The following is a 57,671-nucleotide window of genomic DNA, read 5'->3' as shown; positions in this document are numbered from 1 at the left end:
TAGCAGGCACATCGCTGAAGGTGCGCACATAACGGCCATCTTTAAACACCGTAATTGCGTCGCTCAGGGCAAAGATCTCCTCCATTCGGTGCGAAACATACAGCACCACCCGTCCCTGATCGCGCAACTGACGGATCACACGAAACAACTGTTCGATTTCACGCGCCGACAGTGAACTGGTCGGCTCGTCAAAAGCGATAATTTTGGCATTACGCGCCAGCGCTTTGGCGATCTCCACCATCTGCCACTGACCCAGCGACAGATACTTCAGTGGCGTATCCGGATCGATATCCATACCCAGATTTTTTAGCTGCAGTCCGGCCTCATAGCGCAGCAGCGAACGATTTACCCAGCCTCCCCGTTGTGGCAGCTGACCAAGATAGATGTTTTCTGCAATGCTCATTTCCGGTACCAGATGCAGTTCCTGGTAAATAATCGCTACCCCGGCGTCAAGCGCGTCGGTAGCCCGGTTAAAATGCATCTGCTGACCTTGAATGCGGATTTCACCGCTGGTCGCCTGATAACTACCGCTGAGTATTTTTAACAGCGTCGATTTGCCTGCGCCGTTTTCGCCCATCAGCGCATGAACCTGTCCGGCATGACATTCGAAACTAATATCCTGCAGCGCTTTTACGCCGGGAAAGGTCTTGCTAATGCCATGAAACGACAGAAATGCGGGTTCAGTGCTCATGGTTGTCTCCCTGTTAATCACTCTGTTCACCAGACAGGGGCCTGACCAGCAGGCCCCGTAAAGCGGAACTGATTATTTCATCAGCCCTTTTTTCGCCAGTTCGGTTTTAAAGTTGTCACGGGTGATCAGCACCACGTCAGTCACTTCGGTGAATTTTGCCGGTTCGACATCTTTGGTCACCCAGTCGTAGAGCATCTGGCTACTTTTATAGCCATGGACGTCCGGGCTTGGCAGCAGGGAACCGTAGAAGCCGGTGGCCTGTGCTTTTGACAGTTCGCTTACCGCATCAACACCGTTAATGCCGATACCGATCACATCCGCCGCTTTAAAGCCCTGGCCTTCGGTAGCGCGCACGCCGCCGAGTACGGTGTTATCGTTCATGCCGACGATTAACCAGTGTTTGATTTCCGGATGCTGCACCAGCAGTGAGTTACCGGCATCAAAGGCGCCGGGGATATCATTCGATTTGGTCGGGACCTGATAGATCTGTTTTTCCGGGAAACCGGCCGCTTTCAGCGCGTCCATTGAGCCCCCGGTACGACGGCGCGCGGTATCCAGTTCGTTGGCGGTAATCGCCATCACCCCGGACTGCTTGACGTCCCAGCCGCGTTTCTGCATCTCTTTATACAGTTCCTGCCCCTGACGTTCGCCGATTTTGGTCGCCGCCATCATCACCAGTGGCACGGTGTCCATGGGTTTACCTTTGGCGGTAACAAACTGGTCATCAACCGCAATCACTTTCAAGTTGTAGCTGCGCGCTTTGGCGACAATCGCCGAACCCAGTTTCGGGTCTGGGGTACAAATAACAAAACCTTTCGCTCCGCTGGCCGCCAGACTGTCGATGGCATTGAGGGTCTTTTCACCATCAGGGACGGCAATTTTGATCACTTCAAAGCCCAGATCCTTGCCGGCTTTATCGGCGAACTTCCATTCGGTCTGAAACCAGGGTTCTTCTGGCTGCTTCACCAGAAAACCCAGTTTCATTGTTTCGGCGATAGCCGATTGTGACATAACGGCAGCCAACCCGACGACGGCTAACGCTTTAGTGAATTTATGCATGATGCTCTCCGGCTCAATGATGTTTTTTGCATGAGGTAAGCGAAACGGTGTAAACGATACCAGTTAATCTGCTGAATTTCACACCGACTATAAATCAGCTAATTAGCGTGAAAAGCGCACAATAGCTGAACAACCGCTGGGCTAGTTGTACTCACAAACATAAGAAAAAATGTAGAGCGCTATCACATCGTGGAATTACAGCAGGTTCATCCATACATTCAGCAAATTTAACCGTTCGTTAACTTTTGATGCCGGTCACATATCGCAACAGGATGACAGAAATGTGCATATATGCAGCCGCAGATGACTAACCTCTTCCCGGCCATATTCTTAGGGTTAACAGCAGTGATTGAGGATTAACAGGAGAGTCCCGATGCGTGCTGGTGCCATAACGATTGGCCTTGATTTTGGTAGTGACTCGGTGCGCGCCCTGGCGGTGGATTGCCAGAGCGGCGCTGAGTTGCAAAAGCAGGTGGTTGCCTATGCGCGATGGAAAGAGGGGAAATACTGTGACCCCAGTGCCAACCGCTTTCGTCATCATCCGCAGGATTATATTGATGCGCTGGAACAGGCGATTGTCGGCGTAGTCGCGGCGCTAAGCCCCGAACAGCGCGCCAGCGTGGTGGGAATTGGCGTCGATTCAACCGGCTCCACCCCTGCCCCGATTGACCGTGAAGGTCGGGTGCTGGCGTTACGTCCGGAGTTTGCCGACAACCCGAACGCCATGTTTGTACTGTGGAAAGATCACACGGCAATAGAAGAAGCCGAAGCGATTAATCAGCTGTGTCATAGCGGTAAATTTAATGACTATTCCCGCTATATCGGTGGTGTGTACTCCTCAGAGTGGTTCTGGGCCAAAATTTTACATGTGTCCCGCGCAGATGCCGCGGTACGCGAAGCGGCGGTGTCATGGATTGAACTGTGCGACTGGGTACCGGCACTGTTAAGCGGTACCACCGCACCGGCAGATATCCGCCGTGGCCGCTGTGCCGCCGGGCATAAATCCCTGTGGCATCCAGAGTGGCAGGGACTGCCTGCCGCCGAATTCCTGAATGCGCTTGATCCATTATTAACCCGCGATCTCGACTTCCCGCTGTTTAACGATACCTGGACTGCCGATGTGCCGGTGGGCACGCTGACGGCTGAATGGGCGCAGCGCCTCGGTTTAGCGCAGAGCGTCACCCTGTCCGGTGGCGCGTTTGACTGTCATATGGGCGCAGTAGGCGCCGGTGCGCAGCCCTATACGCTGGTAAAAGTCATCGGCACCTCGACCTGCGACATTCTGCTTGCCGATGCGCAGCGCGTGGGCGACCGCGCGATTGCCGGTATCTGCGGTCAGGTTGATGGCAGCGTCACCCCTGGCATGATTGGCCTGGAAGCGGGTCAGTCGGCTTTTGGCGATATGTATGCCTGGTTCAGCCGCTTACTCAGCTGGCCGTTACAGCAGGCGGCAAAAGATCAGCCGCAATTAGCGCCGCAGCTGGAAGCCATTCAGCAAAATTTATTACGTCAGTTAACCGATGCCTGGGTCGCTAATCCGCAGATGGATCATCTGCCGGTGGTACTGGACTGGTTTAACGGCCGCCGCACCCCGTTCGCCAATCAGCGTCTGAAAGGGGTGATTACCGATCTTAATTTAGGCACCGACGCCCCGACCCTGTTCGGCGGGTTTATTGCCGCCACCGCTTTCGGCGCACGCGCCATTATGGAGTGTTTTGAACAACAGCAGATCCCGGTGGAAAACGTGCTGGCTCTCGGTGGTATCGCGCGCAAATCACCGGCGATTATGCAGGTGTGCAGTGATGTGATGAACCGTCCGCTGGATATTGTCGCTTCCGATGAGTGTTGTGCTCTCGGCGCCGCCATTTTTGCCGCTGTTGCCGCCGGTATCTATCCGGATATCTCCAGCGCGCAGCAAAAAATGGCCAGCCCAATCGCCAATACCCTGCAACCGGACGCCAGCCGCGCCGCACGTTTCGAACAGCTCTATCAACGTTACCAACACTGGTGTGAGGCAGCAGAACCGAATTATGCCTCGCGCACTTCATCCGATATGTAAGGAGTAGTTTTATGGAACAAGTTAACGCGCTCAGCGTGTGGTTTGTGATTGGCACGCAGCATCTGTATGGCGCCGAAACATTACGTCAGGTTGAACAGCATGCGCAACAGGTAGTTGACGGGATGAATCGCGAAGCCAGCCTGCCATTTAAATTGCAGCTGAAACCGCTGGTAAAAAGCCCGGATGAAGCACTGGCGTTATGCCGTGATGCCAATTATGACCATAACTGCCTCGGCATTATCACCTGGCTGCACACCTTCTCTCCGGCAAAAATGTGGATTGGCGGTCTGTCGATCCTGAATAAACCGCTGATGCAGTTCCACACCCAGTTCAATGCGGCTATCCCGTGGGACAGCATGGATATGGACTTTATGAACCTGAACCAGACCGCACACGGTGGTCGTGAGTTCGGTTTTATTGGCGCACGCATGCATCTGCAGCACAGCGTCATTACCGGTCACTGGCAGGATCCGGTCAGCCATCAACGCATCGCGCAATGGATGCGCGGCGCAGCGGCGAAACTGGCCAGCCAGCAGCTGAAAGTGGCGCGCTTTGGCGACAATATGCGTGAAGTGGCGGTGACTGAAGGTGACAAAGTGGGCGCACAGATCCAGTTTGGCTATTCAGTCAATGGCTGGGGGGTCGGCGATCTGGTGGAAGTGATTAACCAGGTTTCCGATGGCGACGTCAATGCGCTGGTCGATGAGTATGAAAGCCAGTATGAATTTACCGCTGTTGCCGCAGTAAACGGCGAGAAACGCCAGAACGTGCTGGATGCGGCGCGGATTGAACTGGGGATGAAACGCTTTCTTGAAGCTGAAGGTTGCAAAGCCTTTACCACCAATTTCCAGACGCTGCATGGCATGACTCAGTTGCCTGGTCTGGCGGTTCAGCGTCTGATGGCGCAGGGCTATGGCTTTGCCGGTGAAGGGGACTGGAAAACGGCTGCGCTGCTGCATATTTTCAAAGTGATGGCGCAGGGCTTGCCTGGCGGCACCTCGTTTATGGAAGACTATACCTATAACTTTGCGCCGGGTAACGATCTGGTACTGGGTTCCCATATGCTGGAAGTCTGCCCGTCGATTGCACGTGAAGCGAAGCCATTAATCGATGTGCAGTATTTGGGCATTGGCGGCAAAGCGGATCCGGCGCGTCTGATCTTCTCTGCGCCTGCCGGACGTGCGGTGAACGCCAGCGTGGTGGATATGGGCGATCGCTTCCGTCTGCTGGTCAATGTGGTTGACGCTATTGAACAACCCAAAGCGCTGCCAAAACTGCCGGTCGCACGCGCTATCTGGCGCGCCCAGCCGTCACTGGCAACGGCGGCGGAAGCCTGGATCCTCGGCGGCGGCGCGCACCATACGGTATTCAGCCAGGCGCTGAATGTGGAAGATATGCGTCTGTATGCTGAAATGCACGGTATCGAGATGCTGGTGATTGATAACGAAACTACTCTGCCGGCATTTAAAGATGCGCTGCGCTGGAATGAAGCTTATTATCGTTTAAATATGCGTTAATCTGATAAAAAGCATTAATTAAAATCGGGGGCTATTCATAGCCCCCTTACTTTTATCCAACATAAAGTACCAGCAAAAAATTCACGCCATCACTGGTCAGCAAACGGCACCCGGATTAATAAAGGATTATTTAACCTGATACTTTTATTTAACCAGAGTGAGATAGTGGCTGGTCATTTTTAATCATAACGTGAGTTATGGCGATTACTCTCTGGCGCCAACAGCTTCACCTGAAACGCCCTCCCCGCCCCAGCAGCCTCCCGCGCGCCTTGTTGCGTTGCCCGCTAATACTTATCATGCCATTAATAAGCATTAATCGCCGCATCAGCGGTTAAATGAATATCATTCCAGCCTAATGCAGACGAATTTTTTCCGTTATATCCATAGATTGCGACTGAAGGGTTTATGAATAACCTGATAAATCCCTGATAAAAATCTCAGCGTCACCACAGAGAATTAAATATATGTAAATCTGATTTCTCTACGCCGTCATCTGTCGCTTATTACCTCCAGCACCCCTCAGTCGCGTTCAGGATAATCTTCAGCGGTATTTATTCCCGACGGAATAACGGTATTCCTGAAGCCATCGGGGATTTATTCATGTATTAATGGAAAAGCAGGTTAATGAGAAAACAGACTCTGGCAGAGATTGCCAAAAACCCGAGCCGGGGCTGGGGCAAACTACTGGTTGTGTCCCAGATAGCCTTACAGGTATCCCTTGCCATCAGCCCTTTTTATCTGCACAGCGCCCATGCTGACGCAGCCCAGCCGCCCCTGAAGTGGTACCCGTCCGGCAACCTGACAGCAGAAGAACAGGCCGGCTATCAGCGCCAGACCGCACGCCTGGCGACGGCCGGTAACCTGCTGTCGCAGGACAACACCGCCGCCGCCGCCGCCGGTATGGCCCGTTCCGCTGCCACCGGTGAACTGAACAGCGCCCTTTCCGGCTGGCTGAACCAGTTTGGCAGCGCACGCGTGCAGCTGAATGTTGATGAGAAGTTCGGCCTCAATGGCAGTCAGGCCGATGTGCTGCTGCCGGTGTATGAAAACGATGAGGTACTGCTATTCAGCCAGCTCGGTTTTCGTCATGCGGATAGGCGCAACACCGGTAACCTCGGCCTCGGCGCCCGTCGCTTCAGCGATAACTGGATGTTTGGCGTTAACACCTTTTACGATAACGACTTCAGCGGCAATAACCGTCGGGTTGGGGTCGGCGTTGAAGCATGGCGTGACTACCTGAAGCTGTCCGGCAACAGCTACTGGCGTCTGAACGACTGGCACCAGTCGCGTGACTTTGCCGACTACGATGAACGTCCGGCAAATGGCTATGATCTGCGTATGGAGGGCTGGTTACCGGCTTACCCGCAGTTGGGGGCTAAGCTGATGTACGAACAGTACCAGGGTAATGAAGTCGCCCTGTTTGGTAAAGATAACCGCCAGAAAAATCCATGGGCATTTAGCGGCGGCGTTAACTATACGCCAATTCCTCTGCTGACCGTCGGCGCGGAGCATCGTGCAGGCAAGAGCGGCCAGCAGGATTCACAACTCAGCCTGGCGATGAATTATCGCTTCGGTGAACCCTGGCAGAAACAGATCGACCCGGCTGGCGTCGCGACCAGCCGTTTGCTGAGCGCCAGTCGCTATGACCTGGTCGAGCGCAACAACAATATTGTGCTCGACTATCGCAAACAGGAGCTGCTGAAGCTGACGCTGCCGGAAAAAATCAGCGGTAAAAGCCGCACTGTGCTGCCGCTGAGTTATACGCTGAAAAATAAGTATGCCGTGCAGCGTATTAACTGGGAATCACCCGCGCTGATCGCCGCCGGCGGCAGCATTACGCCAGCCGCTGAAGGTCGTATCAATATCCTGCTGCCGGACTGGCAGCCGGCGGGGGCTAATCTGTATACCCTCTCCGGCACGGTATATGACATCAACGGCAATACACACAGTGCCAGCACGCAGATCCAGGTAGAGATGGCCGCCGTCAGCGCCGACAGCAGTGTGGTGGAAGCCTCAGAGCGCAGCATTCCGGCAAACGGCACCAGCACTTCGGTGGTGACCGTGAAGCTGCTGGATGCGAACGGTCAGCGCGTCGCTAATATGGCGCCGTTGCTGCAGATGGAGATGAGTGAAACCCTGCAGAAAAACCAGCCAGCGGCGCAACGCGCGCTTAAATTAAAGCCGGCGATCATCAGTAAGATAACGGAAAGCTCCGCGGGCATCTATCAGGCAACCGTGACGTCCGGTACCCGCCTTGGCAGCATTGTGGTGACGCCGAAGGTGAAAGACACCCTGCTGACCGCGGTGACGATTTATGAGGTGGGCGACCAGGCAACCGCAACGCTGGCAGATGGCGATCTGACGGTTGATAACACCCATGTCGCGGCAAATGGCATGGATAAAGCCACCTTTAGCGCACAGGTAAAAGATGCCAATGGCAATCCGGTGGAAGGGGTAGCCATCGAGTGGCGCACCACTCTCAGTCAGCTGATAGCCACCGATTATAGCGGCGCCGACGGTAAGGCAAGCGCAACCCTGAGCAGCAGCAGTCTGGGGAACGCGCAGGTGACGGCGACAGTAAATGGTCATAGCGTCAATGCGCCGCCAGTGAGTTTTATTGCGGATATCAAAACCGCGCAGGTGGTTACCCTGACCACCGACAAGGCTAAAATCACCGGTACCGGCGTGGAGCTGGCGCAACTGACCGCGACGGTGGCAGACCAGCAGGGTCACCCGGTAGCCAATGCGACAGTGAACTGGCGCAGCAGCCAGGGCAACTTAGCGGCAACCTCGCAAACCAATGACAGCGGAGTCACCGTGGTTACGCTGACCGCACCGGTTTTGGTGGCATCGCAAAATGAGATTGCAGTTATCACCAGCAATATCGAGGGTTCTGACCGCCAGCCGGTTGACAGCTACCCGCTTGAAATCCGTGCAGTTATGCAGGCGGCGGGGAAATATTACTGGACCATGTCAAGCGACCTGCATACCGATCTGGAAAGCCCGGCGGCGAATTTTTGCTATAACCATGGCCGTGGGCGATTGTTAAATCGCGGCGATGTATCCGATTTTGGCAGCGGTTCAGGACACGCCGACTTTAACCGGATGAACGTTGCCGGTGAGTTTAAAGATGGCCTGTATCCCCTTGCCGGCGAGTGGCAAAGCTACGGCGCCGATCTTAATTCAGCCGACGGCACCATTGGCACCATACAGCCGCATACGCCTGAGGGAGGAAGCTGGTTATATGCCTGTGTAAAAGAGGCCTGATACTCCCCCGGCGTTAATCTGATCAAGGCTCCGTAAGGAGCCTTATCTTTGGCTCAGGTGCTGAGGCGTTTCACCGGCGCGTTCTGCTGGCGATCCCAGATCACCGTTAACAGCCGTTGTAGCGCGATAAAACCGAATAACAGAATGCCGATGGCGATTTTGGTCCACCAGGAACTCAGCGTGCCGTCAAAGTTAATCCAGGTCTGGATCAGCCCCTGAATCAGTACCCCAAACAGGGTACCCAGCACCGTGCCGACGCCGCCTGACAACAGCGTGCCGCCGATCACCACCGAAGCGATAGCATCCAGCTCCACCCCCATCCCTGCCAGCGCATAGCCCGCCGAGGTGTAGAGTGAGAAGACAATACCCGCCAGCGTAGCCAGCCCTGATGACAGCATATAGATCTTCACCGTAGTGGCGCGGGTAGAGATACCCATTAGCTGCGCCGAGGTAGCATTGCCACCGATGGCATACACCTGATTACCAAAACGGGTACGGTGCGCCAGCAAAATGCCGGCCGCCACCACCAGCAACATCATCAGCGCCAGCAGGCTGAGCCGCCCGCCGCCGGGGACTTTCCATGCCATCGCCGACAGACTGGAATAGAGAGGATGATCGATAGGTATCGAGCTTTCCGCAACCAGATAGCTGCAACCGCGCAGGAAGAACATCCCGGCGAGGGTAATAATAAACGCCGGGATCTTCAGTGCGTCAATCAGCCAGCCCATCATGGCGCCAAACGCCGAACCGGCCAGCAGAATGATGGAAAACGCCAGCCACGGCGACAGATGCAGATCGCCGATCGCCCGCGCGAGGAACACGCCGGTAAAAGCGATGACCGCCCCCACCGACAGGTCAATACCGCCGGAGAGGATCACAAAGGTCATCCCTACCGCAATAATGCCGAGAAAAGCGTTGTCGGTAAGAATGTTACAGATCACCCGCGTGGAGGCAAAGCCGGGAAACTGACTGAGGCAGAACAGATATCCGGCGACAAACACCAGCAGCGTAATCATCAGGGGTAAATGACGTTTAATCACGGCGACGCCCTCGTTTAAACAACTGGATAAAGCGCGGTGACTGCAGTAACAGCACGCACATAACCACTACCGCTTTCACCACCTGATTCAATTCCGGCGGGAAACCGGAGAGCAGAATACCGGTATTCATCGCCTGAATAATCAACGCGGCAATCAGCGATAGCACCAGATTAAAGCGTCCGCCCATTAACGAGGCGCCGCCAATGACCACCGCCAGAATCGCATCCAGTTCCAGCCACAGGCCGGCATTATTGGCGTCGGCGCCACGAATATCCGCCGCGACAATCAGCCCGGCCACCGCCGCACAGAGGCCGCTAATTACATAAGTCGACATCACCACCAGCCAGCCGGTGACGCCGGCATTACGCGCAGCGCGCAGGTTAATCCCTACCGCCTCAATAAACAGTCCCAGTGCGGTTTTACGGGTTAACAGCCATACCAGCAGCGCCACCAGCAGGGTTATCCATACCGGCACCGGCAGCCACCACAGCGTGCCGCTACCGAGGCGCGCCAGCGCGTCGCTGTTAAAAGTGACAATCTGTCCCTGAGTTATCAACTGGGCAATACCGCGCCCGGCCACCATCAGGATCAGGGTGGCGACAAACGGCTGAATTTTCAGTAACGCCACCAGCACGCCATTCCATAAACCACAGGCAATACCGGTACCGAGGGTGACGAGGATCACCAGCGTCAGACTGTAACCGGCTACCGTCATGGTCGCCGCCGTCGCGCCGGCAATCGCCATTACCGCCCCCACCGACAGATCAATACCGCCGGTGGCAATCACCAGCGTCATACCGATCGCCAGTAGCGCGACCGGTGCGGCGCGGTTAAGGATATCGATCGGACTACCAAACAGCCGACCATCCTGCAGGTGAATAGCAAAAAAATTATTCGCCACCAGACTGTCAACCAGCAGTACCAGGATCAGAGCAGCAATTTGCGGCATACCCGGCGGCAATTTACGTTTCAGCATGCGCGGCTTCTCCGGAGAAAGATGTGTCTCAAGCATGTTGCGCGCCTCCATCAGCAATCGCATTAACAATTGACGCAACGGAAAGCTGCTCCAGCGGAATTTCCGCCACCTGGCGCCGATCGCGCAGGATCAATACCCGGTCGGCGTAACCCACCAGCTCTTCCAGTTCAGAGGAGATCACCAGCAGTGCCAGCCCGTCAGCACAGAGTGATTCAATAAGGCGAATAATCTCAGCATGGGCGCCAACATCAATACCGCGCGTCGGCTCATCAAGGATCAGAAATTGCGGTCGCGTTACCAGCCAGCGGGACAGCAGCACTTTCTGCTGATTCCCGCCGGAGAGCAACTCCACCGGCTGATCGGCATCCGGGGTACGAATACCGAGGCTTTTGATAAAACGTTCGGCAATCTGCTGCTGCTCGCGCCGCTTAATCGGTCGCAGCCAGCCGCGCTGCGCCTGTAACGCCAGGATGATATTTTCGCGCACCGATGCGGCGCCGATAATCCCGTCGGTTTTACGATCTTCCGGGCAGAACCCCATGCCAAGGCGCGAGGCCTGCGCCGGGGAACGAATAGTGCGTTTTTTTCCTTTAACCATTGCGCTGCCGCTGTCGGCACGCCGGATGCCAAACAGCAGCTCGGCGGTTTCGGTGCGTCCGGAACCCAGCAGTCCGGCCAGCCCGACCGCTTCACCCGGCCTGACTTCCAGACTGAAAGGCTCAATGGTGCCCTTCTTACCGTAATCTTTAAATTCCACCACCGGCTGATTACTGCGTAAGGTGCTGCCGGCGCGCTGCAACGCCGTTTCCAGCAGTTCGCGGCCAAGCATCAGTTTAATCAGCTCGATGCGCGGCAGGCTGTGAGTATCACGGGTAGCGATAAACTGACCATTGCGCAGCACGGTAATCCGGTCACTGATGCGGTACACCTGGTCAAGGAAATGGGTAACAAAAATCAGGCTCATGCCTTTCTCCCTGAGCTGATTCATCAGGGTAAACAGCATTTCCACCTCGCTGGCATCCAGACTGGCGGTAGGTTCATCGAGGATCAACACCTGAGCCGAGAGATCCACTGCGCGGCAGATGGCGATAATTTGCTGCATCGCCACCGAGTACTGTCCCAGTGAACGGGTAACATCCAGCTCAAAACCGTAATTTTTCATCAGCAGCGTGGCATCACGCACCATGGCTTTGCGGTCGATCATGCCAAAGCGTCGCGGTTCACGGCCAATAAACAGGTTATCCGCCACCGACATATTGGGCAGCAGGTTAACTTCCTGATACACCGTGCCGATGCCGAACTGCTGGGCCTGAGCGGTATTGTGCGGATTGATGACCTGGCCATTAAGCGTTACGCTGCCGGCATCACGTTGATAGACGCCGGTCAGCACCTTAATCATTGTCGACTTACCGGCTCCGTTCTCCCCCAGCAGCGCCATAATCTCACCGCGCCTGATGCTAAAAGAGACATTATCCAACGCCTTTACTCCGGGGAAAAACTTGCTGACGCCGCTAATAGTTAACAGCGCCTCCTCTGTTTGCGTGGTCATAAACATCGCCTCTCAACATGAAAAAAACCGCCTGATTGCACAGCCTGTCCCGCAACTCCTTCTGCATCTCAGGGGGGATGGCTCTGAATCAGGCGGCGCTATGCTTAGTAGCCCATACCTTTTTTCTTATCTAACTCTGTCTGTGCATCAGCCGGCAGGAACAACCGCGACTGGGTTTTGATAATTTTTGGCGGCATAGTGCCGTCTTTCTTGAATTTCTCCAGCGCATCAAACGCCGGCCCCGCCATATTTGGCGTCAGTTCAACGTTGGCGTTGGCTTCACCCGCCAGCATCGCTTTATAAATATCCGGTACGCCGTCAATTGAGCCGGTGAGGATATCTTTACCCGGTTTCAGACCCGCTTCTTTAATGGCCTGGATGGCGCCGATCACCATGTCATCATTGTGCGCATATACCATGCAGATGTTTTTGCCGTTGTTTTCCGCCTTGATAAAGCTCTCCATTACCTCTTTCCCTTTACTGCGGGTAAAGTCGCCAGACTGGGAACGGATCACTTTGATATTTTTTGCCCCGGCAATCGCTTCGGCAAAGCCTTTCTTACGGTCGATGGCGACACTGGCGCCAACGGTGCCCTGTAGCTCTACGACATTACAAGGTTTGCCCGCCACATCTTTTACCAGCCAGTCGCCAATCAGTTTACCTTCCAGCACGTTATCCGCCGTGACTACCGCCATATACAGTGATTTGTCTTTTACCACGATGGCGCGATCCAGCAGGAATACCGGGATTTTGGCGTCTTTCGCTTCCTCAAGAACCGGTTCCCAGCCGGTCTGCACTACCGGCGCGATAAAAATGGCATCAACCCCCTGCGCAATAAATGAGCGCACTGCTTTGATTTGGTTCTCCTGTTTCTGTTGGCCATCGGCGATTTTCAACGTAATGCCGCGTTTAGCTGCTTCGCTTTTTGCAACGCTGGTTTCTGCGGCACGCCAGCCCGATTCAGAGCCAACCTGTGAAAAACCGACCGTCATATTGGCTGCCAGCACGGAACCGGAGAGTGCGGCACTCACCAGGGTGGTTAAGAGTAAACGCTTCCACATAATCTTTTTTCCTCTGATGGGAGATTGCTGTATAGGGACAAAGCCATTAGAGCCTGGACTATCCGGCTGAAAACAATTTCGACTTACTTCACAAAATGCCGCTAATTAAATGAGTTACGTTAAATCGGCAGAATTTAAGTCTGGCGGCATATGGAGTTTTCCCCTGCATGGAAAACAGCATGGGTTAAATAATCGTAATAAACAGAAGCGTTTAACGCGCGAACATTTGGAAACGATTACAGCACCACGTAAAGTTCTGCCATTTTCACCGTGTGGCTAATCTGCAAAAAAATTATCTAATCTGTGACTGGTCGCACATCATGCAGTTTATTGTTTCTTTTACCGGTAACAGTCGGCAAAACGTCAGCAGCGGGTAAAAATGATTATTTTCCCGGCGTTTACGGACAAAAAACCACCAGCCACCAGCGCCAATGACGCCTACTGCGCGAACGGATCAACCGCCATTATGGCCTGATACGATTCAGCCCGAGGGTGAGCAGGGAGAAACATCTATTTCTGCGGCAGATACCGACTTTTTGTCGCATCATTAATTACAGAAAACTCTCAAAAGAGGTCGATTGTGATGGATTGTGGCGTACTTTTCTTATTTTTGACGCTTTTTTACCATTTAAGCTATAGACAGCATTGGCCTTCTCCTTATACTTGAATGCTTATCATCCCCCTACCTGACGACTACTATGACAGCGCAAGATTACCTGTTGAAATTTCGTAAAGTGAGTAGCTTAGAAACTCTGGAAAAATTGTTTGATCATCTTAATTACTCATTAAGCGACGACCGTGAAATTCTGAACATGTACCGTGCTGCCGATCACCGCCGCGCTGAACTGGTCTCCGGTGGGCGTTTATTCGATTTAGGCTGCGTGCCAAAATCGGTATGGCGCTACGTGGTATAAGCCACCATAAACGTAACCATAACCGTAACTGTAACTGTAACTGTAGGGGAGCCATTAATGGCTCCCGTCATATTCCGTCACATTAATGGCTCCCGTCATCTCAATGGCTCCCGTCACATTAATGGCTCCCGTTATATTCCGTCATATTAATGGCATCCTGCAACGCCCCCGCGCCTTTATGGCCCTCGCGGCTTTTTTCTGTATAATCCTCGCGTTCCATATCGCAGATGACAGCCGGTAAAACGCTGTGATCGCCGTTTAATTTCTGTCAGGAAACCTAACATGTCTGTGCAATCTTCTGCGCCACGCATTGGCGGATGGCTTATTGTTCCGCTGGCATGGCTGCTCATGACGCTGCTTACCAGTGCTCTGGTGCTGGCAATGTATCTCAGCGCATTGGTAAATCCGGAACTGCGTCAGGCATTACTGCATAACACCCAGGCTTTTACTCTGCAGTGGTCACTGTCGCTGCTAACCTCGCTGGTGGTGTGGATCTACAGCATCTGGGTGACCTGGATGTTCTGCAAACGCTCGCGTCGTTTACCGCGCCACTACATTATCTGGCTGCTGCTCACCGTGGTGCTGGCCATTAAGACCTTTGCCTTCTCACCGGTCAGCGATAGCGCGGCAATCCGCACCCTACTGATCGCCCTGCTGGCGGCGTCACTTCTGGTTCCCTATTTCAAACGTTCTCAACGGGTTAAAAACACATTTATTGAGCAATAGGTGACGTTTATAGCGTCAGTAATTTAATCCTGAGTGCTATCTGCCGCCCCTGCGCGGCACAGATATTGTGATACAGCCGCCAATGCCCGATAATAAGCGGCTTTTATTGTTTCCCCAGGCGTAATCATGACCGAATACCTGCTTCTTTTTGTTGGCACAGTGCTGGTGAATAACTTCGTATTAGTGAAGTTTCTCGGCCTCTGTCCCTTTATGGGCGTCTCCAAAAAACTGGAAACGGCAATTGGCATGGGACTCGCCACCACCTTCGTTATCACCCTGGCCTCGATCTGCGCGTGGCTGGTGAATCATCTTATTCTGCTGCCGCTCGATCTGGTCTACCTGCGCACCCTTGCCTATATTCTGGTGATCGCCGTAACCGTTCAGTTCACGGAGATGGTGGTGCGGAAAACCAGCCCGGCGCTTTATCGCCTGCTGGGTATCTTTCTGCCGCTGATCACCACTAACTGCGCCGTGCTGGCGGTGCCGCTGCTGAGCGTCAACCTCAACCACAGTTTTATGCAGGCGGCAATGTATGGTTTCAGCGCCTCAATCGGTTTCTCGCTGGTGATGGTGCTGTTTGCCGCAATGCGCGAGCGTCTGGTGCTGGCGAATGTCCCGGCGCCGTTTAAAGGTTCATCCATCGCGCTGATCACCGCAGGTCTGATGTCGCTGGCCTTTATGGGCTTCTCAGGATTGGTGAAGTTCTGATGTCAGCCATCTGGATAGCAATTATTGCCTTAAGCGCCCTGAGTCTGGTATTTGGCGGACTGCTGGGCTATGCCTCACGGCGCTTTAAAGTCGAAGCCGATCCCATCGTTGACCAAATCGATGAAATTCTGCCGCAAAGCCAGTGCGGACAGTGCGGTTATGCCGGCTGTCGCCCCTATGCTGAAGCGGTAGGCAACAACGGCGAGGCGATTAACAAATGCGCCCCCGGCGGCGAGCAGACCATGCTGAAGCTGGCCGGACTGTTAAATGTTGATCCGCAGCCGATTGACGGCGACGCCACGGCGCAAGAACCGGTGCGCACGGTGGCGTGGATCGATGAAGCCAACTGCATTGGCTGCACCAAATGTATTCAGGCCTGCCCGGTTGATGCCATTGTCGGCGCCACGCGCGCGATGCATACCGTGCTGAGCGATGTCTGCACCGGCTGCGATCTCTGTGTTGCCCCCTGCCCAACCGACTGTATTGAAATGCGTCCGGTGGCGACCACCACTGCCAACTGGAAGTGGGATCTGAATACGATCCCTGTCAGGGTCATTCCCGTGGAACGTCATGCGTAATCTGTTTAACTGGTTTAAAAAAGAGAAAATCTGGGACTTCGATGGCGGCATTCATCCGCCGGAGATGAAGACCCAGTCAAACGGCACACCGCTGCGTCAGATCCCGTTACCTGAGCGTTTTATTATTCCGCTGAAGCAGCATATCGGTAATGAAGGCGAACTGTGCGTCAGCCCGGGCGACAAGGTGCTGCGCGGTCAGCCGCTGACCTTTGGCCGCGGACGTATGCTGCCGGTTCATGCGCCGACCTCCGGTATAGTCGACGACATTGCGCCGCATATGACCGCCCACCCTTCGGCGTTGTCAGAGATGTGTGTGTTTATTACTCCGGATGGCGAAGATCGCTGGATCGAGCGCGAAACCCTGAGCGACTATCGCCAGCTGGATCGCGCTGAGCTGATCAACCGGATTCACCAGGCTGGCGTGGCCGGTCTGGGCGGCGCGGGTTTCCCCACCGCCACCAAGCTGAAAGGCGGTCTCACTGGGGTTAACACCCTGATTATCAACGGCGCCGAGTGTGAGCCCTATATAACCGCCGATGACCGGCTGATGCAGGACTATGCCGATGAAGTCCTCGAAGGCTCGCGTATCCTCGGCTGGGTATTACAGGCCACGCAGGTGCTGATTGGGGTGGAAGACAATAAACCCGCCGCGATCGCCGCGCTGAAGCAGGCAATCGGCAGCAGTACTGATTTGCAGCTGCGGGTTATTCCGACCAAATATCCCTCCGGCGGCGCCAAACAGCTGACAAAAATTCTTACCGGCAAGGAAGTGCCGCACGGCGGGCGCTCGTCGGATATCGGTGTGCTGATGCAGAATGTCGGTACCGCCTTTGCGGTGAAACGCGCGATTATTGACGGCGAACCGTTAACCGAACGTGTCGTCACCCTGACCGGTGAAGCGGTGGCTCAGCCTTGTAATCTCTGGGGTCGCCTTGGTTCGCCGGTCAGCCATCTGCTGCATCAGGTTGGTTTTACTCCGGCCTCCGGCCAGATGGTAGTAATGGGCGGTCCATTAATGGGCTTTACCCTGCCCGCCCTGGATGTGCCGATGGTGAAAATCACCAACTGTATTCTGGCGCCTTCCGCCAGTGAAATGGGGCACAGCGCGCCGGAGCAATCCTGTATTCGCTGCAGCGCCTGCGCCGATGCCTGTCCGGCCAATCTGCTGCCGCAACAACTCTACTGGTTTAGTCAGGGCGCCGATCATGAAAAAGCCCGCGCGCACGCTATTGATGACTGTATCGAGTGCGGCGCCTGCGCTTATGTCTGTCCGAGCAATATTCCGCTGGTGCAATATTATCGTCAGGAGAAAGCAGAGCTGCGCGCCATTGATCTTGAGGCACAACGCACTGCCCAGGCGAAAGCCCGTTTTGAAGCACGTCAGGAACGGCTCGAGCGCGAGAAACAGGCGCGTGAAGCGCGTCATGAGCAGGCGAAACGCAAGGTCAGCAGCAGCGATCAGAGTGAGATTAGCGCAGCACTGGAGCGGGTAAAAGCCAGACATGCCGCCACGACCCAGCCGGTGACCGTGCAGGCCGGAGAAGAGCCGGATAATGCGCTGGTGATTGCGCAGCGTGAAGCGCGGAAAGCACAGGCGCGGGCGCGTCAGGCGGAAAAACAGGCGGAGACCGAGCCACTTACCCGTCAGGCTGGCGATCCACGCAAAGCTGCGGTAGAAGCAGCGATTGCCCGCGCCAAAGCGAAAAAAGCGGCGGCAGAGGCACCGGTCGATCCGCAGGCGGTTGATCCACGTAAAGCCGCCGTCGAAGCAGCCATTGCCCGTGCTAAAGCAAAAAAAGCGGCGCAAAGCGCCGAAACTGGCGCGCCGGCTGAGCCTGCGCCGCATACTGATACGGTCGATCCACGTAAGGCCGCCGTCGAAGCGGCTATTGCCCGCGCTAAAGCAAAAAAAGCGGCACAAAGCGCCGAAACTGGCGCGCCGGCTGAACCTGCGCCGCATACCGATACGGTCGATCCACGTAAGGCCGCCGTCGAAGCGGCTATTGCCCGCGCTAAAGCAAAAAAAGCGGCACAGGCCACACAACCCGCTGAACCCCGGCAAACCGCCCCTGACACCGACAGTGAAACTGACGATCCGCGTAAAGCGGCAGTGGCGGCGGCCATTGCGCGCGTAAAAGCGCGCAAAGCCGCGCAGCAGCATTCGACGCAAGAGGAATAAATGGCTTTTCGTATTGCAAGTTCGCCTTATACCCACAATCAGCGCAGCACCGGTACCATTATGCTGCTGGTGTTGCTGGCTGCAATTCCGGGCATGGCGGCCCAGTGGTATTACTTTGGCTACGGTAACCTGATTCAGGTGGCGCTGGCGGCACTTGTCGCGCTGGCGGCGGAAGGGATGATCGTTAAACTGCGTAACCAGCCGGTGGCGGCAATTCTCGGTGATAACTCCGCGCTGCTGACTGCCCTGCTGCTCGGCATCAGTATCCCGCCGCTGGCCCCGTGGTGGCTGATTGTGGTCGGTACGCTGTTTGCCGTGGTGATTGCCAAGCAACTTTATGGCGGTCTGGGTCAGAATCCATTTAATCCGGCAATGATCGGCTATGTGGTACTGCTGATCTCCTTTCCGGTACAGATGACCAGCTGGTTGCCGCCGCACGCGCTGCAATCCGTCACCCCCGGGCTAATGGACTCCCTCAGCATGATCTTCAGCCACCACACGCTGGCGGGTGACACCATGCAGCAGCTGCAGGCTGGCATTGATGGCGTCAGCCAGGCAACACCGCTGGATACCTTTAAAACCGGGCTGCGGGCCGGTCACCGCGCCGATCAGCTATTAGCCCAGCCAATTTATAGCGGCGTCATTGCCGGCTTAGGCTGGCAGTGGGTGAATGCCGGTTTTCTGCTCGGTGGCCTGTTTCTGCTATGGAGCAACAGCATCCGCTGGCATATTCCGCTCAGCTTCCTGCTGTCGCTGGCCGTCTGCGCAACCATTGGCTGGCTGATTTCGCCACAGAGTCTGGCGTCGCCACTGATTCATCTGTTCTCCGGCGCCACCATGCTCGGCGCATTCTTTATCGCCACCGATCCGGTGACGGCCTCCACCACCAATAAAGGCCGCCTGCTATTTGGCGCGCTGATTGGTTTACTGGTATGGCTGATCCGCAGTTTTGGCGGTTACCCTGATGGCGTAGCCTTTGCCGTCTTACTGGCCAATATTACCGTGCCGCTGATCGACTACTATACCAAGCCGCGCGTTTACGGCCATCGCAAGGAATAAGCACAGGATGAGTATGCTGGATTCCATCAGGAAAAATGGCGTGACGCTGGCGCTGTTCGCGGCGGTCACCACTGGCGTAACCGCGGTGATAAATACCGTAACCAAACCGACGATTGAGCATCAGACGGCACTCCAGCAGAAAGCGCTGCTGGATCAGGTATTGCCACCAGAGGTGTATGATAACGCGATTCAGCGCGAATGTTACGTTGTCACTGACAGCGCGTTGGGCAATGCTAAGCCGCACCGCCTCTATCTGGCGCGTATGCAGCAGAAACCGGTGGCGGTGGCTATTGAGACTACTGCGCCGGACGGCTATGCTGGGGAGATCCAGATACTGGTCGGGGCCAATTTCAATGGTCACGTGTACGGTAGCCGGGTGGTGGAGCATCATGAAACCCCGGGGCTCGGTGACAAAATTGAATTGCGCATTTCCGACTGGATCAACAGCTTTAATGGTAAGCAGGTCACAGGTGCGGATGACCGGCGGTTCGCGGTAAAAAAAGATGGCGGTGATTTTGACCAGTTTACCGGCGCCACCATTACCCCGCGCGCGGTGGTGAATGCGGTAAAACGCACTACCCTGTATGCAGAAACGCTGCCGACCAGACTCACGTCGTTACCGGACTGTGGAGAGAGCAATGAGTAGTGAAGCTAAAACACTTTTAATTAACGGCTTGTGGAAAAACAACTCGTCGCTGGTACAGCTACTTGGCCTCTGTCCACTGCTGGCGGTGACCTCGACCGCCACCAATGCACTCGGCCTCGGTCTTGCCACCACCATGGTGCTGACCTGTACCAACAGCGCGATTTCCGCTTCGCGTCGTTGGGTGAAGCCGGAAATCCGCATTCCTATCTATGTCATGATTATTGCCGCCGTGGTCAGTTGCGTACAGATGCTGATTAACGCTTACGCCTATGGCCTGTATCAGTCGCTGGGGATCTTTATCCCGCTGATCGTCACCAACTGTATCGTGGTGGGCCGCGCCGAAGCGGTGGCATCGAAAAGCAGCATACCGCTATCGGCGCTGGACGGCTTTGCTACCGGTATGGGCGCCACCTGCGCCATGACGGTACTCGGCACGGCGCGTGAAATCATCGGTAATGGCACTATTTTTAACGGCGCCGATCAGCTACTAGGCCCCTGGGCTAAAGTCCTGCGCGTTGAAGTGGTGCATTTTGACTCGCCAATGTTGCTGGCAATGCTGCCACCCGGCGCCTTTATTGGCCTGGGCATGATGCTGGCCGGCAAGTATATGATCGATCAGAAAATGAAAGCTCGTGCGGCACGACTGGCGGCAACCCAGGTTGCGCCGGAGGGACATACCGGGAAAGCGCTGTGAATAAAGAGAAACGTCATCAGATCCTGAGCCGTTTGCGTGACAATAATCCGCATCCCACCACCGAACTGGCATTCAGTTCCCCTTTTGAATTGCTGATCGCCGTGCTGCTTTCCGCGCAGGCCACCGATGTCAGCGTTAATAAGGCCACCGCGAAGCTGTGGCCGGTAGCCAATACGCCGGCGGCGTTGCTGGAACTGGGCGTCGACGGCGTAAAAGAGTACATCAAAACTATCGGCCTGTTTAACAGCAAAGCGGAGAATGTGATTAAGACCTGCCGTATGCTGCTGGAACTGCATAATGGCGAGGTGCCGGAGGATCGCGCGGCGCTGGAGGCGCTGCCCGGCGTCGGCCGCAAAACCGCCAATGTGGTGCTAAACACCGCGTTTGGCTGGCCGACCATTGCCGTGGATACGCATATTTTCCGCGTCAGTAATCGCACCCGCTTCGCGCCGGGTAAGAATGTCGAAGAGGTTGAAGAGAAACTGTTAAAAGTGGTGCCTGCCGAGTTTAAGGTGGATTGCCACCACTGGCTGATTTTGCACGGGCGTTACACCTGTGTGGCGCGTAAACCGCGCTGTGGCTCCTGCCTGATCGAAGATCTTTGCGAGTATGACAGCAAAGTCGAACTGTAACCCCCCGCCACCCTAACCCTGCGCCTGCCGGGTTAGGGTGGCGACCTCATTAACTTATTTTCTTACTCTCATCCGCACGATAATGCAGAAAAGCAAAGTGCGCGGCGGCGCGGTGATAGAGACTGTCAACACAAGCCATCCCGACGAAACAACCGGTGAACTCACCGTAGCGGCTGTATTCATCAGAAAAAAGCGCCGTGGCATACTCTTTACCAATTCTCTGATACTGCTCACCATCAACTGACCACGAGAAGAAGGTTTTCCGCCCGGCAATATTCAGGCGCAGATAAAGCTCTGCCTGCTCAGGATGAATCTCATCCAGGTGATCCTCACGCTTCAAACCATTATCGAGATGAATGACATACAGCGAAGGTGAAGCGGTCTGCTCATCAAAGGTCTTTTGCAAAAACAAATAATTCATATTGTCATAATACAAAACCAGCCCCGCGCTATGCTGAAATACCTGCGGGGAAAAATCCATTTTGCTGCTGACGGTGGTATCCAGCGAGGTTAATTTGCGGGCCAGCAGACTGACATTGTTTTCCGAGCACAGTGATTCCTGACCGCGTAGCGTCACATAGCCCGCCTTCGTGGCGGTATCGGCGAAGCAATCGGCGGCAATACGCGGGGCGTAGAGATTAATATCCAGCGCCGCAGAGTCGAACTGAATATGATGTTCAACCACGCCCGCGCCCTGGCTGCCGCCCACAGCGCCTGTTTCCATCCCCTCCTGAGCCAGGTTGCCACCAGAGCTCAGTCGCAGCCAGTTATCTTCTGACCAGTACATCCGCTGTATTGCCGTTTCACGGCCGAGCGGACAACAGAGCTCCGGACGCAGCGGGCGGGCGCACAGGTGAACGAGCAACACTTCGCCGTTATCATTCTCAACATAGCTGGCATGCCCTGACTTTTGCAGATAGGAGTCAGGATTAAAGCAGGCGCGGCGCAAATAATCTTTATCAAAAGCCTCAGCGGAATCTTTATTGATTATCAGCGGCGCATGCAGTGCCGCTGCCGTCGCTGAGGTAAGAATCGGATTAAGCGGATCTTTCTCATACGGGCCGAAGATATTTCTGGCGCGCCCCATGGTGACACAGTGGCCGTAGCCAGTCCCGCCTTCAGCGCACATCAGGTAGTAATAACCGTTACGTTTAGTAATGTGTGCGCCTTCAGCGCCGATTTCAAAAGCCCCCGACCAGATACGTTGCGGATAGCCGATCAGCGACCGGCTTTCCGCATTATATTCCACCACGCTGATAGCGCCCTGATAGTTATCGCGGGTTTCCCAATCCACTGCCACCACCCATTTGCGGCCGTCATCATCGTGCACAAGTGAGGCATCGTAGCCCGCCGAGTGCAGATATACCGGTTCACTCCACGGACCTTCAATGTTTTCTGCGCTGACCAGGTAGTTATCGACATCAAAATAGCGGCCATTCATTGAATTCATCACGCCATACAGTACATAAAACAGCCCCTCCGCTTCGCTCCAGGTCAGGCAAGGCGCCCATATCCCTTTCGCCGAGCGCAATTTCCTCAGATCCAGCAGATGGCGGTCATTAATCACATGCGTGTGCAATGTCCAGTGGCTAAGGTCACGGGAGTGATAAACCGGAATAGCGGGAAACCATTCAAAGGAAGAGACGGCAATATAGTAATCATCACCACGGCGGCAAATGGCCGGATCGGGATTGAAGCCTTTCAGAATTGGGTTTTGCACAATCATAACAACCTCAATATATCAGCGTGTGAATTTAATCAGTGAGTTTTCATCAGGTTAGCGGCAATATCGTTATCTGGCCGGTAGTAACGGATAATCACTACCAGTAACAGCACCAGAAATGCCGGATAGAGGGTGAAAAGCAGTCGGATGGTATGCGCCGCCGCGGCTGATTGCTGCGCCACGCCGCCGACATAGCCATTCCAGGCCAGCAGCCAGCCAATCAGCGCGCCGCCCAGAGCAATTCCCAGTTTGATGGCGAATAAATTGGTAGAAAAGACGATGCCACTCAATTTTTTGCCGCTTTGCAGTTCAATAATATCGACCACATCAGAGAGCATTGCCCACTGCAATGGCGTGGCCAGCAGCTGCACAAAGTTAATCAGAATCAGTAACGCCAGAATGGCAATAATGGCGTTATCCGGGACGAAATAGAGCGCCACCAGCATCACCACCTCTGCCAGCATGCAAATTTTAAAACCTTTTACCTTGCTGATATTTTTAAATACGCTGGCTGACAGCAGAGCTCCGGCCAGCCCGGAAACCAGTGCCACGGTAAGGAAAGTACTGCTCAGATCGGGCCGGTTAATAACATAGTTACAAAAATAGATAATCACGCCGGTTTTAAAGATCACCGCCACCAGGTTGACAATATTGAGCACAAAAAGTGATAGCCACTCGCGGCTTTTTAATAAAATGCGCAGATCCGCGCCTACCGTTGAACGATTAACATCCGGTTCGGCAATATATTTCTCTTTAGTGGCGGCATAACAGAAGAACAACAGAATAATACCGAGTACGCTGATAAACATCATCGAGTAGAAATAACCCTGTTGTAAATTGCCTTTGCCCAGCCAGGCAACCAGTGGTAACGCGGCAACCGACACCATCAGACCGCCGCAGGCACTCATGGCGAAACGCCAGGATTGCAACGATACCCGCTCCGCTGATGAGCGGCTTAAATTATTGACCATTGCGCAGTACGGCACGTTGATTGTGCTGTAAAAAAATGACAACAGGGTGTAGGAAATACAGGCGTAAATCAGTTTTCCGTTATAGGCGAGATCCGGGGTGTAAAATGTCATCATACACACCAGACCAAATGGAATGGCAAACCACAGTATCCACGGTCTGAATTGCCCGTTTTTGCTGCGGGTGCGATCGGCTATAGCGCCAATATAGATATCAAATACTGCATCAAGTGCGCGAACCGCCAGAAACATGGTTCCCATATGTACCGGGACCAGGCCAAATACATCGGTATAGAAATAAGCCATGAAAAGCATGATGGTTGACCATACCAGATTGCAGGCCGCATCCCCTAAGCCATAACCAAACTTTTCATAACGAGTCAGGGTAACATTAGTCATTTATTCCTCGGTATCTTGTTGATATAATTATAAACACACCTGGGCAGGGTTACAGTGAAGCTGCGTTTCAGATTATTGATTTTGCGTAACTGAGTCTGTATAAAAAGCGTTGAGAACTATAAGAAAGGTGAACCTGATGCGTGATGACTATCCCATTTACGAAAACATTATCCTGCCGAATAAAGAGCTCTATTTCTTAAAACAATATCAGCTGACGGATTATCCCGGCGATATCATTCCGCCTCATTATCATTTAATGTATGAAATGATGTGGTTTGAGCAAGCCAGTGGCGTTTTTACCTTTAATGGTGAATGCTTCCCGATCAAAGATCATACGCTGGTGTTTATCCCCACCCTGATGACACACGAATTGCAGTTAGATGCCGCCAGACAGCACCTGCGTTATTTATTCCAGTTTGAGAGTGAGTTAATAAATAAACTGAGTATCTGTTCTTTTGCACAGCATAAACAGCGGGCAGCAATCTATATGCCGGAACAGCAGCAATCAGCGCGTATCGCCGCCCTGTTTTCATGGTGTGCCGGATTTCAGGATCATCACGCGCAGCAACTTCTGTTAACAAAAGCGCTGGCGTTATTACTGGAAGACGTTTTCTCGCTGCAGTGCGGGAATAATCAGATTTTTCCGCATCAACCGGCTGATTTCCCTGACCGGCTGCTAAAGCTGCTATACCAGATGGAGAACCAGAATAACTATGAGATCACCACCGCTGAGGCAGCGCAGGGATGCTCAGTATCGAAGTCGTATTTTTCACGCTGTTTTAAAACGCATTTTGGTATGACTTTTAAAGAGTACCTGTTATTGCGCAAGTTAAAGCTGGCAATGGGTCTGTTATCGTCAACAGAAATGAAAATCGCCGATATTTCACAGTTAGCGGGCTTTACCGACGGTGCCTATTTCACGCTAAAATTCCGTTTGTATCTCGGCTGTACGCCCAGTGAATTTCGCGGCCAGATTTACAATAATAATGTCGCTGCGTTGTAGGGACGGGAGCCATTAATGGCTCCCCTACGTTTGTAGGGGCGGCATTAATGCCGCCCGTGTTAATGATTTTTGCCGATCATAATGACGGCATTAATGCCGCCCGTGTTAATGATTTGTGCCGATCATAATGACGACATTAATGCCGCCCGTGTTAATGATTTTTGCCGATCATAATGACAGCATTAATGCCGCCCGTGTTAATGATTTGCACCGGCTATAATGATGGTATTAACAGCTATTAAAACTGATAAGTCATGCCAACGCCAAAGCTATTATCGGTAGAGATACCAAATGGAGTATTCTCACTCAGTCGATTAACTTTATAATCGGCATAGGTAAAGAAGTTCTTATTAAAAAAGTATGAGATATTCAGGTCGAGATATTTAACTAAATCAACATCGCCATATCCCTCAATCTCTTTGCCTTTCGACTGAAACCAGCCAATGCCGGGCGTTATGCCATTGTCAGAGACATAACGCAGATAAGCTTCAATGTTCTGCGTTTTATTAGCGTATCCATAATTTTTAATCGGGGTGATATTGTATCCCTGCGAATATTTCACCGCGGCGTAGAATGGTCCGGGATTATATTTAAACCCGGTGGCCCACATTTCGGCACGCTCACCATCGCCATACGCCAGTGCCTGCTGAGCCGTGGTGCGTTTCGAGTTGCCGTATGCCGCCAGCAGGGTGCCGCCCCAGTCGAAAGCATAACTCGCCGACATGCCCGCGCCTTCACCGTTAGCAGCGTAAACCGAGCGACTGCTGTTATTGCTGCCCTCACCGTTCTGTCCCTGGTACTGGACGGCGAATTTAATTTTATCATTCAGACCAAACAGATTGTTGTTACGCCAGGTCAACAGACCGTTGGCGCGACCGGTGAGAAAGCCATCGGTATAGCTGTCAGTCATAATATCGAAGATAGGCGCAAAGTCGGTAATACTGGCAACGTCATACAACACCCCGGCATTTCGCCCGTAATCCAGCGAACCGAGATCGCCATAGCGCAACCCCGCATAGCCAAAGCGGGTTTTGCTGCCGTCGGTCCCTTCTGCCTCAGATTTATTCGCCTGAATATTATATTCCCACTGACCAAAGCCGGTTAATTTATCATTAATCTGCGTTTGCCCGCGAAAGCCGAAACGTAAATAGCTGTTATCGCCATCGACGCTGGTATCATCGCTAAAATAGTGGCGCGCGCGCATGCTGCCATACAGATCCAGCTTATTACCATCCTTATTATAAATTTCCGCCGCCCCGGATACGCCGGAAATTAATAGCGACATCAGGACAAGGGAGGTTTTACCTGCATTCATTTTTGCCTCATCATATTCAGGATATTATTAGTGTTATTATTGAGTGGGTATTGCCCCACTCAGACGTTAAATATTAATTAGCGATTAAGTGGCCGTGGCTGCGCTTCAGGCGGCAACAGTGAGTTATAGCTTTCACCGTCCAGCTGGCGGGTGTGCTCCGCTTTTGCCGCAGCAATTAATGACGGCGTGGTGAGTGCGCGCATTACTGAGGCGGCGATAACGCTACCCGCCAGCAGCATTCCCTTATGGGCATAAGTGGATTTGCCCTGCGTCACCATCTGCCAGGAGTGCGGCGGGGTGCCCCAGGCGCAGGTGGCGATATACACCTGCCCCACCGGCACCAGCCAGCTGACATCCCCGACATCGGTTGAACCATTGAGAAAATCAGGTTCCTTACGCAATGGGGTCAGGTCTTCCGCCAGCACCTTGCCCTTCTTCGCCACCAGCCGTTTCTCTTCCTCAGAGAAAGTTTGCTGAATGGCGTGAGCAAACGCCTTTTCTTCACGGGTAAAGGTTACCGGGCCGATTTTGCTCAGCTCTTCATCCATCATGGTAGCGAGGGTAACGTTCGGGATAAGATCGGCAGAGGCGGCATCAAATTCAATGCTCACCTCCGTGCCCGACATCAGCGCCGCGCCGCGCGCAATATCGTGTACCCGGGTAGTAATTTCACGCACCTGCTGCATTTTTGGCGAGCGAATTTTGTACAGCACATCCGCTTCTGACTGCACCACATTCGGCGCATTGCCGCCGGCGTTGGTGATGGCATAGTGCAGACGCGCTTCAGGAATAATATGTTCACGCAGGAAGTTAGCGCCGACGTTCATCAGTTCGACGCCGTCGAGCGCACTGCGCCCCAGATGCGGACTGAATGCGGCGTGGGTGCTTTTGCCCTTAAACAGATATTTCACCTGATTGGTAGCCAGCATCCTGGCGTTATAGGCAAGGTTTTCATCCCATGGATGCCAGGTAAAAGCGACGTCCACATCAGCAAATAAACCGGCCCGCGCCATATAGGCTTTGCCGCCGCCGCCTTCTTCCGCCGGGCAGCCATAATATTTAATCGTGCCGCCGGTGTTTAACGCCTGCATACAGGCTTTAACCGCCAGAGCTGCCGCCAGAGCGCCAGAGCCAAGCAGGTTATGACCGCAGCCATGGCCGTTGCCGGCCTTCACCACCGGCGCAAAACAGTCCAGGTTCGCTTTCTGGCTCAGTGACGGCAGCGCATCATATTCGCCGAGAATGGCGATAACCGGCTGTCCCTCGCCAAAGCTGGCAACAAATGCCGTGTCAATATTGCCGGCGTTACGGGTCAGGGTAAATCCGGCCTGTTCCAGCGTTTGCGCCATCAGGGCGGCGGACTGAGATTCTTCATAACGAACCTCGGCGAATTCCCAGATTTGATCGCTGACGGCAACGATGCGCGCGCGTTCTTTTTCCAGGGTTTCCTTGATAATCTCTAAATAGTTCATCGGGTTCTCTCTTTAACGTGCAGGTCCGGCAGTGAGTTCAGCTTCAACGACGCTGTTCTGATGTTTGATTGACAGGGAGATCAGGCAGGTAACGATGGCGCAGGCGATAATCATCAGAAACGCTGCCGAATAGTTCTGGTCGGTTAATTTCAGGATGTAGCCAATAACCAGCGGGGACAGAAACGAACCGATTTGCGCCACCGAGTTAATCAATCCGGTCGCGGTTCCCACCGACTGTTTGGGGAACTGTTTGATAATGGTGACAAACACGCTGATGCTGATGGCATTCAGGAAAATATTCGATAGCGACAGCCAGGCAAAGGCCAGCAGAATCGACGAGGCGTTAAACATCAGCCAGATAAACAGCGCTGAAACGCCTGAACCGATGGCGATCAGGTACTTTTCGCGTCCGGTGAAGAACCGGTCCAGCAACCAGCCACAGGCCAGAAAGGAGATAAAACCAAGGGTCGGTGGCAGGACTGACCAGGCACCCATCGACACCATGCTCATCCCTTTCACTTTCACCCAGTAGGAGGGCAACCAGGATTGCAGCCCCCAGAAGACAATATTGGTAAAAAAGTAGCAGGCGGCGACCTGCCAGGTCAGCGGTCTGGCGATAATTTCCAGCAGACGTTGCTTTTCCGAACCTTTGTTCACCGCTTTGACGGTGTCAGGCTGCGGCTCAGCGGACGGTTGCTTCAGCACCAGCCATAGCAGCACCGCCAGCACCAGGCCGGCAATCCCCAGCAGGAAAAACATCACGCGCCAGTTATAAAAAGCAATCAGCGTGGAGACCACGATAGAGCCAACGGCAAAACCCACCGATGCCCCGGACTGAAGAAATGCTTTTGCCCGCGCCATCTTTGTGCGGTCAAACTGCTGCGCAATCACCACTGAGCTGCCGGAAGGAAATACCGCCTCACCGACGCCGACAAAGAAACGGGAAATCACCAGAGTGACTACCCCACCCGCCATACCGGTAAAGGCGGTCGCCACTGACCACAGCCCGACCGCACCGGTCAGGATGGTTTTACTGCCAAGGCGATCGACCAGATAACCGCCAATCAGCTGAGTTAATGAATAAGCGAGGAAGAAACCACTGATAATCATGCCGGTTTCATCGCTGGCCAGACCAAAATCATTGCCGATCGGGATAATAGCTATATTAATTGCTGTTTTATCAATAAACCCAACAACCCAACATAAAAACAAGATGAAGATGATCAGTTTGTTTTTATTACTCGTCTTCAGGTTACTCATAGATACTTCCTCAGGGAGGTTGCCATAAAAACACAACAACTGCCTTGCTACACTTGCAAATAAAGTGATAAATATCTATGTAGCTTCACACACTAAAATCATAAATTATATGTAGGTTTATACGGGGTATGCAGATGCAGGAGTATGTCATTACACTGGAAAAAGTCATCAGACAACATTTTCCGGCCGCGCTTTTTTCAGTGGCGACATCGGCAAAAAGATTTGACGACCTGCGGCAGGATAGTGATAACCAGATGGATGAATCAAATGAAAACTTTATTTTAATTCACACCCTTAGCGCCGGTGAATTACGTATTGAAGCCATCTGCCTGTATATCGACTCGTTAATGATCAGAATAAATTACGATAGCTGCAGCGGCGCAGAAAATCAGATCAAGGCACTGTTAAATGATATCAAAATCACCCTATTCGCTGAGATACTACAGCAGCAAAAATCGATGTTTCGTCGTATCAGCGATAATACCTGGCACCTTGCTTCCGGGTTATCCCATGAAGTGATCACCCAGCACGTGGTTGATGGCGCGTTGAAGACCATTCCATTTAGCGATGCGGTTATATTCCGTATCTATGATGAACAGAAAAATCTGCTGATTCCAATGGCGCTTTCCGGGTTTAAGGAAAATTATTATGATTATGCTGTCTCAACCCATGAATCTGTTTCGGGGCGGGTATTTGAAAGCAGACAATCCGTTACGCTTAATTCCCGGGAGGCGATCCTCGCCTCTTTTACCCATCAGTCAGCGATGCGCAGCGCAATAATGGAAAATAACCCCATTGCTAATTCCCTGCTGTGCGTTCCGGTGCAGGATAAACAAATTTGTTATGGCACACTGACGCTACTCTCATTTAATCGCCATTCGGTCTTTAACTCACTGGCAGTTTCACTGCTGGAGACATTTTCCGCGCAAGTGGCGCTGGCGTGGAGAAATGCCAAAATATATGATGAAAAGATCTCCAGCCTGAATGAGGTTGAAGCGCTGCGCAAACAGCTTGAGCGGCAAAACGCCATCCTGAAAGGTAGCGTGGAATTTCATAATGACATGGTGAGTTTATCGACCAGAATCAATAACTTAAATTCTTTTATCATTGCCATCCTGGAACGGGTGAATCTGAAAGCAGGCTATATCGATATCCTGGGTAATCTCTGTAACGATACGGTGAATTTCCCTTACAGCTGGGATGATCTCCAACAACTGGAACAGGCGCACTCTGGCGCTGAGCGTCATTTTTCTGCCGGCGACGAGTATATTCAACCGCTGAAGTATGAATATCTCTCTGTCGGCTATTTTATTCTACCCGCCGCGGCAGTGAACGATGCGACCCGACTGATTCTTTCGCGTCTCGGTGATTTTATCGTTATGGAAATTATGCGCAAGGCCAGCAGCCTGATGCTGGAACACAAACGGAAATCAGCACTTATTGAACAGGTTTTCACGCGGGGAATAAACAGCGACAGCGAAAAAAACCTTGCGGAGTATGGTTTTCAGGTACAAAACTGGATTATGTGTCTGCGCCTGCAAGTTAATCATCATGGTAATGAAGAAGTGACTTCATTTGTCACCCTTAACAAATTAAACAGTCTGTTTTACCGGCGTAATGTCTTCAGCTATGCCGACAGCCACAGTATTATTATCTATATCTCCGATCTGCATACCAGTAAATTAAAAGAGTTCGCCGAAAAGATAAGCCGGGAATTACCACCAACGGCAATCAGTAAGGCTGGAATCAGCCAGATTCTGAAACGGAATGAATTTAAACTGGCCTGGCAACAGGCCGGGACGGCACTGGAGGTACTTAATACCCGCCAGCAACAGGGGGTATTGTATTTTCATGATAGTGGTATTGAGAGGTTATTTATCAACCATGAACAAGAAGAACTGAATCGGTTTATCGCTGATGTGCTCGCGCCGCTGCTTGCGGACGGGGAAAAAAATGCCACGCTGTTAATCACTCTGAATAGTTTTATTCATCACAGCTGCTCGATGCTTAATACAGCAAAGGCACTTAATATCCATGTAAATACTTTATATCAGCGCATCAGAAAAATTGAAAATATGATCCATTTCACCCTGTCAGATCCAGACGACTTTCTTATTGTTAACCTGGCCTGTCATATGAACCGGTTATATAACTCACAACCCTGACCTGATACTGAGATCGGGGTGGCCGCACGCGATACTGGAACACCGTCCTTTTGCCATCACGGTACGATCCATCGGGCCGAAGTGATGCTGGCGATAACCGTTCAGATCGTCAGTTTTATCGTGGCCGCCTGGCTGGCGGCGTCGACAAGGGCGCGGTATAGCGGGCTATTGCCGCTCTTTGCCGTGGTGACGCTGCGATAATCTTCCGCGCCATGCCAGTCGTGCGCGCCATTGTCGCCCAGCGGAAGATCATTGCCGGTTCTTTTTTTTCATCAAAAAATAGGCGGTTATCTGCTGCTGCCGGTGTGGGATCGCTGTTGCGGCTCAAATTTCTCTGCCGGCAAGGCGGCGATCGCATTAAAAATGCTGTTGGTAACTCATTAACAGTTTTTTAATCTATAAAAATCAAACATAACCGTGCTTTACATGGTGGTTAACACAGATGGCGATTTATCCCACTAATGGTCAAAAACCATGCAGAATAGCGGAGTATTATTTTGCCTGATAAAGTCAAATCAATATTTAACACCATGTAACAGCGATGTTGCGCTTGTTTAACCTCGTTAGCACGCCAAATAACAGAGAATGAAAAAACACTTGCCTGATGACGCAGGATCAGCGAAATTAACCGCCGTTTTTCCCATCTTATAACAATGCACCGAATAGATTAGCGCTATTACGCGTGCTTAATTCCCGATGCGAAATTTGCATCTATCCAGAGGTATGAGTGTCTACTGCAAACAAACACACTGATGAGGTTAGCCTCAATGCGTTCAAACAACCCCGTTCGTTCTATCTGATTTTCTCCATTGAACTGTGGGAACGTTTTGGTTATTACGGCCTGCAGGCTGTTATGGCGGTCTACCTGGTAAAAATGCTGGGTATGTCTGAATCCGATTCCATCACCCTGTTCTCTTCGTTCAGTGCGCTGGTGTATGGCCTGGTCGCCATTGGCGGCTGGCTGGGTGATAAGGTGCTCGGCACCAAGCGCGTGATCGTCCTCGGCATTCTGGTGCTGGCGACCGGTTACGGTCTGGTGGCCTGGTCGGGTCACGATCAGAGCATGGTGTATATCGGTATGGCGACCATCGCCGTCGGTAACGGTCTGTTTAAAGCCAACCCGTCGTCACTGCTTTCCACCTGTTACGCGAAAGACGATCCGCGTCTTGATGGTGCGTTCACCATGTATTACATGGCGATCAATATCGGTTCGCTGTTCTCGATGATGGCCACCCCGTGGCTGGCTGCGCACTATGGCTGGAGCGTGGCGTTTTCCCTCTCCTTTATCGGCATGCTGATCACCCTGGTGAACTTCCTGTTTTGTCGTCGCTGGGTGAAGAACCACGGCTCGGCAGCAGACTTTGCGCCGGTCAATACCGGTAAACTGCTGATGACGCTGGTGGGTATTCTGCTGGTGATTACCGCCGCTACCTGGCTGCTGCATAACCAGCAGATTGCGCGTATCGCGCTTGGCTGCGTGGTGCTGGGGATTGTGCTGCTGTTTGCTAAAGAAGCCTTTGCCATGCAGGGTGCCGCACGCCGCAAGATGATTGTCGCTTTCCTGCTAATGCTGGAAGCGGTGGTATTCTTTGTGCTGTACAGCCAGATGCCAACCTCGCTGAACTTCTTTGCTATTCGCAATGTTGAGCATACGCTGTTCGGCCTGGCGCTGGAGCCAGAACAGTTTCAGGCGCTGAATCCGTTCTGGATTATGATCGGCAGCCCGATCCTGGCGATGGTCTACAACAAGATGGGTGACCGTCTGCCGATGCCGCATAAATTTGCCATGGGTATGGTGCTTTGCTCCGGCGCCTTCCTGGTACTGCCGCTGGGCACCAAATTCGCCAGCGATGCCGGTATTGTTTCCGTTAACTGGCTGGTGCTGAGCTATGCGCTGCAAAGTATCGGTGAGCTCATGATCTCCGGCCTCGGTCTGGCGATGGTTGCTCAGCTGGTTCCGCAGCGTCTGATGGGCTTTATTATGGGCGCATGGTTCCTGACCACCGCCGGTGCGGCAATTATTGCCGGTAAAATCGCCAACCTGATGGCGGTGCCAGAGAATGTCACTGACCCACTGCAGTCGCTGCATGTTTACGGTGATGTATTCCTGCAAATTGGCATCGCTACCGGGGTCATTGCCGTACTGATGCTGTTAACCGCTCCGTTGCTGAATCGCATGACGCAGAGCGAAGAAGCGGCAGAGTTACAGCAGGCTGACGCCACTCTCTGAGTGCAGCCCGCAACCTGTAAAGCCGCCTGTCTCCCGGGCGGTTTTTTTTTGCCGCTGATACTGCGGCAGATCAGAAAAAGCGCAGCTTGCGCGCCCCCTTCACTGACAATTCCCGCTTCCGGCACTAAGCTGATGAGATCCCTGCCAACAGCTTTAGGAGCACCCGATGAAACTGTTCTTTAAACCCGGCGCCTGTTCTCTCTCGCCGCATATTGTGATGCGTGAATGTGGCCTTGATTTCACTGCGGTCAGGGTTGATCTTGCCAGCAAGAAAACCGAGCGCGGTGAGGACTTTCTGCAGATCAATACCAAAGGTAAGGTTCCGGCGCTGCAGCTGGATGACGGGACAGTGCTAACCGAGGGAGTGGCGATCGTCCAGTATCTTGCCGATCTGAAAGCCGATCGTCAGTTGCTGGCCCCGGCGGGCAGCCTGACGCGTTATCACACCATTGAATGGCTTAACTATATTGCCACCGAACTGCATAAAGGCTGTTCGCCGCTGTTTGATTCCTCTGCCCCGGATAACTACAAACAGAAAATGCGCAGCGCGCTGGAGCAGAAATTCGCCTGGGTGAATGGCGAGCTGGAGGAGAAACAGTGGCTGATGGGGCTGCGCTTTAGCGTGGCGGATGCCTATCTGTTTACGGTGATGCGCTGGGCGCAGGCGCTGAAATTAAATCTCAGCGGGCTGGATGCGCTGAATAGCTGGATGGCGCGGGTGGCAGAACGTCCGGCGGTGGTGGCGGCATTAAAGGCGGAAGGTCTGGTATAGGCGCGGCTGACACCACCACTGGCTGGTTTTATCGCCAGTTCGCCTGCGTAAACCCGGCATTTTTAGCGCCATTGTTGCTAATATGAAACAATCCCCGGTTTTGCCGCACGGTACTTGTCGTTCGGCAAAAGCGCGGTAGGATTAACGCATTCCCGGTACAGCGGAAAACGTTAAGTTAACCGCTAACTGAATAAATCCGAATCTGCGTAAAGGTGCCCTGATGAGCAACACAAAAATCGAATGGAACGGTGGCTTACAGCCGGAAGCAATTGAAATCCTGGCGAAAGAAGGCGGTATGATTGTCTGCCCTACCAAAGTAGGCTACATCATTATGACCTCTGATAAAGCCGGCCTGGAGCGTAAGTTTGAAGCTAAACAACGCAACCGTAATAAACCCGGCGTGGTACTGTGTGGCTCACTGGAACAGCTGAAAGAACTGGCGCAGCTGAACCCGGAAATCGAACAACTGTATCAGCAACACTGGGACGCTGATGTGCTGCTGGGCTGCATTCTGCCGTGGAAAGAAGAAGCGCTGGCGCGCATTCCTGACGACGGCTCAAAAGAGCTGATGATGGATGGCCGTCAGACCAGCTGTTTCGTGATTAAATTCGGCAAGCCGGGTGAAATTCTGGCGAAAGAACTGTGGGAAAATCACGGTAAATTCTCCTTCGCCAGTTCCGCCAACCCGTCAGGCAAAGGCAACCGTGGCCTGGTAGAAGGTATCGGCGAACGTATCGAAGAGCGTGCCGATCTGATTATCGGCGCTAACGACTATGTGAAATCGATCCAGCCGAATGAAAGCAATAAAACCCGTTACGAGCAGGGGGTGATGGTGTCGATGGTGGATGCCGCAGGCAAACTGGTCCCTGAGCAGAAAGGTGAGCGTAAAGTGACTCCGTGCCCGGTGCTGATCCGTAAGGGGCTGGATGTCGACAAAATTATGTCAATGATGTCCGATATCTTTACCACCTGGGACTACCGTCACGGCGATTACTATTAATCCCGGCGACCAGTCTGACTGACGCCCCGCCAGCTGATTATCCCGCAGGTCCGGGTTCTGTGAATACAGAACCCGGACCTTTTTGCATTTATATGCTAAATTAGCGCCCTGTTTTCTGCTGCCCCTCAGGATATCGAATGAACAACATTGAAAATCTGGCCTCAATGGTGGCATTTGCCCGGGTGGTGGAAACCCTCAGTTTTACCGAAGCGGCACGCTCATTACAGCTGTCAAAATCGTCTGTCAGTCGCGAAATCGCCCAGCTGGAGATTCGCCTCGGGGCGCAGTTGCTGAAACGCACCACGCGCAGCATTGAAGTGACAGAGCTGGGACAGAGTTATTACCAGTACTGCCATCGCATTCTTAATGAGGTAAAAAGCGCCGAGCGTTTTATCCGCAACTTCCACGAAGAGCCGATCGGCAACCTGCAACTGGTGGCGCCGGTGACCTTTGGCTGCCAGTGTATTGTGCCGGTGCTGAATAACTTTATTGCCAGTAATATTCACGTCAATGTCGATCTGGATTTAACCGACCGGCCAGTGAATATGGCGGAAGACCCCTATGATATTGCCATCGTTATTGGCCGCGACGCACCCGATCATCCACTGGTAAAACCCCTGATGGATATTACCTGGGGACTGTATGCCACTGCGGAATATATGCGCCAGTATCCGGCGATTGAAAAACCGGAGGATCTGCCGCGTTATGACTATATTCTGTTCCGCGGCCCGGCCCACACCATTTCGCTGCCGTTTCGTAAAGATAAGCATAAACTGGATATTGAAGTGCGCAGTCGCTTTCGCGCCAATAATAGCGTGGCGCTGATGAGTTCGGCGCTGGCGGGTAGCGGTATCGCCTATCTGCCGGATTATATGACGCAGGAGTCGTTAACCAGCGGTAAGTTAATCCGCCTGCTACCCGGCTGGCGGATGGATACCTATCGGGCATGGATGCTGTTGAAAGCTGAAAACCATCTTTCGCCGCGCGTCCGGCGCTTTGCCAGCGATCTGCAGGAGCGGCTGCAGCGCGAGGTAGGTGAAGAGCCCGCCAGATGATCAATAGGCATGGCGGTTTTCTGTGGCCGGCGCGGCAGCATTATTTTTGTAAATGTATTGTTTATATATAATTAATAATCAATATTATTAATACTCTTGCTCACTGCCGCCGCGCGCAAAATTTGCCGTCCTTCCCTTCCCCCACGCCGGTTCCTGATATTGTCATCCGCAGGTAATCAAAACGTCATGCCAGCTCTTTAGTGTCGCGATAAAACCGCGGAGAGAAGACTGTGTTTACTATCGAAACTGTACTGGACGACCTTTATCCTCAGCGCAATACCCCTGGCTGGCAAAAAAGCATTCTGCGACGGCTATTGCGCGAAAAGGAGTTTCAGCAGTTTAACCAGCAGCACCGTCATCTGAAGGGACTGGATATGGTGGAGCAGGTACTGGAGTATATGGATATCAGCTGTGAGCTCAGCGAGCGCGACCTCGAACAGATCCCCAGCCAGGGCCCGGTGGTGATTGTCGCCAACCATCCGCTGGGCACACTGGATGGACTGGCATTGCTGCATGCGGTATCGCAGGTGCGTCGCGATGTAAAGATCGTCACTAACCGATTACTTAACTGCCTGACGTCGCTGCGCAGCCTGATGGTGCCGGTCGATAATATGGGTAACCGCACCAGCCGTCAGCAGGTGGCGCTGATGCAGGATCAACTGGAGAACCAGGGGGTACTGATCTTTTTCCCGGCGGGCGAAGTGTCGCGCTTCGGCAGTAAGGGAGTGAAAGATGGTAAATGGAGCCACGGCTTTCTGCGACTTGCCGCACGCTTTCGCGCCCCGGTGGTGCCGGTTCATGTCAGCGGTCGCAACAGCAGCCTGTTTTATCTGACCTCAATGGTATATCAGCCGCTGTCAATGCTGCTGCTGGTACGCGAAATGTTCCAACATCGCGGCGCCCGGTTAAAGCTGAAGATTGGCGCACGCATTCCTTACGCCAGCTGGCACGATGGCCGCACACCGGCTAAAGAGCTGGCGGCGCGCTTTCGCCGCCATCTGTATCGTATCGGGCAGGAAAAATCGGCGCTGTTTCAGACCGAACCGGCAATTGCCCGCGCAGAAGATCGCGCGGTGCTGAAACGGGCGCTGGCGCAGTGTGAAGTGCTGGGGAAACTGCCCGACGGCAAACTTATCTATCTCTGGCGCCGTAACGGCGAAGACTATGTGCCGATTCTGCGCGAGCTGGGGCGGCTGCGTGAGATTGCTTTTCGCGCGGTTGGCGAAGGCAGCGGCAAACGCCGCGATCTTGATGATTACGATGATGATTATTATCATCTGATCCTCTGGGACGCGGAAGCGCTGGAGATTGTCGGCGCCTACCGTTTTCTGCCCACCGCCGAACAGCTGGCGCGTAAAGGGGTCAATGGTATCTACAGCCAGAGCCTGTTTCATTATGATAATCAGATGAATGCGGTGCTGATGCAGGGTATTGAGTTAGGGCGCAGTTTTATTCAGCCCGCTTACTGGGGCAAACGCGGCCTCGACTATTTATGGATGGGGATTGGGGCGTACCTGGCAAAATACCCGCAGTACCGCTATCTGTTTGGTCCGGTATCAATCTCTGGCGGTCTGCCGCTGGCCGCGCGCGATCTGCTGGTCGCCTTTTACCGCCTCTACTTTGCTCCCGGCCTGCCGCTGGCGAGGTCGCGCCGCCCCTATCCGGCCTCGCTGCCAGCGGTGCTGGCGCAGTTTACCGGCGACAACTACCCGGAAGATCTGAAACGCTTAAAACGCCTGCTAAATAATCTCGGTACCGCAATCCCTCCGCTGTATAAACAGTATTCTGAGCTGTGCGAGCCGGGCGGCGTACAGTTTATCGATTTTGGCAGCGATCCGGATTTTAATCACTGTATTGACGGACTGGTGCTGGTGGATTTAACCCAGTTAAAAACCACGCGCTATCAGCGTTATATTGCCGTGCATCTTGCCACGGCCAACGGTGAAACCTCCGCCGCCTGAGGGAATTGACCGCATGGGCCGGCCAGCCGACGGCAATATCAGGATTCAGATTCATTGCTGATGACGGCGACGGTTCCCTCAGCCCTCGCCCTCCCGTCAGGGTCTTCACTTTCTGTATACGGCGGTGGCGGCCCATACTGACCGGTAACCGCAGCAGCGGTGCTGCTGCTGGTCGCCACTTCGCTATAAGCAGGCAGGCGGCGACTTTCGCTATGCTCAACCAGCAGGTCGGCGCCAGGAAGGGTCTCTTTGGCGACAAAGGTCACGCTACCTCTTACATCCTCGGCGAAAGAGTTTACTTTGACCCCCGGCTGGCGGACGGTAACGCGGATAAAACTGATACGGCCAAAGGCTTTCACTTCCGCCCCTACCATTGAGCGATTGAGATAGACACTGCCACGCCTGGATTTTATTTTTGCATGGGGATCAAGGAATACATTGGTTAGATAAATACTCTGCTCTGCTTTAATATAATTACGCACAATCCATGGTTTACGCGGATCATTGGTGGTCATTACCAACCTGCCGCTCAGTGACTCAACTGAAGAGAGTTCACGATTGATCCGGCTGTCATCATTAATAACCACATCATCTTTATCTTTGATATTAGGTGGATAGCGGTTTTCATACGCTGATGATGAGCCGCCAAAAACAGGTCCTGCACGTTCCATGTATAAATATCCTTATTTATATAATCAATTTATCCTGGCAATAACGACCACGCCGCTAATCGCTGCGATAATACGTTAAAATTTGACTTAATACCTATTCTCTTTCGTCAGATTATTTATATAAAAACGCCATCCTGTCCTTGCTCCCTGCAGCAACGCCGTATAAAATGCGTTCGCTGTTAAAGTATTATTTTTACAGATATTTTATTTCCGACGGCGGCTATTTGTCGGTATTAAGGGAAATCAGCCACAGGTGATCGGCTGAAATTTTCGCTATCACGTTAACTATCGCGCGGCGGTGGAAATTACCGGTATAAATCCTGAAATGATACCTGAAGCCAGACTCCCAATCCTCGCACTGTTTCTGCTGGCCAGCGGCTGCGCCTCGCTCTCCAGTAACAGCGTCGATACTTCGCGCCAGGCCAGTTTGCTGGCCAGCTGCCATGTCCCCCTGAAGCAGCAGATTGATGCGCTGGCGCTGGCGCTGCTAAATGAACAGCGCACGCCCGGGCTGGTGGTCGCGGTATTAACCGCCGATCGCCAGCGCCATATTTACAGCTACGGCTTTACCGATCGGGAGCGCCGGACCCCACTAAGCGGTGATACGCTGTTTGCGATTGGTTCGGTGACCAAAGGATTTACCGCTGAAAGCGTGGCGCTGGTGGTGGCTGATGGTCAGCTGCGCTGGGACGACACGCTGGGTAAATTATTGCCGGCCGAACGCCGGCGGCTGAGTCCGGATGCGCAGCAAATTACCCTGCTCCAGCTTGCCACCCACACGGCCGGGCTGCCGCGCCAGATGACCACCCTGCATATGTTCAGCAAACTGACGCGCTATCTGTTTAGCGGCGCGCCATTTTATGACGATCTCGATAATGGCGAGTTTCTGGATTATCTGCATGATTTTGTCAGACCAGAACAGCAGGCCGTGGTCTATTCCAATCTTGGTTATGCGATCCTTGACTATGTGATTAGCCAGCATACCGGGCAAACCCCACAGCAGATTGCCAGCCAGCAGATTATCGCGCCGCTACGGCTACAACATACCGGCTATCAGCCGGAAAAACTGCCCGGTTATCTGTTGCGTGCCCATGGTCATGCCGGTGACCAGCCAAAGTTTGTGCGCCGCGGCCAACCGGTGCCAGACTGGCGTTTTTCCGGCTATATGGTGGGTGCCGCTGCGCTGTGGTCCAGCGCCAGCGATCTGCTGACCTATCTGGATGCCCATCTGTATGGCAGCGCCGATGCTCGTCTGGATCGGGCGTTTGCCGATGCCACCCGCGTGCGTTTTCAGCAGGCGGATCACGACTCATCTGCCCTCGCATGGCTGAGTAACCACGTCAGCGGGCAAACCATTATCTACCAGTCAGGTTTTATCGGTGGTTATTCCAGCTATATCGGTATGGATGTGCAGCACAAAAACGCCATTGTAGTGCTACAGAACAGTTTCAACTGGGATAATGTGCTGGGCCACCGGATACTGGTCAGGCTGGCTGAAGCAGAAACCTGCCCATCCTCCGCTGCCGGTCAGCAGTAACAGCGGCAATACTTAGCGCGCTATTTTCTCCGCTTTATTTTTATGGCATTATACGAAACATATATGTTTCGTATAGGCATTCTATGGGCATCGTTAAAATCTCCGACCTGATGCATGAGAATCTGCGCATCGCCAGCAACGCCTTAAGCCGTTCGATAAATTCACAGGCTGAGCACTGGCTTAAAATCGGCATGCTGGCTGAGCTTTGTCCTGAGCTGACACATCACCAGCTGGCCCACGCGCTGGTGCAGATAGAGCTACAGGGCGGCGCGGATATCACCACCATCATTAACCGGTTTAATCAAGATAAGGTAGCGCAATGACAGCGGTAAAACTGCACTCAGCTGAAGAGACGGAACTGGCCCGCGCGGCTGGCCATGCGGCAGCCAGCGTGCTGGCGATGATCACCCCCTGGGTGCGCGCCGGCATCAGCACCGCGGAAATCGACCGCATCTGCCATGATTATCTGGTGAATGAACTGAAAGTGATCCCGGCCAATATTGGCTATCACGGCTATCAGCACACGGTCTGCACCTCAGTAAATCATGTGGTCTGCCACGGTATTCCGTCGGATAAAAAACTCAAAGACGGCGATATCGTTAATATTGACGTGGCGATCATTAAAGACGGCTGGTACGGCGATACCAGCCGCATGTATTTTGTCGGCGAGCCTGCGGTTCGCGCCCGGCGTCTGGTGGATATCACTTACCAGTCGATGGTGGCCGGCATTAAGACGGTGCGCCCGGGCGCCACTCTCGGTGACGTCGGCGCGGCGATTCAGCAGGTTGCTGAGGGGGCCGGTTTTTCGGTGGTGCGGGAGTATTGTGGTCACGGCGTGGGTCAGATATACCATACCGAACCGCAGGTGCTGCATTACGGCCTGCCCGGCCAGGGTTTGGTGCTGCAGAAGGGCATGATTTTTACCATCGAACCGATGATTAATGTCGGTAAAGCCGCCACCAGCGTGCTGTCTGATGGCTGGACCGTGGTGACCAAAGACCGTTCGCTCTCCGCCCAGTGGGAACACACCGTCGCCGTAACCGAGTCAGGTTACGATTTACTGACTCCGTGGCCTGAGGGAACCGCAGACTACCCGGCGCTCTGAGTGATGAGCCACCGCGCGGTGGCTCACCGACTGGCGCGGTTACAGTTTTACTGCGGCAAAATGGTGCTCAGGTTTGGCAATACCGTCCTGCGCGGCCACCAGCTGTAACTCATATTCGCCCATTTCATGGGTTTTAATCATCACTTCATATACCGCCGCCGTGACATGTTCCAGCGCCTGTTGCAGCGGCATATCGTGCAGCAAATCGACCAGCAGCAGGCCACTGGTTAAATCGCCAACGCCCACCGGCTGACGGACGCCGAAATCCACCAGCGGACGACTGATATGGAACGCCTCACCGGCGGTGACCAGCAGCATTTCAAAGCGGTCACTGCGATAACCGGCACGCGCCAGATGTTTCACCAGCACCACCTTTGGCCCCAGCGCAATCAGCTCGCGAGCCGCAGCAACGGCCTCATCGACACTGGCGACGCTTTTACCGCTAAGCATTTCCAGCTCCAGCAGGTTAGGGGCGATAATATCGCTGGCGGGCAGCGCATATTTGCAGTGATATTCCGCGACTCCCGGCGCCACAATGCACCCTTTTTCCGGATGACCCATCACCGGATCGCAAAAATACCAGGCTTTTGGATTTGCCGCTTTTACCTGGCTGACAATCTGCAGAATATGCTCGCCCTGCTCAGCGGAACCAAGATAACCACTCAGCACCGCATCGCAGGTTTTCAGACGATCAATCTCAGCGATACCTTTTACAATATCGGTCAGATGGGCAGCCGGCATCACCGAGCCGGTCCAGTGGCCGTACTGCGTATGGTTAGAGAACTGAACGGTATTCAGTGGCCAAACGTTTGCGCCCATGCGCCGCATCGGAAATTCGGACGCGCTGTTGCCTGCATGGCCAAAAACCACATGCGACTGGATAGAAAGGATATTTTTCATTATCAGAACCTGCACAGCCTTGCCAGTTAAAATGCCGGAGTGACCGGCTTCAGGGCGAGGCTGACCTCGCCCCTGAGGAGGGTAGTATCTTAGTGCCAGCACACCAGGCAGTAGTGTTTTTTGCCACGGCGCAACAGGGTAAAGCGGGCAAAAAGTTTGTCGCTGTCGCTGAAACGATATTCAGCATCGGCCTGTTTTTCACCGTTGATGGTCACCGCATTGGAAGCAATCATGGTACGTGCCTGACCGCGGGAAGGAACCAGTTCCGCATTGACCAGCGCCTGCTGCAGATCGTCTTCCGCAGACAGCGTAATGGTTGGCATACCATCCTGCGCCAGCTGCTCGAAATCCGCTTCGGTCATCTCATTCATCGCGCCGGAGAACAGGCTCTGCGTGATACGTTTTGCCGCCGCCAGCCCTTCTTCACCATGCACCAGACGCGTCACCAGCTCCGCCAGCACATACTGCGCGCGTGGCGCTTTACCGCTGTTTTTATCTTCTTCTTCCAGTGCATTGATCTCTTCAATGCTCATAAAGGTGAAGAACTTCAGGAAGCGATAGACATCCGCATCGGCGGTGTTAATCCAGAACTGGTAGAACTTGTACGGGCTGGTCTTTTTAGCATCAAGCCACACCGCGCCGCCTTCGGTTTTACCGAATTTTGTGCCATCGGCTTTGGTGATTAATGGCACCGTCAGGCCAAACACCTGATTCTGATGCAGACGACGGGTTAAATCGATACCGGAGGTAATGTTGCCCCACTGATCGGAACCGCCAATCTGCAGCACCACATTGTAACGCTCATTCAGGCAGGCAAAGTCATAACCCTGCAGCAGATTGTATGAGAACTCGGTAAAGGAGATCCCCTGGTCGTCACGGTTCAGACGCTGTTTTACCGCTTCCTTGTTAATCATCTGATTAACAGAGAAATGTTTACCAATATCACGCAGGAAAGTCAGCACGCTCATGCCGCCAAACCAGTCGTAGTTATTGGCGGCAATCGCGCTATTGTCACCACAGTTAAAATCGAGGAACGGTGCAACCTGCTGACGGATCTTTTCAACCCATTCATTAACCGTATCAGTGGTATTCAGTTTACGTTCAGCTGCTTTGAAGCTTGGGTCGCCAATCAACCCGGTCGCGCCACCTACCAGCGCAACCGGCTTATGTCCGGCGTCCTGAAAGCGTTTCAGGCAGAGCAACGGCACCAGATGCCCCAAATGCAAGCTATCGGCGGTCGGATCGAAGCCGCAATAGAGTGCGATTGGCCCTTGCGCCAGTCGTGCTGCTAACGCGTCCTCATCCGTTACCTGGGCGACAAGGCCCCGCTCTTGCAATTGTTTAATCAGGTTACTGCTGGCCATCAAAGACTCCATGTAGAAACGACTGCACCTGGGCTGGTACACAGCTTTCCGCTGTTACGCGGAAGGAAAAATATGCGCTATAGAATAAAGCGCTGATGCACTCAGTGCCAGCGCTATGCTTAAAATAATTTGCCCTGGCGACGGGCCGATAAACGGCGGCAGATCAGGGCGCCAGACGGTCGACTTTCCAGCCTTCGCCGTCGCGCTGATAGAAGAAGCGGTCATGCAGGCGGTGTTCGCCCCCCTGCCAGAACTCCATCGAATCGATTTTGATGCGAAATCCGCCCCAGAAACTTGGCAACGGGATTTCGCCCTGCTGAAACTTCTGCTTCAGTTCGAGGAATTTGCTCTCCAGCACGCCACGGGCCGAAATACGGCTCGACTGTTTCGATACCCAGGCGCCAATCTGGCTGTCGCGCGGACGGCTGTGGAAATATTTCAGCACCTCCAGCGGCGTCAGTTTCTCCACGCTGCCCAGTACCATCACCTGACGCTCCAGCATATGCCAGGGGAACAGCAGGCTGATACGCGGATTATTTTCCAGCTGATGGGCTTTACGGCTGCCAAGATTGGTATAGAACACCATCCCCTGTTGATCGTAATGCTTCAGCAATACGATGCGCTGATAAGGCTGACCGTACTGATCGACGGTCGCCACGCTCATGGCGGTAGGATCGGGAAGCTGCGCCTCGCAGGCCTGACGCAGCCAGCTTTCAAACAGATCCAGCGGCTGTTCCGGCAGATCCTTACGACGTAAGCCGCCACGGGTATATTCGCGACGCAGATGGGCAATCTGCTGCAGGTTATCGCTATCGGTCATAAAAAGGCTTCTGGAGATAAAAAAAAGGTGAAGCCATTGTGCACTTCACCCTGATGAACTTCAACGAGTTAACTGGCCGGCTGCAGCTGACAATCGTTGACGATAATTTTGTCATTGCGCTCGATAAAGGCGCCATCGCCTTTTGACCAGAACACATAGTTGCCGTCGCTGTAGCGGGTTCCGGAAGCTGACGGCTGCTGTTTCAGCGTTAACGGCGTGCCATCCATAATCAGATTAACCTGTTGCAGGCTGTTATTGAGTCTGACCGTCAGCGGCAGCGTGCCACAGAGGTAATGCAGCGTTTTGCTCTGCTCCTGTGGCGAGTGCGACAACAGGCCGCATCCCGACAGGGTCAGTAGCGCGGTAGCCACCATAAGCTGCTTCTTCATCCATCACTCCTTATCTCGGGGTTATGCGCTACGGTTGGCGGGATAGATCGCCCCCAGCACCGTGGCATGGCTGGCGCCGGTGACCGACGGCAAATTTCCTGGTAAACCGGACAGGGTGCGATACGCCAGCCAGGCAAACGCCAGCCCTTCCATATCGTCGCCACTGATGCCCAGTTTATCGGTGGTCATCACTTCGGTTCCGGCCAGCTGCGCGGCGATACGCGCCATTAACAGCGGATTGCGGCTACCGCCGCCGCATACCATCAGCCGGTCGCAGCCGCCGCTAAGCAACACCTGCTCGCTAATCGTTGTGGCGGTGAGCTCCACCAGCGTCGCCTGCACGTCCTGCGGCGCCAGCGCCGGGAAAGCCTGCAACTGCTGCTCAACCCAGCTCAGATTAAAATATTCCCGTCCGGTGCTCTTCGGCGCCGGGCGGGCAAACCACGGGTCGGCGAGCATCGACTGCAACAGCGGCAGCACCACTTTACCGCTGCTGCCCCATTCCCCATCCTTGTCATATCCTTTGCCGCGCTGACGCCAGATCCATGCGTCCAGCAGCATATTGCCAGGGCCGGTATCGTAACCGCGCACCGGCATGCCAGGGATCAGCAGCGACAGATTGGCAATACCGCCAATATTCAGCACCATGCGCCGCTCGCTGGCATCCATAAGCAGCGCCTGATGAAAGGCAGGCACCAGCGGCGCGCCCTGGCCGCCAAGCGCCATATCGCGGCGGCGGAAATCACCGACCACCGTCACGCCGGTCGCGGCGACAATCTGGTTATTATCACCAATCTGTAAGGTGTTCGGCGCTTCGCCCAGCGGTTCATGCCAGACGGTCTGGCCGTGGCAACCAATCGCCGCCACATCGGATGCTTCCAGCCCCTGCTGTTGCATCAGGGTCAGCACTGCTTCGGCAAACAGGCGCCCAAGACGGGTATCCAGCTGACCCAGTTGCGACAGAGTCAGGCTTTGCCCCTGGCAAATGGCTAAAATTTGCTGGCGCAGATCGGCAGGGATCGGGTGCGTATAGCTGGCCTGCCAGGCGACCATATGCTGGTCAATGGCCGCCAGCACTACATCAACACCGTCGAGGCTGGTGCCGGACATCACGCCAATATAGCGTCCTGATTTCATCTTCATCGCCTTACTTTCGCGCCACAATGGCAGGACATTTGCTCAAGCCTGGCAAAATTAACGCGGTAATTCTATGATTAATTGTCGTTTTTTGAAGCAAGTAACGCTTTTTCAGCTAATTCTGCATCTGACCGTCAGTCATTGATTTTTTGTTTATTCCCCCTGCTGTATGCTGCGCGCGTCGCCTTTTTCGACTAAAATCCGCATCAGGCCAGACTTGTGCCATATACTATGGTTATCAATGGCTGCCGTTTTTGCGCAGAAAATGAGTAATTAAGGAGCTTCACAATGATCAAGCGTTTATTTATCGTGGCATTAGCCGGGATGACGCTGGCTGGATGTACTAATACGGATACCCTCTCCGGTGACGTATATAGCGCGTCTGAAGCCAAACAGGTTCAAAATGTGACTTACGGGACGCTGGTCTCCGTACGCCCGGTGAAGATCCAGGGCGGTGATGAAAACAACGTCATTGGCGCGATTGGCGGTGCAGTACTCGGCGGTTTCCTCGGTAACACCATTGGTGGTGGTAGCGGACGCAGTCTGGCGACCGCAGGTGGCGCAGTGCTGGGTGGCGTAGCAGGCCAGGGCGTGCAGGGTGCGATGAATAAAACCGACGGTGTTGAACTTGAAATCCGTAAAGATGATGGCAACACTATTATGGTGGTGCAAAAACAAGCCGCCAGTCGTTACGCCGTCGGGCAACGCGTCGTGCTGGCCTCAAACGGCAGCCAGGTTACTGTTTCCCCACGTTAATCGGCAGCAAAAAACCGGCGTCTGATACGCCGGTTTTTTATTTTCCGCTTATTCCGCTTTATGGTGAAGTTCGAGAATATTCTTCTCCAGCCGCGCAATCAGCGTAACCAGTTGATTGATCTCCTGCATCGAGATGCCGGAAAGAATATCATCGCGTGTAGCATCAATCACATGCTCCACTTCGCTGATAATCGGCTCCGCTTCTTTCGTCAGTTTAATCCGTTTGGCACGACGATCGTTGGCGCAGGTACACCGGGTGATCAGCCCTTTCTCTTCCAGCTGATCCAGTGTTCTGACCAGCGAGGGTTGTTCGATACCAATTGCTTTGGCCAGCTGAATTTGCGACTGCTCCGGCGGCAATTGATGAATATTATGCAGTGTGACCCAATGGGTTTGCGTCAGCTCCAACGGTTTAAGCCGTTGATCAATCAAAGCGCGCCATATGCGCACCAATCGTGCCAGGTCCGTTCCTAGTGGCGTATCCATTTCATCTCCTTATAATTAGCTTGCTAGCTATCAAGCCTGATTCTAGACTATTCTGCGAGTTTACGGGATAAAATACAAACTCTGAGCTAACACTCACCAGAAAGAGTCTTAAATTTTGGCCGATCTCGCCTCCCCTGACTGGCGCATCGCCGTGATAACTGCGCTGGGAGATGGTGCGGGCAGGCGGGCGCTGACAGGTTGCCAGCGCCCGTCTGCTTATTTGATCACGCCGCAGGCAAAGCGGTCACCGCCGCCGCCAAGCGGTTTGGGATGGTCAGCGCTATTGTCGCCGCCAACATGAACCATCAGCGCTTTACCTGAGATTTCCGACAGTTTTTTAATCCGCGGCGCCAGCAGCGGATAAGTGGCTTTGCCGTCAGCGGTAACAAACAGCGCCGGTAAATCGCCTAAATGCCCTTGCTGATAAGGTCCGAGATGTTTACCGCTGTTGGCGGGATCAAGATGTCCGCCCGCGGCGCCCGCAGCGACGGTTTTTCCGTCGCTGGTGGCCGGTTCGCAGCTGCCCTGAGCATGCACATGAAAACCATGCACGCCGGGCGGCAGTGTATGGAGATCGGGGGTAAATTCCAGCCCGTAAGCAGTTTCGCTGATCGTCACCTGCCCGATGGACTGGCCGCCCCCCTGTTTTGTGACTTCATGTAATTCGACCTGTTCGCTGGCGGCCTGCGCAAAACCGCCAGCCAGCAGCGCCAGGGCTGCCAGAGCGTAACCTTTCATTGTGACTCCTTTGCGTTGTTGACCAGACCCCCTAAGCCTGGACGCTTTTTCACATAACAGACAACAAAAGGTGACGATTTGTGGCTCTTTACGGCACGTCGTAGCCCAGCGCCGCTTTGCGGATGCGGAACCACTGCTGACGCGTCAGCACGATTTGCGTAGCGCGTAGCGCGCTGCGCACCCGCGCAATTTTTCCCGAACCAATAATCGGCAGCGGTTGTGACGGCAGACGCATTACCCAGGCCCAGACCACTTGCTCAATATTATCGGCGCCGGTCTCCGCCATCACTGCCGTCAGTTCATCGCGCAACGGCTGATATTGCGCCGCAGTAAATAACTGGCCGCCGCCAAGGCAGGACCATGCCATTGGTCTGATCCGCAACTGCTGGCATTGATCCAGCGAGCCATCCAGAATGGCTGGCTGATGCAGCGGCGAAATCTCCAGCTGATTGGTCGCCAGGGTAAACGGCAGGCGCGATTGCAACAGTGAGAATTGCGCCGGAGTAAAGTTTGAGACACCAAAATGTTTCACTTTGCCGCTCTGATGCAGCGCGAGAAACGCTTCGGCAATCTCATCGGCATCCATCAGCGGATCGGGACGATGGATCAGCAGCAGATCAAGATAATCGGTATGGAAATAACGCAGGGAGTTTTCCGCGCTGTGCAGGATATGGCGGCTTTCGGTAATGTAATGCCCGATGGCATGCCCGGGATTGGCGGTAGTGGCGATACCACATTTGGTCACCAGCTCCAGCCGCTGGCGCAGTGACGGTTGCAGGCGCAGCGCTTCGCCGAAGGCCGCTTCACACTGGTAACCACCGTAGATATCGGCGTGATCGGTAGTGGTGATGCCTGATTCGAGATGCTGTTCAATAAAAGTCACACGCTGCTGAGGGCTCATCCCCCACTCCATCAGGCGCCAGTAGCCCATAACCAGGCGTGAAAATTCCGGCCCCTGTGGTGCAATTTGCAGACGTTGTAGCATGCGGTTCTCCCTGTGGACCTGACGGCCATTAACTGAATTTGCGCATCAGTATATACCCGGCAGGCTGGCGGTATAACTGCCGGCGCGAAATGGGGAGACTAAAACAGCGACGGCTGCTCCGGTTCGTCGGGCAGATCGCTTTTTGCGGCGCGCTGCAGACGCAGAAAACGCTGACGGCACAAACGCAGCACCTCGCGTTTTTGTGCATCACTGAATTTCATCCAGTTAAAGCGCTCATCACGGCTGCGCATGCAGCCGCGGCAATAGCCGCGCTCATCAGACTGGCATATGCTCCGGCACGGACTGGGAACCGGGAAAAACTCAAGCTGTTCAGCCACCGGCACTCCTGATTAACCACCCTGACTCTATTGAAGATCGCTTAGCGCCAATCCGCAAGTCGCCCGGCGCGAAAAGTGACATGCCGCCGGCAGCGACCAGCCGGATATAAACGCAATTTAGCATTGGTTACTGAATAATTTAGCTGGTCTGGCGTGGGCGTATTGTGTTCAATTCGGGTTAAGGTTTAGCTAAGGTTTCACCGTTATGCTGGCATTAAAGGAACTTACTTTATCGAATCTTATGAAACTGCTGAAAAAATTACGCTGTACGGAATTCACCTTCAACCTGACAGCGGCGCTGTTTTTTACCCTGGTCCTGAACGGCCTGTTTATTGTTCGTGTCTGGGAAACCATCCCTTTTCTTTCCTGGCATGACTATGCGTTTGCCGCCACGCTGCCGATCGTGTTGTTCTGTGCTTTTACGCTGATTTTTAAACTGCTGGCATTACCGTGGATCCGTAAACCCCTGCTGGTGATACTGATTCTGACCAGCGCCGCGGCAAACTATTTTATGTTCAGTTTTGGCACCATTATCGACACCAATATGGTGCAGAATGTGTTTGAAACCGATGCGCAGGAAGCGGCGGCGTTGCTCAGTATTCGCTACGTGCTGTGGATGGTGCTGATGGGTTTTATTCCGGCATTGCTGGTGTGTATGGTGCAGATTAAGCAGCAACGCCCCTGGTGGTTTGCGCTGGCGCTGCGCGCGCTAAGCTGCATTACCGCCATACTGATTATCTTACTGGTCGCAGCGCTGTTTTATAAAGAGTACGCCTCAACCATCCGTAATAATAAAGGGCTGGTGAAAATGATCACGCCGGCCAATATCATCAGTGGCAGCGGACACTATATTCACGACCGCTGGTTTGACGGTGATCAGTCGCTGGTGCATATTGGTCAGGATGCCAAAAAAGGCCCCTTAATCACCGCCAGTAAGAAAAAAACCCTGGTGGTGTTTGTGCTGGGTGAAACCGCGCGCGCCGAGAACTTTTCTCTCGGCGGCTATCCGCGCGAAACCAATCCAAAGCTGAAACAACAGCAGGTGATTTACTATCCGAATGCCAGTTCCTGCGGTACCGAAACGGCCATCTCCGTCCCCTGCATGTTCTCCAATATGCCGCGCGCCAATTATGACGCCAACCTGGCGCATCATCAGGAAGGCGTACTGGATGTGCTGGCGCATGCCGGCGTCAATGTGCTGTGGCGTGAGAATGATGGCGGCTGTAAAGGCGCCTGCGACCGCGTGCCCCATACTGATATGACCAAATGGACCCTGCCCGCGTTGTGCCGAGACGGTTACTGCCTCGACGATGCGCTGCTGCATCGTCTGAACAACTATATCGATAGCGTAAAAGATGACTCGGTAATTGTGCTGCATCAAATGGGCAGCCACGGTCCGGCTTACTACCTGCGCTACCCGGCGGAAATGCGGAAATTTACCCCTACCTGCGACAGTAATCAGATTCAGGATTGCGATCATCAGGCGTTGATTAACACCTATGACAACAGCCTGCTGTATACCGACGCGATGCTCGATCAAACGATTAATTTGCTGAAATCCTATAGCGACAAGTTTAATGTGGCGCTGATCTATCTCTCCGATCACGGCGAATCGCTGGGCGAGCATGGGATGTATCTGCACGGCACGCCGTATGTTTTTGCCCCGAGCCAGCAGACTCATATTCCGTTCCTGTTATGGATGTCGCCGGATTACGCCAAAAGCTTCGGGATTAATCAGCAGTGTTTACAGCAGCATGCAACGAGCGATGCGGTATCGCAGGATAATATCTTCCATACGCTGCTTGGCATGATGAATGTGCAAACCAGTGAATATCAGCCGGCGCTCGATATACTAAAAGTGTGCCAGTCCTGATCTGTGGGTTGCATTAGACCGATTGGTCTATTACCCTGTGGCGATGAACAAAACGACCCGATACGATACCTGTGAACATCTGCTCGCCACCGGTGAGCAGCTCTCTCTGCAACGTGGCTTTACCGGCATGGGGCTGAGCGAGCTGCTGTCGGTAGCAGAAGTGCCAAAAGGGTCTTTTTATCACTACTTCCGTTCAAAAGAAGCCTTTGGGGTGGCGATGCTGGAGCGTTATTTTGCCGGCTATCACCGTAACGTACGGGCGTTTCTTGAAGCCGATCCGCAGCATCCGCGTGAGCGAATGCTCGATTATTACCGTGCGGCTTACGACAATTTTCGCCATGACGGCGCATTTGCCGCCTGTCTGTCGGTGAAGCTTTCGGCGGAAGTCTGTGACCTTTCAGAACCGATGCGCCTTGCGCTGGAAAGAGGGTCGCAGGCGATTATCGCGGCACTGGCCGATACCCTGCAGAGCGCCGTGGATAAAGGCGCGGTTGTGCTGCCTGACAGCGCGCAGATCAGCGCTGAAACCTGTTATATGTTATGGCTTGGCGCCAGCTTGCAATGCAAAATTCGCCGTGACAGCACACCACTAAGCTGGGCTTACGATGCAATTGTGCGTATGCTGCCAGCAGCCCGTTAAAAAAAAACCACTTACTAGTCGACCGGTCTAATACAGGAACGTTTATGAAAATCACCAAATTATTTACCCCGCTAAAAGTAGGCGCGATTACCGTGCCAAACCGTATTTTTATGGCGCCGCTGACGCGCCTGCGCAGCATTGAACCGGGCGATATCCCTACTCCGCTGATGGGTGAATACTACCGCCAGCGCGCCAGCGCCGGTTTAATTATCACCGAAGCGACTCAGATCTCTTTCCAGGCCAAAGGCTATGCCGGCGCGCCAGGGCTGCATACACCGGAACAGATTGCCGCCTGGAAAGCGATTAATGCCGGTATCCATGCTGATAACGGTCACAGTTCCGTGCAGCTGTGGCACACCGGCCGTATCTCCCACACCAGCCTGCAACCGGGTCAGCAAGCGCCGGTAGCGCCGTCGGCCATCGCCGCCGGAACCCGCACCTCGTTGCGTGATGAGCAGGGGCGCGCCACCCGCGAGGATACCTCGACGCCACGCGCGCTGGAGACCGCCGAGATCGCGCAGATTGTGCAGGATTTCCGCCAGGCGGCAGCGAATGCCAACGCCGCCGATTTTGACCTGCTGGAGTTGCACTCCGCTCACGGCTATCTGATCCACCAGTTCCTCTCTCCGGCGTCCAACCAGCGTACGGATGAGTATGGCGGCAGCATTGAGAATCGCACCCGTTTTGCCCTGGAAGTGGTGGACGCGGCAATCGCGGGCTGGAGCGCCGACCGTATTGGTATCCGCATTTCACCCATCGGTCCGTTTAATGGCCTTGATAATGGCAGCGATCAGGAAGAAGCCGCGCTTTACTATATTGCGCAGCTGGCGAAACGCAATCTGGCCTATCTGCATATTTCTGAACCAGACTGGGCAGGCGGTAAACCTTATGCGGAGTCATTCCGCCAGGCGATCCGCGCGGTTTACCCGGGCGTAATTGTCGGCGCCGGCGCTTACACCGCAGAGAAAGGCGAAGAGCTGATCGAAAAAGGTCTGATCGATGCGGTGGCCTTTGGTCGGGTGTACATCGCTAACCCGGATCTGGTGGCGCGTCTGCATAATAAAGCGCCGCTAAATGAGCCAAAACCAGAAACCTTCTACGGCGGCAGCGCCGAAGGCTATACCGATTACCCCACTCTGTAATGCTGATGCCGCAGCGCTGTTGCTGCGGCAAAACGTTAACACGGCCGCGAATCGTCGCTATACTTAGCAGGAATTTTTTGCGTCATCGTACAATTGATGGCAAAACTTACCAGGCGGAATGAGCAACACCATAGCCTGGAACAGAATGAGAAGAGGATTTTATGCGCTTACTCCATACCATGCTACGCGTCGGCGATCTGCAACGCTCCATCGATTTCTACACCAAAGTGCTGGGTATGCGTCTGTTGCGCACCAGTGAAAACACGGAATATAAATACACTCTCGCCTTTGTCGGTTATAGCGAAGAGAGCGAAGGCGCGGTGATTGAGCTGACTTACAACTGGGGCGTGGACAGCTACGACCTTGGCAGCGGCTATGGCCATATCGCGCTGGGTGTTGATGACGTGGCAGCAACCTGTGCGCGCATCCGTCAGGATGGCGGTAACGTGACGCGTGAAGCCGGTCCGGTTAAAGGCGGCACTACCATTATTGCCTTTGTGGAAGACCCTGATGGTTATAAAATTGAACTGATCGAAAATAAACACGCCGGTCACGGCCTCGGCAACTGATGCCGCCGGGGGCGATTCCGGCCCCCTTCTCCTCGCTTCCCCTGCTGCAAGCCTTTGTGAAATTTGCCATAATACGCGCTGCAATTTTCCGTCAACGAGATCCCGATGCCTGAATCGAAAGAATTGAATGCCCTGAGCGACCGTTTTCGTGGTTTTTACCCGGTAGTCATCGATGTTGAAACCGCTGGTTTCAATGCGAAAACCGACGCATTACTGGAAATTGCCGCCGTCACCTTAAAAATGGATGAGAACGGCTGGCTGCAAAAAGATGAAACGTTGCATTTCCATGTCGAGCCGTTTGAAGGGGCAATTCTCCAGCCGGAAGCGCTGGCATTTAATGGTATCGACCCGCATAACCCGCTGCGCGGCGCCGTTAATGAATACGATGCGCTGCACGCCATTTTTAAGATGGTGCGTAAAGGCATTAAGGACCAGGGCTGCAACCGGGCGATTATGGTGGCGCACAATGCCACTTTTGACCTCAATTTTATGAGCGCCGCCGCCGAGCGCACTGGTCTGAAGCGTAATCCGTTTCACCCATTTGTCACCTTTGATACCGCAGCACTGAGTGGCCTGGTCCTCGGGCAGACGGTGCTGGCGAAAGCCTGTAAAGCTGCCGGTATCGCCTTTGACAGTACGAAGGCGCACTCGGCATTATACGATACCGAACAAACCGCCGATCTGTTTTGCGAGCTGGTCAATCGCTGGAAGCGTCTGGGTGGCTGGCCGCTGGTGCCCGCGGCAGAGGATGCGGCTGAGCAAGATAGCGCGCCATAAGGGATCAATAAAAAAGGGAGCCAGGTATTCTGCCGTAGGGGCGGGATTTATTCCGCCCGTATCAATGGTTTGCACTGCTGCCGCCATCGGGACGGGAGCCATTGATGGCTCCCCTACAGCAGGGGTTCAGATATTCCGCCCGTATCAATGGCTTGCACTGCGGCCATCATCGGGACGGGAGCCATAAATGGCTCCCCTACAGCAGGGGCAGGCATTCTTATGCCGCCCTGAACCATTACTCTGCTTCTTTATACTTCTCTGCGGTCTCTTTGATCAGTGACTGCAGTTCGCCACGCTGGTACATTTCGATCACGATATCACAGCCACCGATCAGTTCGCCGTCAACCCACAGTTGCGGGAAAGTTGGCCAGTTGGCGTATTTCGGCAGTTCAGCACGAATGTCCGGATTTTGCAAAATATCAACATATGCAAAACGCTCGCCGCAAGCGGAAAGAGCCTGAACGGTCTGGGCAGAAAAGCCGCAGCTCGGCAGCTTCGGTGAACCTTTCATGTACAGCAGGATCGGGTTTTCTGCGATCTGGCGCTGAATTTTCTCAACAGTACTCATTTTTGCCTTCCTTAATTCGTTACTTCGTGTCTATTTATTGTAGCGACTGCTCATTGTAACGATTCTGTCTGCCGACTGAAAACGACATTTTGTGCAGGGCAACTCGCGCAGGGCTCATTATGCCAAATGCGCCGAAAAAAATAACATTTTATTATCATTACACCTGATTAATAGATTAATAATTAGCAATAATATTGGCGAGATAAGCGACTGATCTGGTTCATTTCTAACACTAATCACGTTAATAAACTGATTAATTGAAAAAGCCCTTACCTTTTGTGAAAAAGTTAGATTAGAATTGCCCCGACACTGCTTACGGGCGGTGGTTCGAAACCACGAGCCCCACTTTTGCTGCGACCTGGATCGTCTGCCAACGGTGGGATGTTTAGCGTAGTTCTCTCAAATGCGAATGAGAGCCTGACCTGAAACGGATAATGCGTTTACTTATCACACTCTTTATGCTGGCTTTTGCACAGTTATTTTTTAATATGGCGCACGCATCGCCACATGCCCCTATGAATGCAAATCAGCACAAGGTGGAAAAAAAGAGCGCCCGTGATGATGACCGCCGCAAGAAACGCCAGGTTAAAGCCCCCGCGAAAAAATCGCGTCTGACGGCAGTACAGAAATTCAAGCTGAAGAAGAAAGGCGCCAGCGACGACGAGACGGCGCAGCTCAGCCCGAAGAAAAAGGCCCTCAGTGAAAAAATCCTGAAGAAGCACTATGGTCATCAGCGTAAGGGCAAAAAAGAGAGCGAAGGCGAAGAGCTCACCACCGCCAGCGTCAGTACTGAGCGCGGCCCGCTAAAAATGAGTAAAGAGCACCGGGTGCGTTATCAGAAAGCGCGTGAAACCGCGATGAACAAACTGATGGGGCAGCTGGGCAAACCTTATACATGGGGCGGCACTTCGCCGCGCACCGGTTTCGACTGCAGTGGACTGGTGTGGTATGCCTATAAAGATCTGGTGAAATTCAAGGTTCCGCGTACTGCTAACGAAATGTTCCACCTGCGCGACGCGGCGCAAATCAAGCGCGAATCGCTGGAAAAAGGCGACCTGGTGTTCTTCCGCATTAACAATCGCGGCGCTGCCGATCATGTGGGGGTCTATCTGGGTGAAGGTAAGTTTATTCAGTCACCACGCACCGGCAAAGATATTCAGATCAGCGCATTAAGCGAAGAGTACTGGCAGCGTCACTATGTCGGTGCGCGCCGTATGATGACGCCAAAAACCATCCGCTAATCCCCGTTTCCTTCCATTATTAGAATTCCGCCGCGTAATGTGCATCGCGCAACAAACCGCCATATAGTTTTTTTTACCACTTGGGTTTGTCACAGGTATAGCGATGAACAGCGCCGATTATGTCCTGTACCGTAATACGCCGCAGATCACGGTCACCGATAACCGCGGGCTAGCGGTGCGTGCTATCCACTATCACCGCCACCCGGACTCCGCCGCCGTGACCGATGAGCGGATTACCCGCAACCGCTACAGTAGCCGCGAACAACCGCTAAGCAGCATCGACCCGCGCCTGTATAGCCGGCAGCAGACGGACGGAACGCTTAACCCTAACTTTCGCTGGCTGCCCGCACTTCACGGCGACATTCTGCGCACCGACAGCGCCGATACCGGCACCCGCATTGCGCTGAGGGATATTGCCGGGCGTCCGCATCTGGATATTTCCGCCACCGGCACCACGCGCCGCTGGCTGTATGAGGCGAATACCCTGCCCGGCCGCCCGCTGACGGTCACCGAACAGCCCGCCGGTCAGACCGCACGGATCAGCGAACGCTTTGTCTGGGCCGCTGACAGCGCGGCGGACAAGGCATTTAATCTGGCCGGTCAGCCGGTGCGCCATTATGACAGCGCCGGACTCAGCCGGACCGACAGTATCGCCCTGACCGGCACGCCGTCAGCCGTCAGCCGCCAGCTGCTGGCGGAAACGCGCGAAGCTGACTGGCAGGGTGATGAATCCGCCTGGCAGGATCTGCTGGAGACTGAGCGGTTCACCAGCCGCAGCAGCGCAGACGCCAGCGGCAGCGTGCTCAGCAGCACGGACGCCATGGGCAACAGCCAGCGCCGGGCATACGATATCGCCGGGCAGCTGAAGGGCTGCTGGCTGACGCTGCAGGGCGCAGCGGAACAGGTGATCGTGAAAAACCTCAGCTGGTCCGCCGCCGGACAAAAACTGCGCGAGGA

General features: G+C 53.7%; 51 protein-coding genes and 2 pseudogenes (1 of these 53 running past the window's edge). 30 read left to right on the top strand and 23 right to left on the bottom strand.

Annotated elements, in window-relative coordinates; genetic code table 11:
- Both araG and JWF83_RS11710 read right to left on the bottom strand, forming a co-directional pair.
- A protein-coding gene (gene araG, locus JWF83_RS11715; RefSeq protein ID WP_413650392.1) for an L-arabinose ABC transporter ATP-binding protein AraG crosses the window boundary here: on the bottom strand, positions 1–691 show its 5' end (the start). Its footprint begins 833 nt before the window's first position; 691 of the gene's 1,524 nt are visible here — the first part of the coding sequence; its start codon is at positions 689–691; its stop codon lies beyond the left edge, outside the window.
- 72 nt (positions 692–763) lie between these two features.
- The gene (locus JWF83_RS11710) at positions 764–1,750 is read right to left on the bottom strand and encodes an arabinose ABC transporter substrate-binding protein (protein ID WP_413650391.1); all 987 of its coding nucleotides are present in this window, start codon (positions 1,748–1,750) and stop codon (positions 764–766) included.
- Between the two features lie 373 nt (positions 1,751–2,123).
- Between JWF83_RS11710 and JWF83_RS11705 the strand changes: the two genes are divergently transcribed.
- The 3 genes from JWF83_RS11705 to JWF83_RS11695 all read left to right on the top strand — a co-directional run bounded on the left by JWF83_RS11705 (position 2,124) and on the right by JWF83_RS11695 (position 8,593).
- On the top strand, positions 2,124–3,809 hold the full coding sequence (locus JWF83_RS11705) for a ribulokinase (protein ID WP_413650390.1): 1,686 nt from the start codon (positions 2,124–2,126) through the stop codon (positions 3,807–3,809).
- Positions 3,810–3,820: 11 nt separating this feature from the next.
- Entirely contained in the window at positions 3,821–5,326 is a 1,506-nt protein-coding gene (araA, locus tag JWF83_RS11700; RefSeq protein WP_413650389.1) for an L-arabinose isomerase, read from the top strand.
- 624 nt (positions 5,327–5,950) lie between these two features.
- Positions 5,951–8,593 carry an inverse autotransporter beta domain-containing protein gene (locus JWF83_RS11695; RefSeq protein WP_413650388.1) on the top strand — a complete coding sequence of 881 codons (2,643 nt, stop codon included), beginning with the start codon at positions 5,951–5,953 and terminating at the stop codon, positions 8,591–8,593.
- A 53-nt stretch (positions 8,594–8,646) separates the two neighbouring features.
- Here the strand turns inward: JWF83_RS11695 and yjfF are convergent, their stop codons facing one another.
- The 4 genes from yjfF to ytfQ form a co-directional block, all read right to left on the bottom strand.
- Positions 8,647–9,633 carry a galactofuranose ABC transporter, permease protein YjfF gene (yjfF, locus tag JWF83_RS11690; protein WP_413650387.1) on the bottom strand — a complete coding sequence of 329 codons (987 nt, stop codon included), beginning with the start codon at positions 9,631–9,633 and terminating at the stop codon, positions 8,647–8,649.
- Positions 9,626–10,609, bottom strand: a complete 984-nt coding sequence (ytfT, locus tag JWF83_RS11685) for a galactofuranose ABC transporter, ATP-binding protein YtfT (protein WP_413650412.1) — start codon at positions 10,607–10,609, stop codon at positions 9,626–9,628. Before ytfT ends, yjfF begins: the two co-directional genes overlap by 8 nt.
- A 28-nt stretch (positions 10,610–10,637) precedes the next feature.
- Positions 10,638–12,158 (bottom strand): galactofuranose ABC transporter, ATP-binding protein YtfR, encoded by a 1,521-nt coding sequence (gene ytfR / locus JWF83_RS11680; protein WP_413650386.1) that lies wholly within the window; start codon positions 12,156–12,158, stop codon positions 10,638–10,640.
- 104 nt (positions 12,159–12,262) lie between these two features.
- On the bottom strand, positions 12,263–13,219 hold the full coding sequence (gene ytfQ / locus JWF83_RS11675; RefSeq protein WP_413650385.1) for a galactofuranose ABC transporter, galactofuranose-binding protein YtfQ: 957 nt from the start codon (positions 13,217–13,219) through the stop codon (positions 12,263–12,265).
- A gap of 698 nt (positions 13,220–13,917) precedes the next feature.
- Between ytfQ and ydgT the strand changes: the two genes are divergently transcribed.
- The 9 genes from ydgT to nth all read left to right on the top strand — a co-directional run bounded on the left by ydgT (position 13,918) and on the right by nth (position 21,355).
- On the top strand, positions 13,918–14,133 hold the full coding sequence (ydgT, locus tag JWF83_RS11670) for a transcription modulator YdgT (protein WP_413650384.1): 216 nt from the start codon (positions 13,918–13,920) through the stop codon (positions 14,131–14,133).
- A 282-nt stretch (positions 14,134–14,415) separates the two neighbouring features.
- On the top strand, positions 14,416–14,859 hold the full coding sequence (locus tag JWF83_RS11665) for a DUF2569 domain-containing protein (RefSeq protein ID WP_413650383.1): 444 nt from the start codon (positions 14,416–14,418) through the stop codon (positions 14,857–14,859).
- 126 nt (positions 14,860–14,985) lie between these two features.
- Complete coding sequence (rsxA, locus tag JWF83_RS11660) at positions 14,986–15,567, top strand: electron transport complex subunit RsxA (protein ID WP_017802232.1); 582 nt, start codon at positions 14,986–14,988, stop codon at positions 15,565–15,567.
- A complete protein-coding gene (gene rsxB / locus JWF83_RS11655) occupies positions 15,567–16,145 on the top strand; it encodes an electron transport complex subunit RsxB (RefSeq protein ID WP_413650382.1) in 579 nt (192 codons plus the stop codon). The genes rsxA and rsxB overlap by 1 nt, the downstream gene beginning before the upstream one ends.
- Entirely contained in the window at positions 16,138–18,324 is a 2,187-nt protein-coding gene (rsxC, locus tag JWF83_RS11650; protein WP_413650381.1) for an electron transport complex subunit RsxC, read from the top strand. The genes rsxB and rsxC overlap by 8 nt, the downstream gene beginning before the upstream one ends.
- Positions 18,325–19,383: an electron transport complex subunit RsxD gene (rsxD, locus tag JWF83_RS11645; RefSeq protein ID WP_413650380.1), complete on the top strand. Its 1,059-nt coding sequence runs from the start codon at positions 18,325–18,327 to the stop codon at positions 19,381–19,383.
- Positions 19,384–19,396: 13 nt separating this feature from the next.
- A complete protein-coding gene (gene rsxG / locus JWF83_RS11640; RefSeq protein ID WP_413650411.1) occupies positions 19,397–20,029 on the top strand; it encodes an electron transport complex subunit RsxG in 633 nt (210 codons plus the stop codon).
- Positions 20,022–20,723 carry an electron transport complex subunit E gene (locus tag JWF83_RS11635; RefSeq protein ID WP_413650379.1) on the top strand — a complete coding sequence of 234 codons (702 nt, stop codon included), beginning with the start codon at positions 20,022–20,024 and terminating at the stop codon, positions 20,721–20,723. Before rsxG ends, JWF83_RS11635 begins: the two co-directional genes overlap by 8 nt.
- Entirely contained in the window at positions 20,720–21,355 is a 636-nt protein-coding gene (gene nth, locus JWF83_RS11630) for an endonuclease III (RefSeq protein ID WP_413650378.1), read from the top strand. Before JWF83_RS11635 ends, nth begins: the two co-directional genes overlap by 4 nt.
- A 49-nt stretch (positions 21,356–21,404) precedes the next feature.
- On the opposite strand, the gene JWF83_RS11625 is transcribed toward nth, so the two are convergent.
- Together JWF83_RS11625 and JWF83_RS11620 are read right to left on the bottom strand one after the other, a co-directional pair.
- Positions 21,405–23,081, bottom strand: coding sequence for a glycoside hydrolase family 43 protein (locus JWF83_RS11625; protein ID WP_413650377.1), 1,677 nt, complete (start codon positions 23,079–23,081; stop codon positions 21,405–21,407).
- Positions 23,082–23,113: 32 nt separating this feature from the next.
- On the bottom strand, positions 23,114–24,445 hold the full coding sequence (locus tag JWF83_RS11620; RefSeq protein WP_413650376.1) for a glycoside-pentoside-hexuronide (GPH):cation symporter: 1,332 nt from the start codon (positions 24,443–24,445) through the stop codon (positions 23,114–23,116).
- A gap of 136 nt (positions 24,446–24,581) precedes the next feature.
- Here JWF83_RS11620 and JWF83_RS11615 point away from each other — a divergent pair, with 136 nt between their 5' ends.
- Entirely contained in the window at positions 24,582–25,448 is an 867-nt protein-coding gene (locus tag JWF83_RS11615) for a helix-turn-helix domain-containing protein (protein ID WP_413650375.1), read from the top strand.
- A gap of 238 nt (positions 25,449–25,686) precedes the next feature.
- Here the strand turns inward: JWF83_RS11615 and JWF83_RS11610 are convergent, their stop codons facing one another.
- The 3 genes from JWF83_RS11610 to JWF83_RS11600 all read right to left on the bottom strand — a co-directional run bounded on the left by JWF83_RS11610 (position 25,687) and on the right by JWF83_RS11600 (position 29,495).
- Entirely contained in the window at positions 25,687–26,763 is a 1,077-nt protein-coding gene (locus JWF83_RS11610) for a porin (RefSeq protein ID WP_413650374.1), read from the bottom strand.
- Between the two features lie 77 nt (positions 26,764–26,840).
- Positions 26,841–28,235, bottom strand: a complete 1,395-nt coding sequence (locus JWF83_RS11605; RefSeq protein ID WP_413650373.1) for an amidohydrolase — start codon at positions 28,233–28,235, stop codon at positions 26,841–26,843.
- A gap of 12 nt (positions 28,236–28,247) precedes the next feature.
- Positions 28,248–29,495 carry an MFS transporter gene (locus tag JWF83_RS11600; RefSeq protein WP_413650372.1) on the bottom strand — a complete coding sequence of 416 codons (1,248 nt, stop codon included), beginning with the start codon at positions 29,493–29,495 and terminating at the stop codon, positions 28,248–28,250.
- Between the two features lie 134 nt (positions 29,496–29,629).
- On the opposite strand from JWF83_RS11600, the gene JWF83_RS11595 reads away from it, so the two are divergent.
- Positions 29,630–31,660, top strand: a complete 2,031-nt coding sequence (locus tag JWF83_RS11595; protein WP_413650371.1) for a helix-turn-helix domain-containing protein — start codon at positions 29,630–29,632, stop codon at positions 31,658–31,660.
- A 6-nt stretch (positions 31,661–31,666) separates the two neighbouring features.
- On the opposite strand, the pseudogene JWF83_RS11590 reads toward JWF83_RS11595, so the two are convergent.
- Positions 31,667–31,896 (bottom strand): annotated as a pseudogene (locus tag JWF83_RS11590) (choline dehydrogenase); the annotation flags it as partial.
- A 491-nt stretch (positions 31,897–32,387) separates the two neighbouring features.
- Between JWF83_RS11590 and dtpA the strand changes: the two are divergent.
- From dtpA to JWF83_RS11565, 5 genes are all read left to right on the top strand, one after another.
- Positions 32,388–33,890, top strand: a complete 1,503-nt coding sequence (gene dtpA / locus JWF83_RS11585) for a dipeptide/tripeptide permease DtpA (protein ID WP_413650370.1) — start codon at positions 32,388–32,390, stop codon at positions 33,888–33,890.
- Positions 33,891–34,056: 166 nt separating this feature from the next.
- Positions 34,057–34,662 (top strand): glutathione transferase GstA, encoded by a 606-nt coding sequence (gene gstA, locus JWF83_RS11580; protein ID WP_413650369.1) that lies wholly within the window; start codon positions 34,057–34,059, stop codon positions 34,660–34,662.
- 220 nt (positions 34,663–34,882) lie between these two features.
- On the top strand, positions 34,883–35,662 hold the full coding sequence (locus JWF83_RS11575) for an L-threonylcarbamoyladenylate synthase (RefSeq protein WP_413650368.1): 780 nt from the start codon (positions 34,883–34,885) through the stop codon (positions 35,660–35,662).
- 137 nt (positions 35,663–35,799) lie between these two features.
- Entirely contained in the window at positions 35,800–36,717 is a 918-nt protein-coding gene (locus JWF83_RS11570) for a LysR family transcriptional regulator (RefSeq protein ID WP_413650367.1), read from the top strand.
- Positions 36,718–36,947: 230 nt separating this feature from the next.
- A complete protein-coding gene (locus tag JWF83_RS11565) occupies positions 36,948–38,678 on the top strand; it encodes a lysophospholipid acyltransferase family protein (RefSeq protein WP_413650366.1) in 1,731 nt (576 codons plus the stop codon).
- A gap of 38 nt (positions 38,679–38,716) precedes the next feature.
- On the opposite strand, the gene JWF83_RS11560 is transcribed toward JWF83_RS11565, so the two are convergent.
- Entirely contained in the window at positions 38,717–39,349 is a 633-nt protein-coding gene (locus tag JWF83_RS11560; RefSeq protein ID WP_413650365.1) for a hypothetical protein, read from the bottom strand.
- 325 nt (positions 39,350–39,674) lie between these two features.
- Between JWF83_RS11560 and JWF83_RS11555 the strand changes: the two genes are divergently transcribed.
- The 3 genes from JWF83_RS11555 (at position 39,675) to map (ending at position 41,991) form a co-directional block, all read left to right on the top strand.
- Positions 39,675–40,886 (top strand): serine hydrolase domain-containing protein, encoded by a 1,212-nt coding sequence (locus JWF83_RS11555; protein ID WP_413650364.1) that lies wholly within the window; start codon positions 39,675–39,677, stop codon positions 40,884–40,886.
- 83 nt (positions 40,887–40,969) lie between these two features.
- Positions 40,970–41,209 (top strand): ParD-like family protein, encoded by a 240-nt coding sequence (locus JWF83_RS11550; protein WP_413650363.1) that lies wholly within the window; start codon positions 40,970–40,972, stop codon positions 41,207–41,209.
- A complete protein-coding gene (gene map, locus JWF83_RS11545) occupies positions 41,206–41,991 on the top strand; it encodes a type I methionyl aminopeptidase (protein ID WP_413650362.1) in 786 nt (261 codons plus the stop codon). The genes JWF83_RS11550 and map overlap by 4 nt, the downstream gene beginning before the upstream one ends.
- Positions 41,992–42,030: 39 nt before the next feature.
- Here map and pdxY read toward each other — a convergent pair whose 3' ends face one another.
- From pdxY to anmK, 5 genes are all read right to left on the bottom strand, one after another.
- Positions 42,031–42,891, bottom strand: a complete 861-nt coding sequence (pdxY, locus tag JWF83_RS11540) for a pyridoxal kinase PdxY (protein WP_413650361.1) — start codon at positions 42,889–42,891, stop codon at positions 42,031–42,033.
- 89 nt (positions 42,892–42,980) lie between these two features.
- Positions 42,981–44,255: a tyrosine--tRNA ligase gene (gene tyrS / locus JWF83_RS11535; protein WP_413650360.1), complete on the bottom strand. Its 1,275-nt coding sequence runs from the start codon at positions 44,253–44,255 to the stop codon at positions 42,981–42,983.
- 163 nt (positions 44,256–44,418) lie between these two features.
- Positions 44,419–45,075 (bottom strand): pyridoxamine 5'-phosphate oxidase, encoded by a 657-nt coding sequence (gene pdxH, locus JWF83_RS11530; protein WP_413650359.1) that lies wholly within the window; start codon positions 45,073–45,075, stop codon positions 44,419–44,421.
- 68 nt (positions 45,076–45,143) lie between these two features.
- Positions 45,144–45,464 (bottom strand): MliC family protein, encoded by a 321-nt coding sequence (locus tag JWF83_RS11525; RefSeq protein WP_413650358.1) that lies wholly within the window; start codon positions 45,462–45,464, stop codon positions 45,144–45,146.
- Between the two features lie 21 nt (positions 45,465–45,485).
- Positions 45,486–46,601, bottom strand: a complete 1,116-nt coding sequence (gene anmK / locus JWF83_RS11520; protein WP_413650357.1) for an anhydro-N-acetylmuramic acid kinase — start codon at positions 46,599–46,601, stop codon at positions 45,486–45,488.
- 288 nt (positions 46,602–46,889) lie between these two features.
- On the opposite strand from anmK, the gene slyB reads away from it, so the two are divergent.
- The gene (slyB, locus tag JWF83_RS11515; RefSeq protein WP_413650356.1) at positions 46,890–47,357 is read left to right on the top strand and encodes an outer membrane lipoprotein SlyB; all 468 of its coding nucleotides are present in this window, start codon (positions 46,890–46,892) and stop codon (positions 47,355–47,357) included.
- A gap of 48 nt (positions 47,358–47,405) precedes the next feature.
- On the opposite strand, the gene slyA is transcribed toward slyB, so the two are convergent.
- The 4 genes from slyA to JWF83_RS11495 all read right to left on the bottom strand — a co-directional run bounded on the left by slyA (position 47,406) and on the right by JWF83_RS11495 (position 49,904).
- Positions 47,406–47,843: a transcriptional regulator SlyA gene (slyA, locus tag JWF83_RS11510; RefSeq protein WP_413650355.1), complete on the bottom strand. Its 438-nt coding sequence runs from the start codon at positions 47,841–47,843 to the stop codon at positions 47,406–47,408.
- Positions 47,844–48,059: 216 nt separating this feature from the next.
- Positions 48,060–48,581: a superoxide dismutase [Cu-Zn] SodC gene (gene sodC / locus JWF83_RS11505; protein ID WP_413650354.1), complete on the bottom strand. Its 522-nt coding sequence runs from the start codon at positions 48,579–48,581 to the stop codon at positions 48,060–48,062.
- A gap of 88 nt (positions 48,582–48,669) precedes the next feature.
- A complete protein-coding gene (locus tag JWF83_RS11500) occupies positions 48,670–49,566 on the bottom strand; it encodes an aldo/keto reductase (RefSeq protein WP_413650353.1) in 897 nt (298 codons plus the stop codon).
- 98 nt (positions 49,567–49,664) lie between these two features.
- Positions 49,665–49,904, bottom strand: coding sequence for a DUF1289 domain-containing protein (locus JWF83_RS11495; RefSeq protein WP_413650352.1), 240 nt, complete (start codon positions 49,902–49,904; stop codon positions 49,665–49,667).
- 241 nt (positions 49,905–50,145) lie between these two features.
- On the opposite strand from JWF83_RS11495, the gene eptA reads away from it, so the two are divergent.
- The 5 genes from eptA (at position 50,146) to rnt (ending at position 54,905) form a co-directional block, all read left to right on the top strand.
- Entirely contained in the window at positions 50,146–51,777 is a 1,632-nt protein-coding gene (gene eptA / locus JWF83_RS11490) for a phosphoethanolamine transferase EptA (RefSeq protein WP_413650351.1), read from the top strand.
- A 43-nt stretch (positions 51,778–51,820) separates the two neighbouring features.
- Positions 51,821–52,417 (top strand): TetR/AcrR family transcriptional regulator, encoded by a 597-nt coding sequence (locus JWF83_RS11485; protein ID WP_413650350.1) that lies wholly within the window; start codon positions 51,821–51,823, stop codon positions 52,415–52,417.
- Between the two features lie 44 nt (positions 52,418–52,461).
- Positions 52,462–53,559, top strand: a complete 1,098-nt coding sequence (locus tag JWF83_RS11480) for an alkene reductase (RefSeq protein WP_413650349.1) — start codon at positions 52,462–52,464, stop codon at positions 53,557–53,559.
- Between the two features lie 161 nt (positions 53,560–53,720).
- Positions 53,721–54,128 carry a lactoylglutathione lyase gene (gloA, locus tag JWF83_RS11475; protein WP_413650348.1) on the top strand — a complete coding sequence of 136 codons (408 nt, stop codon included), beginning with the start codon at positions 53,721–53,723 and terminating at the stop codon, positions 54,126–54,128.
- Positions 54,129–54,233: 105 nt separating this feature from the next.
- Positions 54,234–54,905: a ribonuclease T gene (rnt, locus tag JWF83_RS11470; protein WP_413650347.1), complete on the top strand. Its 672-nt coding sequence runs from the start codon at positions 54,234–54,236 to the stop codon at positions 54,903–54,905.
- Positions 54,906–55,140: 235 nt separating this feature from the next.
- Here rnt and JWF83_RS11465 read toward each other — a convergent pair whose 3' ends face one another.
- On the bottom strand, positions 55,141–55,473 hold the full coding sequence (locus JWF83_RS11465; protein ID WP_413650346.1) for a Grx4 family monothiol glutaredoxin: 333 nt from the start codon (positions 55,471–55,473) through the stop codon (positions 55,141–55,143).
- Positions 55,474–55,907: 434 nt separating this feature from the next.
- Between JWF83_RS11465 and JWF83_RS11460 the strand changes: the two genes are divergently transcribed.
- Entirely contained in the window at positions 55,908–56,714 is an 807-nt protein-coding gene (locus tag JWF83_RS11460) for a C40 family peptidase (RefSeq protein ID WP_413650345.1), read from the top strand.
- A gap of 103 nt (positions 56,715–56,817) precedes the next feature.
- Positions 56,818–57,671, top strand: a pseudogene (locus JWF83_RS11455) (RHS repeat protein); the annotation flags it as partial.

The sequence above is a fragment of the Pantoea sp. B65 genome (assembly GCF_047308185.1).
In the GTDB taxonomy this organism is placed as follows: Bacteria; Pseudomonadota; Gammaproteobacteria; order Enterobacterales; family Enterobacteriaceae; genus Erwinia.
The sequence above is the reverse complement of the archived record's forward strand: the minus strand, read 5'-3'. Positions and strand labels throughout refer to the sequence as shown.

What these genes read in the sequence shown, in the direction of transcription:
- gloA (WP_413650348.1), top strand. Translation starts at nt 53,721, where the DNA reads ATGCGCTTACTCCATACCATGCTACGCGTCGGCGATCTGCAACGCTCC.
- JWF83_RS11600 (WP_413650372.1), bottom strand. Translation starts at nt 29,495, where the DNA reads ATGAGTAACCTGAAGACGAGTAATAAAAACAAACTGATCATCTTCATC.
- ytfR (WP_413650386.1), bottom strand. Translation starts at nt 12,158, where the DNA reads ATGACCACGCAAACAGAGGAGGCGCTGTTAACTATTAGCGGCGTCAGC.
- JWF83_RS11710 (WP_413650391.1), bottom strand. Translation starts at nt 1,750, where the DNA reads ATGCATAAATTCACTAAAGCGTTAGCCGTCGTCGGGTTGGCTGCCGTT.
- tyrS (WP_413650360.1), bottom strand. Translation starts at nt 44,255, where the DNA reads ATGGCCAGCAGTAACCTGATTAAACAATTGCAAGAGCGGGGCCTTGTC.
- JWF83_RS11705 (WP_413650390.1), top strand. Translation starts at nt 2,124, where the DNA reads ATGCGTGCTGGTGCCATAACGATTGGCCTTGATTTTGGTAGTGACTCG.
- JWF83_RS11480 (WP_413650349.1), top strand. Translation starts at nt 52,462, where the DNA reads ATGAAAATCACCAAATTATTTACCCCGCTAAAAGTAGGCGCGATTACC.
- ytfQ (WP_413650385.1), bottom strand. Translation starts at nt 13,219, where the DNA reads ATGTGGAAGCGTTTACTCTTAACCACCCTGGTGAGTGCCGCACTCTCC.
- eptA (WP_413650351.1), top strand. Translation starts at nt 50,146, where the DNA reads ATGAAACTGCTGAAAAAATTACGCTGTACGGAATTCACCTTCAACCTG.
- rsxC (WP_413650381.1), top strand. Translation starts at nt 16,138, where the DNA reads ATGCGTAATCTGTTTAACTGGTTTAAAAAAGAGAAAATCTGGGACTTC.
- ytfT (WP_413650412.1), bottom strand. Translation starts at nt 10,609, where the DNA reads ATGCTGAAACGTAAATTGCCGCCGGGTATGCCGCAAATTGCTGCTCTG.
- rnt (WP_413650347.1), top strand. Translation starts at nt 54,234, where the DNA reads ATGCCTGAATCGAAAGAATTGAATGCCCTGAGCGACCGTTTTCGTGGT.
- rsxB (WP_413650382.1), top strand. Translation starts at nt 15,567, where the DNA reads ATGTCAGCCATCTGGATAGCAATTATTGCCTTAAGCGCCCTGAGTCTG.
- araA (WP_413650389.1), top strand. Translation starts at nt 3,821, where the DNA reads ATGGAACAAGTTAACGCGCTCAGCGTGTGGTTTGTGATTGGCACGCAG.
- JWF83_RS11610 (WP_413650374.1), bottom strand. Translation starts at nt 26,763, where the DNA reads ATGAATGCAGGTAAAACCTCCCTTGTCCTGATGTCGCTATTAATTTCC.
- pdxY (WP_413650361.1), bottom strand. Translation starts at nt 42,891, where the DNA reads ATGAAAAATATCCTTTCTATCCAGTCGCATGTGGTTTTTGGCCATGCA.
- slyB (WP_413650356.1), top strand. Translation starts at nt 46,890, where the DNA reads ATGATCAAGCGTTTATTTATCGTGGCATTAGCCGGGATGACGCTGGCT.
- JWF83_RS11695 (WP_413650388.1), top strand. Translation starts at nt 5,951, where the DNA reads ATGAGAAAACAGACTCTGGCAGAGATTGCCAAAAACCCGAGCCGGGGC.
- JWF83_RS11625 (WP_413650377.1), bottom strand. Translation starts at nt 23,081, where the DNA reads ATGATTGTGCAAAACCCAATTCTGAAAGGCTTCAATCCCGATCCGGCC.
- ydgT (WP_413650384.1), top strand. Translation starts at nt 13,918, where the DNA reads ATGACAGCGCAAGATTACCTGTTGAAATTTCGTAAAGTGAGTAGCTTA.
- rsxD (WP_413650380.1), top strand. Translation starts at nt 18,325, where the DNA reads ATGGCTTTTCGTATTGCAAGTTCGCCTTATACCCACAATCAGCGCAGC.
- anmK (WP_413650357.1), bottom strand. Translation starts at nt 46,601, where the DNA reads ATGAAATCAGGACGCTATATTGGCGTGATGTCCGGCACCAGCCTCGAC.
- JWF83_RS11550 (WP_413650363.1), top strand. Translation starts at nt 40,970, where the DNA reads ATGGGCATCGTTAAAATCTCCGACCTGATGCATGAGAATCTGCGCATC.
- JWF83_RS11605 (WP_413650373.1), bottom strand. Translation starts at nt 28,235, where the DNA reads ATGAACTATTTAGAGATTATCAAGGAAACCCTGGAAAAAGAACGCGCG.
- JWF83_RS11575 (WP_413650368.1), top strand. Translation starts at nt 34,883, where the DNA reads ATGAGCAACACAAAAATCGAATGGAACGGTGGCTTACAGCCGGAAGCA.
- slyA (WP_413650355.1), bottom strand. Translation starts at nt 47,843, where the DNA reads ATGGATACGCCACTAGGAACGGACCTGGCACGATTGGTGCGCATATGG.
- gstA (WP_413650369.1), top strand. Translation starts at nt 34,057, where the DNA reads ATGAAACTGTTCTTTAAACCCGGCGCCTGTTCTCTCTCGCCGCATATT.
- JWF83_RS11595 (WP_413650371.1), top strand. Translation starts at nt 29,630, where the DNA reads ATGCAGGAGTATGTCATTACACTGGAAAAAGTCATCAGACAACATTTT.
- JWF83_RS11525 (WP_413650358.1), bottom strand. Translation starts at nt 45,464, where the DNA reads ATGAAGAAGCAGCTTATGGTGGCTACCGCGCTACTGACCCTGTCGGGA.
- pdxH (WP_413650359.1), bottom strand. Translation starts at nt 45,075, where the DNA reads ATGACCGATAGCGATAACCTGCAGCAGATTGCCCATCTGCGTCGCGAA.
- JWF83_RS11570 (WP_413650367.1), top strand. Translation starts at nt 35,800, where the DNA reads ATGAACAACATTGAAAATCTGGCCTCAATGGTGGCATTTGCCCGGGTG.
- JWF83_RS11620 (WP_413650376.1), bottom strand. Translation starts at nt 24,445, where the DNA reads ATGACTAATGTTACCCTGACTCGTTATGAAAAGTTTGGTTATGGCTTA.
- JWF83_RS11555 (WP_413650364.1), top strand. Translation starts at nt 39,675, where the DNA reads ATGATACCTGAAGCCAGACTCCCAATCCTCGCACTGTTTCTGCTGGCC.
- JWF83_RS11665 (WP_413650383.1), top strand. Translation starts at nt 14,416, where the DNA reads ATGTCTGTGCAATCTTCTGCGCCACGCATTGGCGGATGGCTTATTGTT.
- JWF83_RS11560 (WP_413650365.1), bottom strand. Translation starts at nt 39,349, where the DNA reads ATGGAACGTGCAGGACCTGTTTTTGGCGGCTCATCATCAGCGTATGAA.
- JWF83_RS11635 (WP_413650379.1), top strand. Translation starts at nt 20,022, where the DNA reads ATGAGTAGTGAAGCTAAAACACTTTTAATTAACGGCTTGTGGAAAAAC.
- sodC (WP_413650354.1), bottom strand. Translation starts at nt 48,581, where the DNA reads ATGAAAGGTTACGCTCTGGCAGCCCTGGCGCTGCTGGCTGGCGGTTTT.
- JWF83_RS11500 (WP_413650353.1), bottom strand. Translation starts at nt 49,566, where the DNA reads ATGCTACAACGTCTGCAAATTGCACCACAGGGGCCGGAATTTTCACGC.
- JWF83_RS11460 (WP_413650345.1), top strand. Translation starts at nt 55,908, where the DNA reads ATGCGTTTACTTATCACACTCTTTATGCTGGCTTTTGCACAGTTATTT.
- map (WP_413650362.1), top strand. Translation starts at nt 41,206, where the DNA reads ATGACAGCGGTAAAACTGCACTCAGCTGAAGAGACGGAACTGGCCCGC.
- JWF83_RS11485 (WP_413650350.1), top strand. Translation starts at nt 51,821, where the DNA reads ATGAACAAAACGACCCGATACGATACCTGTGAACATCTGCTCGCCACC.
- JWF83_RS11615 (WP_413650375.1), top strand. Translation starts at nt 24,582, where the DNA reads ATGCGTGATGACTATCCCATTTACGAAAACATTATCCTGCCGAATAAA.
- rsxG (WP_413650411.1), top strand. Translation starts at nt 19,397, where the DNA reads ATGCTGGATTCCATCAGGAAAAATGGCGTGACGCTGGCGCTGTTCGCG.
- rsxA (WP_017802232.1), top strand. Translation starts at nt 14,986, where the DNA reads ATGACCGAATACCTGCTTCTTTTTGTTGGCACAGTGCTGGTGAATAAC.
- JWF83_RS11465 (WP_413650346.1), bottom strand. Translation starts at nt 55,473, where the DNA reads ATGAGTACTGTTGAGAAAATTCAGCGCCAGATCGCAGAAAACCCGATC.